At 61.4% G+C, this 57,080-nt stretch carries 50 protein-coding genes, 1 tRNA gene and 2 pseudogenes (2 of these 53 only partly in view); 32 read left to right on the top strand and 21 right to left on the bottom strand.

What is annotated here, in order from left to right:
• On the top strand, window positions 1-801 hold the 3' portion of the coding sequence (locus ACQ4WZ_RS05870; RefSeq protein WP_101481780.1) for a LysR family transcriptional regulator. The gene continues 126 nt to the left of window position 1, outside the view; 801 of the gene's 927 nt are visible here — the last part of the coding sequence; its start codon lies beyond the left edge, outside the window; its stop codon occupies window positions 799-801.
• 199 nt (window positions 802-1,000) lie between these two features.
• On the opposite strand, the gene ACQ4WZ_RS05865 is transcribed toward ACQ4WZ_RS05870, so the two are convergent.
• Window positions 1,001-3,268: a carboxy terminal-processing peptidase gene (locus ACQ4WZ_RS05865; protein ID WP_436572791.1), complete on the bottom strand. Its 2,268-nt coding sequence runs from the start codon at window positions 3,266-3,268 to the stop codon at window positions 1,001-1,003.
• Window positions 3,269-3,787: 519 nt separating this feature from the next.
• On the opposite strand from ACQ4WZ_RS05865, the gene ACQ4WZ_RS05860 reads away from it, so the two are divergent.
• Together ACQ4WZ_RS05860 and ACQ4WZ_RS05855 are read left to right on the top strand one after the other, a co-directional pair.
• Entirely contained in the window at window positions 3,788-5,758 is a 1,971-nt protein-coding gene (locus ACQ4WZ_RS05860; protein ID WP_436572790.1) for a methyl-accepting chemotaxis protein, read from the top strand.
• Between the two features lie 51 nt (window positions 5,759-5,809).
• Window positions 5,810-6,082, top strand: a complete 273-nt coding sequence (locus ACQ4WZ_RS05855) for a putative signal transducing protein (protein WP_436572789.1) — start codon at window positions 5,810-5,812, stop codon at window positions 6,080-6,082.
• Window positions 6,083-6,084: 2 nt separating this feature from the next.
• On the opposite strand, the gene ACQ4WZ_RS05850 is transcribed toward ACQ4WZ_RS05855, so the two are convergent.
• Complete coding sequence (locus tag ACQ4WZ_RS05850; protein ID WP_034778598.1) at window positions 6,085-6,633, bottom strand: thymidine kinase; 549 nt, start codon at window positions 6,631-6,633, stop codon at window positions 6,085-6,087.
• A 291-nt stretch (window positions 6,634-6,924) separates the two neighbouring features.
• On the opposite strand from ACQ4WZ_RS05850, the gene ACQ4WZ_RS05845 reads away from it, so the two are divergent.
• Both ACQ4WZ_RS05845 and ACQ4WZ_RS05840 read left to right on the top strand, forming a co-directional pair.
• Window positions 6,925-8,322, top strand: a complete 1,398-nt coding sequence (locus tag ACQ4WZ_RS05845; RefSeq protein WP_436572788.1) for a pyridoxal-phosphate dependent enzyme — start codon at window positions 6,925-6,927, stop codon at window positions 8,320-8,322.
• Window positions 8,319-9,500, top strand: coding sequence for a trans-sulfuration enzyme family protein (locus ACQ4WZ_RS05840; protein ID WP_436572787.1), 1,182 nt, complete (start codon window positions 8,319-8,321; stop codon window positions 9,498-9,500). The genes ACQ4WZ_RS05845 and ACQ4WZ_RS05840 overlap by 4 nt, the downstream gene beginning before the upstream one ends.
• Window positions 9,501-9,718: 218 nt before the next feature.
• On the opposite strand, the gene ACQ4WZ_RS05835 is transcribed toward ACQ4WZ_RS05840, so the two are convergent.
• Window positions 9,719-10,555 carry a hypothetical protein gene (locus ACQ4WZ_RS05835; protein ID WP_436572786.1) on the bottom strand — a complete coding sequence of 279 codons (837 nt, stop codon included), beginning with the start codon at window positions 10,553-10,555 and terminating at the stop codon, window positions 9,719-9,721.
• A 112-nt stretch (window positions 10,556-10,667) separates the two neighbouring features.
• Here ACQ4WZ_RS05835 and ACQ4WZ_RS05830 point away from each other — a divergent pair, with 112 nt between their 5' ends.
• From ACQ4WZ_RS05830 to ACQ4WZ_RS05815, 4 genes are all read left to right on the top strand, one after another.
• Window positions 10,668-11,114, top strand: a complete 447-nt coding sequence (locus ACQ4WZ_RS05830) for a DUF2939 domain-containing protein (RefSeq protein WP_101481786.1) — start codon at window positions 10,668-10,670, stop codon at window positions 11,112-11,114.
• A 125-nt stretch (window positions 11,115-11,239) separates the two neighbouring features.
• Window positions 11,240-11,743, top strand: coding sequence for a DUF2939 domain-containing protein (locus ACQ4WZ_RS05825; protein ID WP_436572785.1), 504 nt, complete (start codon window positions 11,240-11,242; stop codon window positions 11,741-11,743).
• A 51-nt stretch (window positions 11,744-11,794) separates the two neighbouring features.
• Window positions 11,795-12,007 (top strand): hypothetical protein, encoded by a 213-nt coding sequence (locus ACQ4WZ_RS05820; protein WP_092709745.1) that lies wholly within the window; start codon window positions 11,795-11,797, stop codon window positions 12,005-12,007.
• An 8-nt stretch (window positions 12,008-12,015) separates the two neighbouring features.
• A complete protein-coding gene (locus ACQ4WZ_RS05815; protein ID WP_101481788.1) occupies window positions 12,016-12,399 on the top strand; it encodes a nuclear transport factor 2 family protein in 384 nt (127 codons plus the stop codon).
• Between the two features lie 12 nt (window positions 12,400-12,411).
• Here ACQ4WZ_RS05815 and ACQ4WZ_RS05810 read toward each other — a convergent pair whose 3' ends face one another.
• Window positions 12,412-13,809, bottom strand: coding sequence for an HD-GYP domain-containing protein (locus ACQ4WZ_RS05810; RefSeq protein WP_436572784.1), 1,398 nt, complete (start codon window positions 13,807-13,809; stop codon window positions 12,412-12,414).
• A 121-nt stretch (window positions 13,810-13,930) separates the two neighbouring features.
• Between ACQ4WZ_RS05810 and ACQ4WZ_RS05805 the strand changes: the two genes are divergently transcribed.
• From ACQ4WZ_RS05805 to ACQ4WZ_RS05780, 6 genes are all read left to right on the top strand, one after another.
• Window positions 13,931-14,188, top strand: coding sequence for a hypothetical protein (locus ACQ4WZ_RS05805; RefSeq protein WP_436572783.1), 258 nt, complete (start codon window positions 13,931-13,933; stop codon window positions 14,186-14,188).
• Between the two features lie 119 nt (window positions 14,189-14,307).
• Window positions 14,308-16,593 (top strand): TonB-dependent receptor, encoded by a 2,286-nt coding sequence (locus ACQ4WZ_RS05800; protein WP_436573858.1) that lies wholly within the window; start codon window positions 14,308-14,310, stop codon window positions 16,591-16,593.
• Window positions 16,594-16,740: 147 nt separating this feature from the next.
• Window positions 16,741-16,827 (top strand) — tRNA-Leu (locus tag ACQ4WZ_RS05795).
• 157 nt (window positions 16,828-16,984) lie between these two features.
• Window positions 16,985-17,992 carry a tyrosine-type recombinase/integrase gene (locus ACQ4WZ_RS05790; RefSeq protein ID WP_436572782.1) on the top strand — a complete coding sequence of 336 codons (1,008 nt, stop codon included), beginning with the start codon at window positions 16,985-16,987 and terminating at the stop codon, window positions 17,990-17,992.
• Window positions 17,993-18,024: 32 nt separating this feature from the next.
• Window positions 18,025-18,708 (top strand): formylglycine-generating enzyme family protein, encoded by a 684-nt coding sequence (locus ACQ4WZ_RS05785; RefSeq protein ID WP_436572781.1) that lies wholly within the window; start codon window positions 18,025-18,027, stop codon window positions 18,706-18,708.
• 748 nt (window positions 18,709-19,456) lie between these two features.
• The gene (locus ACQ4WZ_RS05780; RefSeq protein ID WP_436572780.1) at window positions 19,457-20,932 is read left to right on the top strand and encodes a serine hydrolase domain-containing protein; all 1,476 of its coding nucleotides are present in this window, start codon (window positions 19,457-19,459) and stop codon (window positions 20,930-20,932) included.
• 436 nt (window positions 20,933-21,368) lie between these two features.
• On the opposite strand, the gene ACQ4WZ_RS05775 is transcribed toward ACQ4WZ_RS05780, so the two are convergent.
• The 3 genes and pseudogenes from ACQ4WZ_RS05775 to ACQ4WZ_RS05765 form a co-directional block, all read right to left on the bottom strand.
• A complete protein-coding gene (locus tag ACQ4WZ_RS05775) occupies window positions 21,369-22,970 on the bottom strand; it encodes a sensor domain-containing diguanylate cyclase (RefSeq protein WP_436572779.1) in 1,602 nt (533 codons plus the stop codon).
• A gap of 516 nt (window positions 22,971-23,486) precedes the next feature.
• Window positions 23,487-23,702: a hypothetical protein gene (locus ACQ4WZ_RS05770; protein WP_436572778.1), complete on the bottom strand. Its 216-nt coding sequence runs from the start codon at window positions 23,700-23,702 to the stop codon at window positions 23,487-23,489.
• Window positions 23,699-24,322: pseudogene (locus ACQ4WZ_RS05765) on the bottom strand (phage portal protein); the annotation flags it as partial. The gene ACQ4WZ_RS05770 and the pseudogene ACQ4WZ_RS05765, both read right to left, overlap by 4 nt.
• Window positions 24,323-24,398: 76 nt before the next feature.
• Between ACQ4WZ_RS05765 and ACQ4WZ_RS05760 the strand changes: the two are divergent.
• Window positions 24,399-25,616 carry a M23 family metallopeptidase gene (locus tag ACQ4WZ_RS05760; RefSeq protein ID WP_436572777.1) on the top strand — a complete coding sequence of 406 codons (1,218 nt, stop codon included), beginning with the start codon at window positions 24,399-24,401 and terminating at the stop codon, window positions 25,614-25,616.
• Window positions 25,617-25,650: 34 nt separating this feature from the next.
• Here ACQ4WZ_RS05760 and ACQ4WZ_RS05755 read toward each other — a convergent pair.
• Window positions 25,651-26,513 (bottom strand): annotated as a pseudogene (locus tag ACQ4WZ_RS05755) (IS3 family transposase); the annotation flags it as partial.
• A 93-nt stretch (window positions 26,514-26,606) separates the two neighbouring features.
• Here ACQ4WZ_RS05755 and ACQ4WZ_RS05750 point away from each other — a divergent pair.
• Entirely contained in the window at window positions 26,607-26,984 is a 378-nt protein-coding gene (locus ACQ4WZ_RS05750; protein ID WP_436572776.1) for a serine hydrolase, read from the top strand.
• A gap of 41 nt (window positions 26,985-27,025) precedes the next feature.
• On the opposite strand, the gene ACQ4WZ_RS05745 is transcribed toward ACQ4WZ_RS05750, so the two are convergent.
• The gene (locus ACQ4WZ_RS05745) at window positions 27,026-27,298 is read right to left on the bottom strand and encodes a hypothetical protein (RefSeq protein WP_436572775.1); all 273 of its coding nucleotides are present in this window, start codon (window positions 27,296-27,298) and stop codon (window positions 27,026-27,028) included.
• A gap of 34 nt (window positions 27,299-27,332) precedes the next feature.
• Here ACQ4WZ_RS05745 and ACQ4WZ_RS05740 point away from each other — a divergent pair, with 34 nt between their 5' ends.
• From ACQ4WZ_RS05740 to ACQ4WZ_RS05730, 3 genes are all read left to right on the top strand, one after another.
• Complete coding sequence (locus ACQ4WZ_RS05740) at window positions 27,333-27,788, top strand: hypothetical protein (RefSeq protein ID WP_436572774.1); 456 nt, start codon at window positions 27,333-27,335, stop codon at window positions 27,786-27,788.
• Window positions 27,785-28,009, top strand: a complete 225-nt coding sequence (locus ACQ4WZ_RS05735; protein ID WP_436572773.1) for a hypothetical protein — start codon at window positions 27,785-27,787, stop codon at window positions 28,007-28,009. The genes ACQ4WZ_RS05740 and ACQ4WZ_RS05735 overlap by 4 nt, the downstream gene beginning before the upstream one ends.
• Before the next feature lie 487 nt (window positions 28,010-28,496).
• Window positions 28,497-33,539: a diguanylate cyclase domain-containing protein gene (locus ACQ4WZ_RS05730; protein WP_101481791.1), complete on the top strand. Its 5,043-nt coding sequence runs from the start codon at window positions 28,497-28,499 to the stop codon at window positions 33,537-33,539.
• A gap of 43 nt (window positions 33,540-33,582) precedes the next feature.
• Here the strand turns inward: ACQ4WZ_RS05730 and ACQ4WZ_RS05725 are convergent, their stop codons facing one another.
• The 3 genes from ACQ4WZ_RS05725 to ACQ4WZ_RS05715 form a co-directional block, all read right to left on the bottom strand.
• A complete protein-coding gene (locus ACQ4WZ_RS05725) occupies window positions 33,583-35,034 on the bottom strand; it encodes a nucleobase:cation symporter-2 family protein (protein ID WP_436573857.1) in 1,452 nt (483 codons plus the stop codon).
• Window positions 35,035-35,357: 323 nt separating this feature from the next.
• Complete coding sequence (locus tag ACQ4WZ_RS05720; RefSeq protein ID WP_101481792.1) at window positions 35,358-35,786, bottom strand: hypothetical protein; 429 nt, start codon at window positions 35,784-35,786, stop codon at window positions 35,358-35,360.
• Window positions 35,787-35,868: 82 nt separating this feature from the next.
• On the bottom strand, window positions 35,869-36,279 hold the full coding sequence (locus ACQ4WZ_RS05715; RefSeq protein ID WP_436572772.1) for a winged helix-turn-helix domain-containing protein: 411 nt from the start codon (window positions 36,277-36,279) through the stop codon (window positions 35,869-35,871).
• A gap of 149 nt (window positions 36,280-36,428) precedes the next feature.
• Between ACQ4WZ_RS05715 and ACQ4WZ_RS05710 the strand changes: the two genes are divergently transcribed.
• Window positions 36,429-37,151, top strand: a complete 723-nt coding sequence (locus ACQ4WZ_RS05710) for a S24 family peptidase (protein WP_133990535.1) — start codon at window positions 36,429-36,431, stop codon at window positions 37,149-37,151.
• A gap of 44 nt (window positions 37,152-37,195) precedes the next feature.
• Here ACQ4WZ_RS05710 and ACQ4WZ_RS05705 read toward each other — a convergent pair whose 3' ends face one another.
• From ACQ4WZ_RS05705 to prpB, 5 genes are all read right to left on the bottom strand, one after another.
• The gene (locus ACQ4WZ_RS05705; protein WP_436572771.1) at window positions 37,196-39,082 is read right to left on the bottom strand and encodes a propionate--CoA ligase; all 1,887 of its coding nucleotides are present in this window, start codon (window positions 39,080-39,082) and stop codon (window positions 37,196-37,198) included.
• 113 nt (window positions 39,083-39,195) lie between these two features.
• Window positions 39,196-40,386: a 2-methylaconitate cis-trans isomerase PrpF gene (gene prpF, locus ACQ4WZ_RS05700; protein ID WP_436572770.1), complete on the bottom strand. Its 1,191-nt coding sequence runs from the start codon at window positions 40,384-40,386 to the stop codon at window positions 39,196-39,198.
• Between the two features lie 108 nt (window positions 40,387-40,494).
• Entirely contained in the window at window positions 40,495-43,089 is a 2,595-nt protein-coding gene (gene acnD / locus ACQ4WZ_RS05695) for a Fe/S-dependent 2-methylisocitrate dehydratase AcnD (protein WP_101484600.1), read from the bottom strand.
• 11 nt (window positions 43,090-43,100) lie between these two features.
• On the bottom strand, window positions 43,101-44,255 hold the full coding sequence (gene prpC, locus ACQ4WZ_RS05690; RefSeq protein WP_133990529.1) for a bifunctional 2-methylcitrate synthase/citrate synthase: 1,155 nt from the start codon (window positions 44,253-44,255) through the stop codon (window positions 43,101-43,103).
• Between the two features lie 75 nt (window positions 44,256-44,330).
• Complete coding sequence (gene prpB, locus ACQ4WZ_RS05685; RefSeq protein WP_096236075.1) at window positions 44,331-45,218, bottom strand: methylisocitrate lyase; 888 nt, start codon at window positions 45,216-45,218, stop codon at window positions 44,331-44,333.
• 50 nt (window positions 45,219-45,268) lie between these two features.
• Here prpB and ACQ4WZ_RS05680 point away from each other — a divergent pair, with 50 nt between their 5' ends.
• The gene (locus ACQ4WZ_RS05680; RefSeq protein WP_436572769.1) at window positions 45,269-45,472 is read left to right on the top strand and encodes a hypothetical protein; all 204 of its coding nucleotides are present in this window, start codon (window positions 45,269-45,271) and stop codon (window positions 45,470-45,472) included.
• Window positions 45,473-45,580: 108 nt separating this feature from the next.
• On the opposite strand, the gene ACQ4WZ_RS05675 is transcribed toward ACQ4WZ_RS05680, so the two are convergent.
• Together ACQ4WZ_RS05675 and ACQ4WZ_RS05670 are read right to left on the bottom strand one after the other, a co-directional pair.
• On the bottom strand, window positions 45,581-45,829 hold the full coding sequence (locus tag ACQ4WZ_RS05675; RefSeq protein WP_076571626.1) for a hypothetical protein: 249 nt from the start codon (window positions 45,827-45,829) through the stop codon (window positions 45,581-45,583).
• A gap of 127 nt (window positions 45,830-45,956) precedes the next feature.
• Window positions 45,957-46,193, bottom strand: coding sequence for a hypothetical protein (locus ACQ4WZ_RS05670; RefSeq protein WP_101481798.1), 237 nt, complete (start codon window positions 46,191-46,193; stop codon window positions 45,957-45,959).
• Between the two features lie 175 nt (window positions 46,194-46,368).
• Between ACQ4WZ_RS05670 and ACQ4WZ_RS05665 the strand changes: the two genes are divergently transcribed.
• Both ACQ4WZ_RS05665 and ACQ4WZ_RS05660 read left to right on the top strand, forming a co-directional pair.
• On the top strand, window positions 46,369-47,226 hold the full coding sequence (locus ACQ4WZ_RS05665) for an MBL fold metallo-hydrolase (protein ID WP_101481799.1): 858 nt from the start codon (window positions 46,369-46,371) through the stop codon (window positions 47,224-47,226).
• 140 nt (window positions 47,227-47,366) lie between these two features.
• Window positions 47,367-47,975, top strand: a complete 609-nt coding sequence (locus ACQ4WZ_RS05660) for a hypothetical protein (protein ID WP_436572768.1) — start codon at window positions 47,367-47,369, stop codon at window positions 47,973-47,975.
• 15 nt (window positions 47,976-47,990) lie between these two features.
• On the opposite strand, the gene ACQ4WZ_RS05655 is transcribed toward ACQ4WZ_RS05660, so the two are convergent.
• Window positions 47,991-49,445, bottom strand: a complete 1,455-nt coding sequence (locus ACQ4WZ_RS05655) for a M20/M25/M40 family metallo-hydrolase (RefSeq protein WP_436572767.1) — start codon at window positions 49,443-49,445, stop codon at window positions 47,991-47,993.
• 173 nt (window positions 49,446-49,618) lie between these two features.
• On the opposite strand from ACQ4WZ_RS05655, the gene ACQ4WZ_RS05650 reads away from it, so the two are divergent.
• From ACQ4WZ_RS05650 to ACQ4WZ_RS05640, 3 genes are all read left to right on the top strand, one after another.
• Window positions 49,619-50,149 (top strand): GNAT family N-acetyltransferase, encoded by a 531-nt coding sequence (locus ACQ4WZ_RS05650; RefSeq protein ID WP_436572766.1) that lies wholly within the window; start codon window positions 49,619-49,621, stop codon window positions 50,147-50,149.
• A 120-nt stretch (window positions 50,150-50,269) separates the two neighbouring features.
• Window positions 50,270-50,719, top strand: coding sequence for a glycine zipper 2TM domain-containing protein (locus tag ACQ4WZ_RS05645; protein ID WP_101481803.1), 450 nt, complete (start codon window positions 50,270-50,272; stop codon window positions 50,717-50,719).
• 143 nt (window positions 50,720-50,862) lie between these two features.
• Entirely contained in the window at window positions 50,863-51,813 is a 951-nt protein-coding gene (locus ACQ4WZ_RS05640) for a PP2C family protein-serine/threonine phosphatase (protein WP_436572765.1), read from the top strand.
• Here ACQ4WZ_RS05640 and ACQ4WZ_RS05635 read toward each other — a convergent pair.
• Entirely contained in the window at window positions 51,794-52,213 is a 420-nt protein-coding gene (locus ACQ4WZ_RS05635; protein ID WP_101481805.1) for a DUF2177 family protein, read from the bottom strand. The two genes, ACQ4WZ_RS05640 and ACQ4WZ_RS05635, sit on opposite strands and share 20 nt — an antisense overlap.
• Before the next feature lie 340 nt (window positions 52,214-52,553).
• On the opposite strand from ACQ4WZ_RS05635, the gene ACQ4WZ_RS05630 reads away from it, so the two are divergent.
• From ACQ4WZ_RS05630 to ACQ4WZ_RS05610, 5 genes are all read left to right on the top strand, one after another.
• On the top strand, window positions 52,554-54,128 hold the full coding sequence (locus tag ACQ4WZ_RS05630; protein WP_243858021.1) for an FHA domain-containing protein: 1,575 nt from the start codon (window positions 52,554-52,556) through the stop codon (window positions 54,126-54,128).
• Between the two features lie 392 nt (window positions 54,129-54,520).
• Window positions 54,521-55,123, top strand: a complete 603-nt coding sequence (locus tag ACQ4WZ_RS05625; protein WP_101481806.1) for a metal-dependent hydrolase — start codon at window positions 54,521-54,523, stop codon at window positions 55,121-55,123.
• 105 nt (window positions 55,124-55,228) lie between these two features.
• Window positions 55,229-55,738: a sigma-70 family RNA polymerase sigma factor gene (locus ACQ4WZ_RS05620; protein WP_436572764.1), complete on the top strand. Its 510-nt coding sequence runs from the start codon at window positions 55,229-55,231 to the stop codon at window positions 55,736-55,738.
• Window positions 55,738-56,706, top strand: coding sequence for a FecR domain-containing protein (locus tag ACQ4WZ_RS05615; protein ID WP_436572763.1), 969 nt, complete (start codon window positions 55,738-55,740; stop codon window positions 56,704-56,706). Before ACQ4WZ_RS05620 ends, ACQ4WZ_RS05615 begins: the two co-directional genes overlap by 1 nt.
• Before the next feature lie 113 nt (window positions 56,707-56,819).
• Window positions 56,820-57,080 carry the start of a TonB-dependent siderophore receptor gene (locus ACQ4WZ_RS05610; protein ID WP_436572762.1) on the top strand. Its footprint extends 2,217 nt past the window's final position, so 261 of the gene's 2,478 nt are visible here — the first part of the coding sequence; the start codon lies at window positions 56,820-56,822; its stop codon lies off the right edge, out of view.

Here is a 57,080-nt window from a genome sequence, read left to right as displayed (position 1 = left end):
TACCTGGGCACACAATTGCTGCAGCGGACCACGCGCCGTTTGTCCCTGACGCCGGAAGGCGCCGAGTACTTTCACCACTGCATCGACATCCTGAAGGCCGTCGACATGGCGGAACTGGCATTCCGCGGCCCAGACGCGAAAAAACCGCGCGGCTTGCTGCGCATCAACCTCCCCAGTACGGTGGGTCGCCGTCTCGTCATACCGCATATCGCGCAATTCCACGCTGCCTATCCGGACGTGCAATTGCAGCTGAGCCTGACGGACCGCCTGGTCGACCTGACGCAGGAAGGCATCGATTGCGCCTTGCGCGTGGGCACCTTGCAAGATTCCGCCTTCATCGGCAAACAGGTCGGCCTGATGCGCTTCGTCACGTGCGCCGCACCCGCCTACCTGGCACGGCACGGCACGCCGCAGACCCTGGCCGACCTGGCCGCGCATCAGGGCATCATGCATTACTCGGGCCGCACGGGTCGCGCCTTCGACTGGGATTTTTTTCAGGGAAATGAAGTGCAGCGCGTGCAGATGGCCGGCCCCATCGCCGTCAACGATGCCGACGCCAGCGTTGCCTGCGCCTTGCAGGGGCTGGGACTGGCGCAGGCCGCCGTATATCAGGTGCGCGAACACCTCGACAGCGGCGCGCTGGTCGCCGTGCTGGCCGACCACCCGCCGACGCCCATGCCCATGTCGCTACTGACGCCGCAAGGGCGGCTGGCCACGCCCAAGCTGCAGGCGTTTGCCAGCTGGATCACGGCCCTGCTGGGTGCCCAGCCCGACGTGCAACTGCCCACGCACAAAATCTGAGGCAAAAAAAAGCCCGCTACGAGAGCGGGCTGAATCTATTTTCTTGGAGGAGAATAGAGGAGACAAATGAATTATGCTGCATCGCGGCATATTGATCCAATTGATTGTTGGAATGATAGAAATACGCCAAACGGATAACTGATCGGGGCAAAAAAAAACCGGCGCCGCAAGGAGCCGGTTCTTCACGCCACAACAAGCCTTACTTCGCTGCCGTCACCGGCGTCGCCTTGGTATCTGCGCCATACGGCAAGACCTTGGATGCCATGCGAGTATCGGCCTTGATCAGCGCCACTTCGTCGGCCAGGATGCGCGCCGCTTCGTTCAGCAGCACGTCCTTGGCGCTCTTGGCGGCCGTTTCGGCGTCCAGCTCGGCGCTCAGGGCCCGCTCGTCGCCCTGCAAGCCATCGTCGGTGCGCAAGGCGCCCTTCACGGCGGCGATCTGCTTGGCAGTCTTGCTGGCCGCTTTCGCACCCTTCAGCACGTCTTTCGGATCGGGAATCACCACCAGGTCGTCGGCAGGATTCGAAATCTGTGCGATCAGGCGTTTTTCACGGGCCTTGGCGCGCGCTTCCTGGGCATCGCGCTCCTTGCGGCGCACGGTTTCGTTGAGCGAAATCTGGTTTTCCTTGCGCTGCTTGACGACGAGGGCTATGTCATCGAGCAAGTACTGGAAATCCTTGTCCTTGGCCACGCGCGCTTCATGTTTCTTGTCCAGCAGCGGCACGATCTCCTTCAGGTCGCCCGTCGGCATGTAGGGCGCCGGCTTGATGGCCACCCAGGGCAGAGCATTGTCATAGCTCGATTCGCCGAAGTTCTCCGTGTCCGACATGGCTGGCAGCTTGATGTCGGGGGTGACGCCGCGCAACTGCGTGGTACCGCCATTGATGCGGAAGAACTGGGCGATGGTCATTTTCAGCTCGCCAAAGCGGGCTTTCTCGCTGCCACCGAAACGGTCGAGGTTGAACAGGGTCTGCACCGTACCCTTGCCGAAGCTGCCTTCGCCGATGATGACGCCACGGCCGTAATCTTGCACGGCGGCGGCGAAAATCTCGGAAGCGGAAGCCGAGCCGCGGTTGATCAGCACGCCCATCGGGCCATCCCAGGCCAGACCGGCATTGGTATCGCTTTCCACGTCGACCTTGCCTTCGGCATTGCGCTGCATCACGACCGGGCCCTTGTCGATGAACAGGCCCGTCAGTTCGACGGCTTCGTTCAGCGAACCGCCGCCGTTGTTGCGCAAGTCGATCAGCACGTTGTCGACCTTATCCTTCTTCAACTCGACCAGCAAACGGCTGACGTCGCGCGTGGCGCTTTTAAAGTCTTTGTCGCCACGGCGGCGCGCTTCGAAATCCTGGTAGAACGTCGGCAGGGAAATCACGCCGATGCGGCGCTTGACGCCGTTTTCCCGCACTTCGATGACCGATTTCTTCGCCGCCTGCTCTTCCATGCTGATTTTCTTGCGCACCAGCGGCAAGACCACGTGCTTGGCGTCCGGGCCGGCGTCGGCCGGCAGGATGTCGAGGCGCACCACGGAATCCTTGGCGCCGCGGATCAGCTGCACCACGTCATCGATGCGCATGCCCAGCACTTCCGTAATGGGGCCGCTTTCGCCCTGCCCCACGCCGACGATGCGGTCGCCCACTTTCAGCTTGCCCGACAATCCCGCCGGGCTGCCCGGCACGACTTCGCGCACCACCGTGTATTCATCGCGCGTCTGCAGCACGGCGCCGATGCCTTCGAGCGACAGCCGCATGGCGATGTCGAAGTTATCCGAGGCGCGCGGGCCCAGGTAATTGGTGTGCGGTTCGATCGACATGGCATACGCGTTCATGAAGATCTGGAACACGTCTTCGCTGTTGAGCTTGCGCGAACGGGTCGTGTAGCTTTCATAGCGCTTGTCCAGCGTCTCGCGGATGGCCTTGTCTTCCTTGCCCGCCAGTTTCAGGCGCAGCCAGTCGTTCTTGACGCGCTTGCGCCACAGGTCGCGCACTTCCTCGTCGTTCTTCGGCCAGGCGGCCTTTTCGCGGTCCAGCTGGTAGCTCTCGTCGGCGGCGAAGTCAAACTTGGTTTTGAGCAATTCACGCGCATACGCCATGCGCTCGTCGAAACGCTGCTGGTAAAGGTTGTAGATGGCAAATGGCGCCGTCAGGTCTTCATTGATGATGGCGTCATCGAGCTTGGTGCGCAAGGGCGCGAAGCGGTCAACATCGGCCTGCACGAAAAACAGTTTTTCCGCGTCCAGGGACTTGAAATAGCGGTCGAAGATTTTCTCCGACATGGCGTCGTCGAGCGGCATGGCCTTGTAATGGACGCGCGTCAATACGCGCGAAGCCCACAAGGCGGCCTGCGTTTGCTGGGCCAGTGGCTTCATGGTTAGCGGAGGAGCGGCGCTCTTGTCCGTCTGGGCTGCGCCAGCGTGGGCTGACAGGGCAAGCACCAGGGTGACCAGCATCATTTGCTTCTTCATCGGCTTCTCCGAAAATTAGTTAAATCAATTCCAGGCGGCGCAGCTATACATGCGCCAGCCAGCAAGACAGTAAGGGGAATACACGACTGGTCTGCATATTATTCTACAGGATACGGCCTGGCAGTCTCCCATGGAATATCAGTTTCTTCCCGGAAGCTTAAACGCGGATTAAAGGCGGCGTCTCATTCATTACAAAGTGAAACATTCGTGAGGAAATACTTCGCCCGGCAGTGCCGAATATCCAAATCCATAATACGAAACTCAAAAAGTCAATGGGAGACTTCATGAATCCTTGATGCAGATGATGTTTTTATGCGAAATAATGGTTCCTGCGGGAAACACTTAGTAACAAAAAGCAAGCGACATGCTATCATCTCGGCCTGAAATTTTGCATGCCTGTGCACGCTTTCCTAGCGGGCACGCCGCCGTTTCAAGCGTATTCCCCACCAGATCCCCTCCCCGCGTGTCATGTCATGACCAGGAATGGCCGAGCTGATTACCCTTTGCCAGACTCAAACTATGCCTACCAATTCGTTCTCCCTTCGTCACTTTAGTGTCGGGGGCAAGATTACCGCCTTCACGTTTGCGCTGGTCAGCCTGATCCTGGCCAGCCTGACTGCCCTGATGAGCAACCATACCTCGCGCGTGCTGGAACAGCGCGCCGAAGCGGCCGTCATCAGTGAGCTCAATAGCGTCATGACGACCACGGAAGTATTCCATACCGCCATGGTCAACGAAGCGGCCAGTTTCGCCCGCCTGTTCGCGGCCGAATTCCCCGGCCCGTTCACGGTCGACACAGGCGCCATGGTGGCCGTGGCCGGCAAGGCCACGCCGGCCCTGGCCAACGGCGGCAAGGTGCTCAACCTCGACACGGCCATGGTCGACCGCTACACGGCGCAAACGGGCGTGATCGCCACCATCTTTGCCGCCAATGGCGATGAATTCGTGCGCATCAGCACCTCGCTGAAAAAACAGGATGGCGAACGGGCCATCGGCACCCAGCTCGACCACAACCACCCCAGCTATGCGCCGCTGCGCGCGGGCCAGCGCTTCGTCGGCATGGCCACCTTGTTTGGCAAGCAATACATCACCCAGTACGACCCCGTGCGCGATACAGGCGGCAAGGTGGTGGGCGTGCTGTTCATCGGCCTCGATATCAGCAAGAATCTGGCCATGCTGAAAGACAGGATTCGCCAGGTCAAGATTGGCCAGACGGGCTACATCTATATCGTCGACACGGCCCCCGGCGCTAACTACGGCCACCTGGTGCTGCACCCGAACAGCGAAGGCAAGAGCGCGCTCGATTTCAAGGCCAGCGATGGCCGCCTGTTCATCCAGGAAATGCTGGCGCAGCAAAATGGCGCCATGCGCTACACCTGGACGGCGCCAGGCGAAACGGGCGCCAGCGCGCGCGAAAAGCAGCTGTATTATCGTCAATTCAAGGATTGGCAATGGATCATCGCAGGTGGCACGTTCACGGACGAGATCACGCTGGAGGCGCGACAGCTGCGCAACCAGCTGGCCATTTCCGGCTTCGTCGCGCTGCTCGTCTTCGTCCTGCTGCTGTACTGGCTGGTGCGCGCCCTCGTGTCGCGCCCGCTGGCCGCCGCCGAAACGGCCGCCGCGCAAATTGCCGCCGGCGACCTGACCGTCCACCTCGAGACGACCAGCCACGACGAAATCGGCCGCCTGCTGCTCGCCATGAACCGCATCAGCGACAAGCTGTCGCAAGTGGTCAGCAACGTGCGCGGCAGCGCCGGGCAAATCGCCACGGCGTCCGGTGAAATCGCCAGCGGCAACCTGGATTTGTCGAGCCGCACGGAACAGCAAGCCAGCTCGCTGGAAGAAACGGCCGCCTCGATGGAAGAACTCAGTTCCACCGTGCGGCAGAACGTTGATCACGCACAGCAAGCGAGCAAGCTGGCACGCGACTCGTCGACGCTGGCAGCCGAAGGCGGCGCGGCCGTGGCGCAAGTGGCCAGCACTATGGATGCCATCCGCAGCTCATCGGGCAAGATCGCCGACATCATCGGCGTGATCGACGGCATCGCCTTCCAGACGAATATCCTGGCCTTGAACGCGGCAGTGGAAGCGGCCCGTGCGGGCGAGCAGGGACGCGGCTTTGCCGTCGTCGCCACCGAGGTTCGCACCCTGGCGCAGCGCTCGACGGCCGCAGCGAAAGACATCAAGGATTTGATCCAGGCGTCCGCCGGCACAGTGGACCTGGGCCATGCGCAAGTGAGCCAGGCCAGCGCCACCATGGACACCGTGGTGGCCAGCGTGCAGCAAGTGAGCACCATCATGGCCGAAATCGCGCAGGCGAGCGAAGAACAGCGCAGCGGCATCGAGCAAGTCAACCAGGCCATCGCCCAGATGGATCAGGTGACCCAGCAGAACGCTGCCCTGGTGGAAGAAGCGGCAGCGGCCGCCGACGCCCTGCAGGAGCAGGCGCAGGATCTGAACCAGGTGGTGGGCGTGTTCAAGCTGTAAGCTCAAGCCTGGTGCTAAGATGGGGACGAACCCACCTTGCCAGGAGACGCGATGCACGACGACTACGTTTTAATAGCCCGGCTGATGATACCGACGGATGCGCACGTCATTCGCGCCTGCCTGGCAGCGGCCGGCATCGACGTGCTGCTGACGGACGACCAGCACATGCAGGCCGACATGCTGCTGGCGGCCGCCATTGGCGGCGCCCGCGTCATGGTGCGTGAACACGACGTGGCGCGCGCCAATGAAATACTGGCCGCCTTCGAGCGGGGCGATCTGGCCTTGTCAGATGATGCGGACGTGGGCGCGCCAGTCGCCGAATAAGCCTACGAGTAGAAACAGCGCCCGCATGCCTGGCGGTAACTCTCGTTGCCGCCAATACTGATCTGCTCGCCTTCCTTGATGCGGCGGCCCTGCTCATCCACGCGGATGTTCATCGTGGCCTTCTTGCCGCAGGTACAAATATTTTTCAATTCCTCGATATCGTCGGCCAGCGCCAGCAGATAGGCCGAGCCGGGAAATGGTTCGCCCTTGAAATCCGTGCGCAAGCCGTAGCAGATGACGGGCACGCCCTTCACTTGCGCCAGCTGGTGCAATTGTTGCACTTGTGCCGTGCTGAGAAATTGCGCTTCATCCACCAGCAGGCAAGCCACCTGGGGAATATCGTTGAGGAAATTCGTATCGGCATGGAAGATATCGACCTGGCGCTGCGGGCCCAGGCGCGAAGTGACACGGCCCACGCCGTAGCGGCTGTCGATGGCTGCCGTGTACAGGCGCACCTGCTGGCCCTGCTCTTCATAGTTATGCGCGACTTGCAACAAGGCTGTCGACTTGCCCGCGTTCATCGCGGAATACCGGAAATAAAGTTTTGCCACTGCCGCCTGCCCTGTTTGGTTGATTTTCAATACTATTTAGTATCTTTTCGAGGCGTGATTATAAATCGCAATGGTGAGCTTGCGGCAGCTTAATACGCGCGTCGCTGGCGCGGCAAGCGGGCGAAAAACGGCGCATACTCGAATCGCCCGCGCTGCAAGCGATATGCACAGGGCGCATATGCAAGCATGGAAACATTCGTTCGCCGCACTCGTCCACCCGCCTACACTGCGCGGCACGGAAGGCTGCTCGGGACACAATCCGGAGCGGCTGTTTCTCTGACAGGAGCCACCATGAATGATCGAATGCCATCCCCATCTCCATCCCAGCCGCCAGCGCTATACAAGCTGATCGGCAATACCCCGCTGGTCGAAGTGACCAGGCTCGATACGGGCCTGTGCCAGCTGTTCCTGAAACTGGAATCGCAAAATCCCGGCGGTTCCATCAAGGATCGCATCGGCCTGTCCATCATCGAAGCGGCCGAAGCCGACGGCCGCTTGCAGCCGGGCGGCACCATCATCGAGGCCACCGCCGGTAACACGGGCATCGGCCTGGCGCTGGTGGGCCGCATCAAGGGCTACCGCGTGATTCTCGTCGTGCCAGACAAGATGTCGACGGAAAAAGTGCTGCACTTGAAAGCCCTGGGCGCGGAAGTGCACACCACGCGCTCGGACGTGGGCAAGGGCCATCCCGAGTACTACCAGGATTACGCGGCGCGCCTGGCGCGCGAACTACCGGGCGCCTTCTTCGCCGACCAGTTCAACAATCCCGCCAATCCGCTGGCCCACGAAACGACGACGGCCCCCGAAATCTGGGAGCAAAGCGGGCACGACGTGGACGCCATCGTCGTCGGCGTGGGTTCGTCCGGCACCCTGACGGGCCTGACGCGCTACTTCCGCAAGGCGCAGCCCAAGCTGGAATTCGTACTGGCCGACCCGCAAGGCTCCATCCTCACCGAATACATCGATACGGGCAAAGTGTCGGACACGAGCGGCTCGTGGGCCGTGGAAGGCATAGGCGAAGATTTTATTCCGTCCATCGCCGACATGGACAGCGTCACGAAAGCCTACACCATCACAGACCAGGAAAGCTTCGACAGCGCGCGCGCCCTCTTGCGCGCCGAAGGCATTTTAGGCGGCTCGTCGACGGGCACCCTGCTGGCCGCAGCGCTCAAGTACTGCCGCGAACAGACGAGCCCCAAGCGCGTCGTCACTTTTGTCTGCGACACGGGCACGCGCTACCTGTCAAAAGTCTACAACGATGGCTGGATGCGCGACCAGGGCTTATTGCAGCGGGCCGTGTCGGGCGACTTGCGCGACCTGATCGGGCGCCGCTACGACGAGGGCGACGTCGTCAGCGTGGCGCCGGGCGACACCCTGCTCACAGCCTTCAACCGCATGCGCGCCAGCGACCTGGCGCAGCTGCCCGTCATCGATAGCGGCCAGCTGGTCGGCATCCTCGACGAATCGGACTTGCTGCTGCACGTCTCCGGCGACGCCGCCCATTTCGCGTCGCTGGTGGGCGCCACCATGACGACGCAGATCGAAACGCTGGCCCCTTCAAGCGGCTTGCCCGCCCTGCGCGCCACCCTGGACCGGGGCTTGACGGCCGTCGTCGCCGACGCTGACGCCTTCTATGGCCTGATCACCCGCTTCGACCTTCTCAACCACTTACGCAGGACACTATCTTGAGCCAGAAAATTCCCCGCAAGAGCCACCTCGCCACCCGCGTCATCCACGCCGGCCAGTCGCCCGACCCGTCGACGGGCGCCATCATGCCGCCCATTTACGCCACCTCCACCTTCGTGCAGGAGAGCCCCGGCGTGCACAAGGGATTGGACTACGGCCGCTCGCACAATCCCACGCGCTGGGCGCTCGAGCGCTGCGTGGCCGACCTGGAAGGCGGCAGCGCGGCCTTCGCGTTTGCCTCGGGCCTGGCCGCCATCTCGTCCGTGCTGGAATTGCTGGACGCGGGCAGCCACATCGTCGCCGGCGACGATATGTACGGCGGCACCTACCGCTTGTTCGAGCGCGTGCGCCGCCGCTCGGCCGGCCACCAATTTACCTATGTCGACCTGACGAATCCGGAAAACCTGCTGGCTGCGCTGCGTCCGGAAACAAAGATGGTGTGGGTCGAAACGCCCACCAACCCAATGCTGAAACTGGCCGACCTGCGCGCAATTGCCGACATCTGCCGCGCACGGGGCATCATCGCCGTGGCCGACAATACCTTCGCCAGCCCGCTGGTGCAGCGCCCGCTGGAACACGGCTTCGACATCGTCGTGCACTCGACCACCAAGTACTTGAACGGCCACTCGGACATCATCGGCGGCATCGCCATCGTCGGCGCAGAGGAACGCCAGGCGGAATGGCGCGAGCAGCTGGGTTTTCTGCAAAATTCGGTGGGCGCGATTGCCGGGCCGTTCGACAGCTTCCTCGCCTTGCGCGGCGTAAAAACCCTGGCCATCCGCATGCAGCGCCATTGCGAAAGCGCCCTGGCGCTGGCGCAGTGGCTGGAGCAGCAGAAAGAGGTAAAACACGTGTTTTATCCGGGCCTGGCCTCGCACCCGCAGCACGCGCTGGCGCAGCGCCAGATGGATGGTTTCGGCGGCATCATCTCCATCGACCTCGATACGGATTTAGCCGGTGCGCGGCGTTTCCTGGAGCATTGCGAGGTGTTCGCCCTGGCCGAGAGCCTGGGCGGCGTGGAAAGCCTGATCGAGCATCCGGCCCTGATGACGCACGCCAGCATCCCGGCCGAGCAGCGGGCCAGACTGGGCATAGGCGATGGCTTGATCCGGCTGTCGGTGGGGATTGAAGACCTGGAAGACCTGCGGCATGACTTGCGCACGGCGCTCGACGCGATTTGATCGGCCGGCTCCTGTTTTTCCAGGGTGGTAGCGGCGCTCCAGGTGCTGTTCCACCTGTTCCGGATAAACAGCACCTCCTTGAACTCTCCCCGCGCATGCATGGCCGCCTGGTCCTGGAAATGGGGTGAGCGCGGATCGCTGCTCTGGCCCTACGCGGCCAGCGCGCGCCACTTGCCCGAAGCGTAAGGCACGGGCGAACTGGCATGGTCAACTCCGCATCAGGACGCGTCGATCAAGGCCGCAATACGCTGCTCGAGTTCCACGTTTTGCGCCTGCAGCTGCACCACCTGCTGTTTCAGGCTGGCGATCTCGCCGCGCAGGCGCTCCGCTTCTGACGGTGTCTGGGCAGCGTTTTCCGCCCACGGCTCATTGCCCGTCTCCGGCGTATCTTGCGAGACGTGGACTTTCGGCTCGCGCGGCGTGCGCGTGGCGGCGCGCTGTTCGCGGATTTCCTTGGCCGCCTGGCGTAACAACTTCTTGCCGCCGGCGACGGCCGCCACCTGCTCTTCCGGCGGCAGGGATGCCACGGTGGCCGCCGCATTGATGGAGATCGTACCCGAACGGACCGCTTCCACCAGTTCCGGCGACGCCGCCTTCTGAATCTTTTCGATCTGGCTGATCTGGTTGCTGCTCAGGCGGGCGGCCTTGGCCACCTCTTCGCGCGTGCTCATGGGCGGCTTCGGCGCATTTTCGCCGTCCGGCGCATCCTGGGCGCTGACGGGAGCCGGGATGCGCGCGGCGACGATTTCCTTCTTGCGCAGGGCCAGCACGCCGCGCTGGAAGTCCGAGACGCTGCGCCGCGCCAGGTGGTTGTCGATCATCCACAGCATGACGTCGTCGAGCGAGGTAAAGCTGGCGTTCTGGATGGTCTTGAATTCGATGCCATGCTGGCGGCAGATGGCGTAGCGGTTATGCCCGTCGATCAGCACGTCGTTCCACAGCACCAGCGCGTCGCGGCAGCCTTCGGCCAGCAGGCTGCGCTCGAGCGCCGCGTATTCGCTGGCGGTGAGCGGGTCGATATACGACTGCAGCACCTGATTGATAGTGATATTCATGGTTGTCCTCAATATTGCGGCGCGATGGTCCGCGCCGGCACGAATGCTACACCATCCGCCTCCCCTGGCCGGGTAAAATCATGGCGGCACAGCTCAATCAAAAACACGGACCATGAAAAGAAAGTACGCCACCGCAATTATTTTTACCGTTGCCGCCATCGGCTTCACCTGGGTCAGCCCCTACATCGCCATGTACCGCATCAGCATCGCGGCGAAATCCGTGCGCCTGGAAAACCTGGCGCAGCAGGCGGACCTGCCCGCCGTGCGCGCCAGCGTGGCGCGCCAGTTGCGGGCGGCCGGCGACACGGCCAGCGAAGACGACTTCAAGGAAATGCTCGACACCATCGTCTCGCCGCCCGGCATCACGGTGCTGATCCTGCACGGCAAACAGGGGGCGGACGGCAAGCGCCACGACTTCGGCATGGCTTACCGCTCGTGGAACGAAGTGGTGTTGCGGCGCAGCGGCGCCGGCCCCGCCGCCAGCCAGTTTTTGCTGCGCCGCCACGGCATCTGGGACTGGAAACTGACGGATATTACCTTGCCGCCAGAATTACTCTGATGAAACTTGATCTAAAACAACACTTACTTAAACCGTCATATTGATTTTGGGAAATATTATGTAGAATGCCAACACTTCAGGCGCACCGGGTCGCCAGGCATCCGAGAGATTGCACGATGAAAAGAATGATGCTTCTCGCTGTAGTGGCACTGGTCGCGTTGGCCGGCGTCTTCTATGGCAGCCCGTATTTCACCATGAACAAGATTCGTGCGGCGACCATGGACGAAGATAGCCAGGCCTTGGCTGCGCAGATCGACCTGGAGCTGCTGCGCAGCAGCCTGGGGCAGCAACTGCACACCCTGTTCTCGGCGCCGGAAGTGGCCGACGATATCAGCCCCGACGTCATTGACCCCTTGCTTGATACCATGCTGATGCCTGAAGGCATCGTCGCCTTGATGAAGCTCAATGACCGCTACGAGAAGCCAATCGCCAAGGTCAGCGACATCAGCGGCCGCAAGCGCAATGCCAAGCCCGACTACAAGCTGCGCTACACCTCGTGGGACAGCGTCGTGGTGCAGCGTGCCCACAGCAAAAGCCATATCGGCGAGCTGACCCTGACGCGCGATGGCGTGTGGGGCTGGAAGCTGACGTCGGTGGCACTGCCCAGGAATCTGCTGGCCGACGCGTAAAACGGCCGCGCACTGCTATCATCTGTCCATCCACATTCATTTGGAGGCAGCATGACTGACCTGGTACACCACGCACTGGCCCACGCGGCCAAACCGGCCACCACGCCCTGGGTCGTCACCCTGGTCAGCGGTGAAAAGCTGACAGGCCCCATCACCGCTCTGGCCGACGGCTGCTACGCGATCGGCCTGGGGCAAATCAAGTATTTTTCCAGCGACAAGGTCGCCAGCCTGAATGTCTCGGGCGCGGGCGCGTTTCCTATCTGAGCCATCTGATGCGTTTTCCTACGGACGGTGCGGATCTGGCAGCGCATTTGCAGGCGCTGGAAGCGGCGCTGCAAAGCCGGGCTGTGCGCGCCGATAGCGTCAGCCTGGCGGCACTGCTAGCTGACGAGTTCGTCGAATTCGGCAGTTCCGGCAATGTCTGGACACGGGCGGCGACCCTGGCCGACCTGCCTGCGGAACAATTTATCTCGCGCAGCATCAGCGAGTTTCAGGCGCAGCTGCTGGCCGAGGACATCGCGTTTGTTACCTACCGCTCGCAGCGGCACGCAGCGGGCACCCAGCCCGCCAGCGCCAGCCTGCGCAGTTCGCTATGGAAGCGACGTGATGGCCGCTGGCAAATGGCGTTTCACCAGGGCACGCCCATTCCCGCCTGAGACAGCTCCCGCTCACGCCGCCAGGCGCGTGCCGTCAGGTTGCGCGAGGTCGGGCAAGCACGCCAGCGCCGCTTTCAGGGCGGCAAAACACTGCGCGTCGATGGCTGTGCCCACCGTCTCGGCCATGATCTCGAGCGCTTTGGGTATCGGAATTGGTCCCCGATAAGGCCGGTCGGCCGTGATGGCGTCGAAAATATCGGCCGTGGTGATAATGCGCGTTTCCAGGCTGATGTCGTCGGCCGTCAAGCCCCGCGGATAACCCTTGCCATCGAGCCGTTCATGGTGCGCAGCTGCCACGACAGCCAGTTCGGCAAACGCATCAATGCGTGACAGAATCGTTTCCGTATAGTGTGCGTGCTGCTGCACTGCCAGCCACTCATCGGCGTCGAGTTTGCCAGCCTTGTCCAGCACGCTGTTGCTGACGCCAAGCTTGCCGACGTCATGCAGCAAGGCACCCCGCTTGAGCCAGCGGCGCCGCTCCGGCGTCACACCCAAGGCTTCGGCGATCATGTCCGCGTACAGCGCAACGCGCTCGCTGTGGCCGCTCGTGTACGGGCTTTTCGAATCGACCACCTGGCCGAACGCGGCAGCGATGTCGTCGAGATAATCCTCATCCACCGGCACGGAACGGTTCGCCGGTTCCAGCGCCGCCACGGCGGCCGTCAGGTCCTGCGAGCGCAACATGGACCAGAAGGCGCCCGACTGCGCCACCCGCTCGAATGCCTGCACCAGTTGCGGATCAAACCAGGTCGCCGAGCGCTGGCGCACTTCCGCCTGGGCCGCGCGCGCGCCATCGGCCGTATGAAAGACGTCGACCACCTGCGCCAGCAGGGCAATGCGCGAAAACAGGGGAATCGCCTGGCCTGCCAGTTTGTCCGGCTTGCCCTGGCCGTTATAGTGTTCGTCGAGGCTGTAGATGCCCTGTGCCACGGTTTCCGGAAAGCGCAGCAGGCGCGCGATGTCGGCGCCGCGCTGGCAGCGCGTGGCGATCAGCTCCTGCGCGATGTGCGGGCCGTCGCGCAAGATCGTCATCACGGCGCGGAAGCGCTCGGCCAGGCCGGCCTTCAGGCCCGTGTGCTTGAGGACGAATTTGAGCACTTGCGGCAGGCTGTCGCCCACAGTCTTGAAGCCTTGCTTGAAAGACAGATCATCCGTCAGGTAGAGCTCGCAGATGCGCGCGGCATTGCTGCTGCAGCCCAGGTCCTTGAGCAGCAGGGTGTAATACAGATTCCACAAGTCTTCATCCGCCATGCCCAGTTCGCGTCCCACATGCATGCCGATCCAGCAACAACGGATGCAATGGCCTTCCGGCTGCCCCTCCGTGATGTCCAGGGCCTGGCTGAGGGCGGCGATCAGTTCGGAGAGCCGGATGCCGTCAACGGCCGGTGCACTTGCCGATAAAATTATCATGGTAGAAATATAAGTTTCCAATTTGCAATAGATTACATTCTACGCGAAATCCTGCATGTAGATGCCTTGTGGCAACCTCATTGCCCCTGCATGCGCCGCGCGGGTGGAACTGGCAGGCAACATGCCATCCCATGATGTGGCAACACAACAACATCGCATGGCAGAAAGAAAGAGGGGATACTGTCGTATTTTTCGCACTGCGCACTGGCCGCTCACACGCCATGGCGTCGGCATGTTTGCGCTGTCGCAGGGAAAACCTTCGGTGGCCAAGCGGCCGTCTGCGCTGGCAAAAGCCTTGCGGCACCTCACTATGCACCCGCCCGATATTGACGACAAATACGATTTTATTCAGGTATTGAGTCGAAACGAATATAAATAGTCTCGCCTGGAAAATGGCATGAATACCAAAACTTTCCGTGCTAGCATGATTTTTCGTCTAGCGGACTTGCGCCTGCCTGGACCTTACGAACAAACTTGACCGACAGGAGCCGTTTCATGATGACACCGCATGCCAGCACCATACGCCACACCCTGATTGCCCTGGCAATCACTGCCGCCTTTCCCCTGCAGGCGCTGGCGCAAGACAGCGTCCCGGCGCCAGCCGCCGACGCACCTGCCGCTCCGGTGGCACAGGCCGGCCCTGGCCAGCTGGAAACGGTCATCGTGACGGCGCAGCGACGCGCGGAAAACATCAAGGACGTGCCCATGTCCATCGCCACCCTGAAGGGCGACAAGCTCGACACCCTGACGGCCGGCGGCGCCGACATCCGCTTCCTCAACAGCCGTTCGCCCAGCGTCTCGGTCGAATCTGATTACGGCCGCACCTTTCCCCGCTTCTATATTCGCGGCCTGGGCAACACCGATTTCGACCTGAACGCCTCGCAGCCCGTGGGCCTGGTGATGGATGACGTGGTGCAGGAAAACGCCATGCTGAAGGGTTTCCCCGTGTTTGACGTGGATCAGGTCGAGGTGCTGCGCGGCCCGCAAGGCACCCTGTTCGGCCGCAACTCGCCGGCCGGCGTAATCAAGTTCGATTCGGCCAAGCCCGTCTTCAAGACGGAAGGCTACCTGAGCGGCGGATTCGGCAAAGATGGCATGAAGAACCTGGAAGGCGCTTTCAACGTGCCCGTCAGCGACACCGTGGCCCTGCGATTTTCCGGCCAGACGCAGCGCCGCGACGACCGCGTGCACAACCCGCGCCCCACCGGCACGCGCGACTTTGAAGGTTATGAAGACAGCGCCGCCCGCCTGCAAGTGCTGGTCAAGCCCACGCGCGACTTCACTGCCCTGTTCAACGTGCACGCGCGCGACCTCGATGGCACGGCGACGCTGTTCCGCGCCAACATCCTGAAACAGGGCACCAATGACCTGGTCGACAATTTTGATTATGGCTCCTACCCTACCGATGGCATCAACCGCCAGCACCTGAAAACCAAGGGTGGCAGCATGCGCCTGAAATGGGACTTGCCCGGCGTCACCCTGCATTCGATCACCGGCTACGAAAAGCTCGACTTTTACAGCCGCGCCGACGTCGACGGCGGCTATGGCGCCGTGTACGCCCAGCCGATGGGCCCCGGCTTCATTCCTTTCGTCGTGGAAACGGCCGACGTGATTCCCAAGCACAAGCAGATTTCGCAGGAATTCCGCGCCGAATCGAGCGCCAAGGGCCCGCTGCAATGGATAGGCGGCCTGTTCTACTTCAAGGAAGATATCCAGATCGACAGCATCAGCTTTGACAGCCTGGCGCCCGGCAATCCGCAAAACAGCGCCTACGCCACGCAAAACCAGAGCTCGAAGTCGTACGCGGCCTTCGGCTCGCTCAACTACACGGTCTCGGACGCCCTGAAACTGCGCGCCGGCCTGCGCTACACGAGCGACAAGAAGGAATTCTCGGCCAAGCGCGTGGAAGCGACCACGGCCGGGCCGTTCAACCTGAATGACTCCTCGCACAACGTCAGCTGGGACCTCAGCGGCACCTATGTTCTGACGCCGGAAACCAACGCCTACGCGCGCATCGCCACCGGCTACCGCGCGCCATCGATGCAGGGCCGCCTGAACGGCCTGGCCGACCGCCCTTCGTTTGCGGGCGCCGAGAAAGCGCTGTCCGTCGAGGCGGGCATCAAGCAGGACCTGTTCGACAAGCGCGCGCGCCTCAGCCTGGCCGTGTTCCAGTACCGGGTCAAGGACAAGCAACTGACAGCCGGCAGCGGCGCCGTCAACATGAACCAGCTGATCAACGCCGACAAGGCCACCGGCCGGGGCGTGGAACTCGATTTCCAGGCTAACCTCAGCGATTCCCTCAGCATGACCCTGGGCGGCAGCTACAACCACACGGAAATCCAGGACAAGAAGCTGTTCGTGCAAAGCTGCGGCAACGCACTGAACAACCCGGCCAGCGGCTGCACCGTCACCGACCCCGTCGGACCATTCAAGGGCACAGCCTATATCGACGGCAACCCGCTGCCACGCGCACCGGAATGGCAAACCAACTTCACCCTGAAATACAGTATTCCCCTGGCCAATGGCGAGTTCTACGCCTACACGGACTGGGCCTATCGCACCAGCTACAATTTCTTCCTGTATGAAGCGAAGGAATACAAGGCCAAGGAACTGCTCGAAGGCGGCTTGCGCATCGGCTACAAGTGGGACAAATACGAACTCTCCGCGTATGGCCGCAACATCACCAACCAGATCCAGTCACTGGGCGCCATCGACTTCGACAACCTGACGGGCATCGTCAACGAACCACGCACGTATGGCGTGCAGTTCAAGGCGACGTTTTGATGGCGGGTAGATAAAACCTGGCTGTCCGGTGCGAACCGGACAGCATTTTTCTCCCACCACGGCAGAAACCTGGCTGTGGACGCGAGACCATCGCTCCGGCACAAGATGGCATTACGGGCATCACCTGTGCTAGAATCTCGCCGCGCTGCCCGGATGGTGAAACTGGTAGACACTGGAGACTTAAAATCTCCCGCCTGTAAGGGCGTGCCGGTTCGATTCCGGCTCCGGGCACCAGCGCACAGAATTTGGAAACATCGAAAAAGCTATTAAATCCAATAAAATCAACGGGTTAGTGGCTTTTTTTACGTCCAGAGATTCCTGTTAGTCCATATTAAACCCGACAAAAAGCAGTAGCGATTACGCCATGATTACGCCTCAACGAGAGGGATGCATGGCTTCATTCAGGAAACGGGTTGGCGGCTGGCGGGCAGAAATCGCCATCCTCGGCACACGGGAATCTAAAACATTCAGCACCAAGGCCGAGGCTGCGGCCTGGGCGTCGGAACGCGAAACTGAAATCCGGCGCGGCGCCGACAGTGGCATCGTCATCGGGAAAAGCTGCGGCGACGCATTCGACAGGTATCTGGAAGAAGTCTCCATCCACAAGCGCGGCGAGCGCTGGGAAAGGCTGCGCCTCAACGCCATCGGCGAAGTGGTCATTGGCGGCGTGAAAATCAAAGATATCAAGCTGGCCAACGTGACACCTGAACTGCTTGGCGCCTGGCGCGATCAACGCATGACAGGGGAAAGCAAGGTCACTGGCGCCACCGTGAATCGTGAGCTGAACTTGCTTTCCCACGTGTTTACGACTGCGCGCAGGGAATGGAAATGGCTTGCCGCCAGTCCGACCAGCGACGTGCGCCGCCCCAAGCCAGCCGCCTCACGCGAACGCATTCCCACCGAAGATGAAATCGAGCGCCTGTGCAATGCGCTTGGCTTCACCGGCGAGTCTGTGACGACGAAGAGCCAGGCCGTGGCGGTCGCCTACCTCTTCGCCATCGAGACAGCTATGCGGGCCGGCGAAATCTGCGGGCTGATGCCAGCCTGGATTGATGGAGCCGTCGCCCGCCTCCCCGCCTCGATCAATAAAAACGGCGTGCGCCGAGACGTGCCGCTCTCGACGCGCGCGCTGGAACTCCTGTCGCTATTGCCAGACTCCGGCGAGGGCCCATTGTTCGGCATTTCCACGGCCTCGCTCGATGCCCTCTTCCGCAAAGCGCGCGAACGATCCTGCATCGAGGGGCTGACCTTCCACGACAGCCGGCATGCGGCCATCACGCGTTTGGCCAAAAAATTGAACGTGCTGGACCTGGCGCGCATGGTAGGCCACAGGGATTTGCGCATGCTCCAGATCTATTACAACGAGAGTGCCGAGGATATGGCGGCCAAGCTCGGGTAGAATATTCGCTTATCGATTTTCACTAGACCCATATGTATCGACTACACGACATCTTAGCTGAGCTCGACGCTTCATTCGTCACCATTGATGCAGGAAATATTCTGCTAAAGAACGAGGCCAAGAACAGCTTCTGGAAAGAGGAACTACGTGCGTTTGCCATTTGCCGTTTTCCGGTGACAGAACAGCTGTACCGTGAGATTACTGGTGGTGAACTCTGCCCCGGTTCCGCAACCTGCCCGGTGGTCGATGTCTCCTGGCTCGACGCGATCGCTTTTTGCAATCACCTGTCGCACCTAGCCGGCTTGACGCCCTGTTATGACATCAATGGCGAAAGCGTGACTTGGGACCCGACCGCTCAGGGCTACCGACTGCCTACAGAGGCTGAATGGGAGTATGCCTGCAGAGCAGGCGGCCAAGAAGTGCGTTACGGTGACCTCGACGCTATCGGCTGGCATGCGGGAAATTCCAATGACAGCCGGCATCCGGTCGGAGAAAAAGTAGAGAATGCACTGGGCCTCTATGACATGATCGGTAACGTCTGGGAATGGTGCTGGGATCGCTTTGACCCGGACGTCTACGGAGAATATCGTGTATTTCGCGGCGGCGGCTGGCTCGATGTTCCCAACGCCTGCCGCGCCTCATGTCGGCGCAAAAGCCATCCGACCTACCGTATCGACGACCTGGGCTTTCGGATTGTAAGGAGTTGCATTCAGTGAGGTGGAATGAGGCCAAACGCGAAGAGGACAGCGTCGCGACCGGCATGGACGATGCGGAAACATTTTTTATGCAAAAGTAATCAGTACAGCCAGCGCTTAGACCCAGCCCTTCGAATCTCACGCGCAGGGCGCGCAGGCGCCTTGCTCGCTTCCGCCAAGCAATAAAAAACCGCCCGAATGCGATTTCTTTATTTCCTGTTGGAAGCGGTGTAATGCGAATGACTACGCTTTATGCGGCTTCTACAAGCTAAATAACATTCGTACCTACTATGCTACCTACGAATGAACATCGGAACAAAAATTCTTTGCGCACACGCCCCCAGGCGCGACGACATCAAGGTAAGCGTAAAGTCAGCGTTGTCTAGAGCCTGGCGTTGATTTGGCAGATGATGGCATCACACCGCTAGGAAGCGGCATGTTTTTTAAGCTGAGGGGAGCTGCGCGGCGCAGTTCCAGGGCAGGAAGTCGTCAACTGGTTGACCGGATGATCGGCGATATTGGTTGCGGCGCCCCCCTACCATTAGATCAAGGGCGAGCAACATGGCAGTCTGCTGCTCTGACCCCGGCTGCTCCTCACCGCTTTTGTCGGCACTGACCCCGCTGTTTTTGTTGGCAATGCTAGTGCCGCGTAGAGATTTTGGTGAAAACAAACAGCCTAGACCAAGCTTTCCACCGTTCGTCGCAAATCCAGGGAGCCTCGGGCAACGCTCGATAAGATTAGCCCATCCAATTAATGAAAGGGAAACTTATGCGCATTCGTCTATGGCTATTGCCAGTCCATGCTTCAGGCCGCGCGCTACGCCTGGGAGCCTTAGTGGGGGTGGCGGCATGTAGCGGACCCGCCCACGCGGGCGAGTCCGCTATAGCCGAGCGTATCGCCGGCGGGCTGCGGCAGCGGGTGGACATCGCAGGCGAGCCGGCGCAGACCTTCGATATCCAGCAGCGCCTGCGCCGCTATAAGGTCTCCAGCGTCAGCGTGGCGGTCATCCGCGACGGCAAGATCGCTTGGGCCGGCGTCTACCGGCAACCGTCCGCACCTGCGGCCGACACCGACACGCTGTATCAGGCCGCGTCCATCAGCAAGGGCGTGACCGGCGTGCTGGCACAGCGGCTGGCGGGCAGCAGCAACCTCCAGCTCGATAGTCCGGTGGACGCCTGCCTGCGGCCGTGGATCCTGCCCGTCGGACAGCAAAGCCCCGAGCATCCGGTGACCTTGCGCAATTTGCTCAACCACACCGCAGGGGCGACCGTGTCCGGCTTCCCCGGCTATCCGCCGTCGCAGGCGACCCCTACGGACCTTCAGGTAATCAAGGGCGAGCCGCCGTCGTTCACGCCGGCGGTCACCATCCAGACCATCCCGGGCGCCGCCTATGCGTACTCCGGCGGCGGCTACACCATCGCCCAAATCGCCATGCAGCAATGTCTGCGCACGCCTTTTGCGGAGTTGATGCGCCAGCAAGTACTGCAGCCGCTGCGGATGCAGCGCAGCACATTCGCGCAGCCATTGTCGGCGGCAGAACACAACCGCGCGCGCGGCCACTACGCCGACGGCAGCGAAGTCGAAGGCGGGGCCTTCATCTATCCCGAACTGGCGGCCGCCGGCCTGTGGACCACGGCTAGCGACCTGGCGCGCTTCGCCATCGGTGTCCAGCGGTCGTGGAAAATCGGCACGGCCTTTCTGAGCACCACCGAGGCGCGCGATCTGCTGACGCCGGCGCTGAACAATTATGCGCAGGGCTTCTTCGTGGTCGGCGATGGCGAGCACAAACGCTTCATGCATTCCGGCGGCAACACCGGCTTCAAGAGCACCTATGCGATGTATCTCGACAGCGGCAACGGCGTTGTAGTCATGACCGACGGCGACAACGGTACCTATCTTGGCGGCGAGATCGTCAAGGCGGTGGCATCCGCCTACGACTGGCCCGACTTCAAACCTCGCCTGGCCCAAGCGGCGCCCCTGGACTTAGCAACGGTCACGCGCCACGTCGGCATCTACCAGCTCGACAACTTCGAGGGCCGTTTCACCAACCGCTACGAACTGCGCTTCGACGGCAAGGACTGGACGATGGTGATGCCTGACATCGGCGCCACCCGGCTGGTGCCGATCGGCAAAACCAGCCTGGTATCCCCCGAGACCGGCGACATCATCGAACTGACGCAGGATAGCGCCCAAGACCTGCTGTTAATCGGGGGGCGCAAGGCCCACCGCAGCCCGGACAGCTGAATCGGCAAGAGCGTACGAGGCGGTGCTGGCCAGCTACGATCACGACGAGCATCCAGACCTGCGCGCCGTGGTCGCCATGGCGATGGCCGCTCTGGGCGCGAGGATCAGGTCTGCCATTTGTACACGAACTGATGCGTTAGACGTCGTGGAAGCTGGGTCAGTTGATAGCTAATTGGAGAATTCGAGGCGGGCTGGGCCGGTAGGCCAAGCCCTTTGAATCTCACTAACAGTGTAACCCGTCGATAGTTTTCAAGTCTTCAAAATACTTCATATTTTTCATAAACTTACGCGCTATTTCGTTCCGCACGCAATGTTTTTCCACAACCTTGCAACCTACTGTTTTCACCATCCCACACTGACGATGCGGAAACGTTTTTTGTGCGGAAGTGATCCGCGAGCGCTCCCGTACTTCTGTCAAATTTGGAAAGCAAAGTTGTCAAAGAAAGGCCGATAGACTATCTTTCGTCTCACGCCCCCGGCTAGAAGATGCAAAACAAACCTGATTTCTCCCTAATTCTTTCGCTTTGTACAATGCTTTGTCTGCGGCTTCGACCAACTCAACAGGCTTGTTTTCCAAATGAATCGGAGAAAAAGCTTCGACACCAATACTGACCGTCACAACACCGAGCGGGTTTCCTGTATGTTCAATTCCCATAGATTGAATGGCGCTACGAATACTCTCAGCAATCGCCAGGGTGCCGGGAAGGTCCGTTCCCGGCAGCAGCACTGCCATCTCCTCACCACCATAACGAGCAGCAAGATCGCCAGGCCGGCGCATGCTATAGGACACCACCTTGCCGATTTTTCTAAGACATTCATCACCAGCAACATGGCCATAGATATCGTTGTATTGTTTAAAAAAATCGACATCTATCATGACCAAGCCAATAGAAGTTTCACCGCGCTGCGCACGACTAAACTCACTAAATAATGACTCGTCGAAGTGCCGCCGATTACCTAGCCCTGTTAAGCCGTCCTGACTGGCGAGACGGGCCAAGGTTTCATTGATTTGCTCCAATTCCTTGCTGGCCTCCAAGAGCTTTCCTTCAGCCCTTGATCGAAAATCTATTTGTTTCACCATACGATAGCCAAGAAATCCGATAACTAGTGCCAAAAGTCCTCCCACCACACTTTGCAAATACGACTCAGCCCGCCAACTAGCCAAAACCTCATCTTGGGACAATGCGGCGGAGACGACCAAGGGATATTCTTCTAATCTCCTATAGCTGTTGATACGTGTAACTCCATCCAATTTTGATTTTATTAACGCAGTGCCTACAGGGGCCTTTGATAAGTGGTCTTTGAATAGCGGAAATTTCGATATGTCTTGTCCGAGCATTTTTTCTTCAAATGGTCTTCTTAGCAAAAGTGTTCCATTTCCATTTGCAATGAAAATTGCACCTCGCTCCCCTATGGAAAACCGATCATAAAACGATCTAAAGTAGTTCATATTAATTGTAGCAAGAACAACCCCTCCAAAACGTCCATCGGAAAGGTTAAAGCGACGCGACACCGTAATAATCCAGTCCCCTGTCGACTTGCTCCGTATAGGGGGGCCTATGTGAGGGCTGCGGTCGCTGTTATTTTGATGGTACTTAAAATACTCTCGATCAGAATTATTCAAATTCTTTAACAGCACTTTCTGAGAATTGACCAGCCAGCTACCATCTTTTGCATAGACGAAAATCCCTTGCAACTGGGGTAATTCACTTACACGTAAAACCAGCAAGTTATGAATTCGCGACAGTTCATTAGCTGAGAGTCCATCATTTTCCAAACGTTCCACCAATCCAACCAAGGCGGTATCAGTCTCTTTGATCGTGTCGTAGGCATGTTGTGCCACAGACTGCGCCAGATTAGCGCTTGCCAGGGATGCCTCGCCTATTTGCACCTCCCTTGCACGCCATGTCATCCATAGCTGTGTTGCAAGAAGGGATAGACAAACTACTACAACAAACGTGATCGCCAACCGCAGTAGGGAAAAATGCTTGAAGCTTGTCCCCATCAGAGGTGGCGGCAGACTATTTGAGTCAGCCATCGAAAAACTCCCATTTTTACGTGAGTAAGAGTCTGCGCCAAATAGCACCCAAAATACTCACGAATCATCACAAATAAGATGCGAAAAAGTTAAAAACAACATTACCACGTCACAAGCATACGCGGATGTCGAACTGGGCGGGTTCCTATACAACTTGATTTGCAGGAGCGATCCAGAAAAAAATATGATTGGTGTTCGGCACACAAGCTCAATTTGGCAAAAAAGTGCGTCAAAATGCGTCAAATTGCATGCCCCCTCTTCACCCCGCCGCGCCAGTCCTCATGCGCCTTCGGCCATGGCGCAAATTTGAGTCAAAAGAGCCCTATATAGCGGGCAGGTGTGGAGGGGGACAACTGCGCGCGCCGGGCCGAAACCGGCCTTTTTCTTGCCCCAAGTGCAACACCAATCGGCGGGACGTGAAAAAACCGCCTCATAGGCGGCTTGTGCGGTGCCTGGGGCGCTCCGGCGTGGTTAGCCTGTCGCGGCCCCACCCTGCCGGCTATCGCGGCGTGGCGCTCATCCTGGGCGGCCGGCGCGGGCCTTCGCCGCCTGCTCCTTGTCGTAGTCGTCGCGGCAGTCCGCATTGCAGAGCAGCCGCGCGGGCGCCAGCGCCTCGTCGCAGTAATGACAGCAGCCGTTCGCCACCAGGCCCGGCCGGCTGCGCACGGCGGCCAGGCCGCGCGCCACCTCTGCGAAGATGATCTTGTCAGTGTTATCTACGTGGTCGCTCATACCGCGCCCTCCCCGCCTGTAGCCAGGTCATACGGGGCGAACTTCACCACTTCCACGCCGGCCCACTCGTTGATCGCCATAAACTGCGCCTGCAGCGGCACCAGTTCGTTGCGGGCGAAGACGCGCGCGGCAGGCTCGACGGCGCCGAAGCCGCCGGCATTGTTCGGCAGGATGCCCATGAGCTGCGGCGGCACGCGGTGCGCGGCCAGTTGGTCGTCACGCGTCACGCTCTTGATGTTGAAAAACTCGTCCTTGGCGGCCACGTCGGACACGGGCAGAATCTGGATGCCGTCCTTCTTGCCGTTCGGCGCGTACATGAACAGGTTGCGGAAGTTGCCCGGCCCCTTGCTGTCTCGCATGACTTGGCGCAGGTTGTCCACGTCCTGCGTGTTGGCGGCCGCGTCCGTCATGTAGAAGACGAAGCCTGCATGCGAGCCATTCTTGTAATACTTGCGGCGGAACAGGGTCGCCGCCTCGTTGAGCCAGGCCGATTGTAGCGCGCTCAAGTACTGCGGCACGCCGTAAAGCTCCTGGTTCACGTCCGGTTCCATCAGGTGGAACACGCGGCCTTTGTCGAACTGGTGCACGGCCTGGTAACCGTTCACGAAATAATAGGTATCCAGATGCTTTCAAAAGTATTTGTTGACAGTTTACGAGGTGCTGATAGGATTTGCTTTTTATGTAAGTTAAAATAAGATGCCTAACAAATCAATTTGTAATGCGGTCGTTCCTATTACTTTCCTTTTCAGTTTTCTGCTTACAGCCTCTGCATTAGCCTCGACTGCTGCAAGTCTATCTCCGCCGAAAGGCTGCGAAACCGTTAGCGGCACTACTCCTCGAAAGTTAGCCAGTAGAGCGATGACGGAGGTATTTCCACCGCCTCAGCTGGACATACGCACCCCGTTAGAGCCGACGCTAATGCCGTCCGCAGACCGGAATTATTTAATCTATGAGTTGCACTTTCATAGCTTCATAGAAAGCCCAGTCACACTGCACAGTATTGAAGTGATTGATTCAGAATCGAAGCCAGAACAGGCAGTTGCAGTTATCACGGGTGCGCAGCTTGCCGAACAGGTGAAACTGGCTGGACCAGATGACAAAGATGGTCTGCCTCGCATTGGCGGAGGACAGAGTGCGGTGGCTTACCTATGCCTGGCTTTCGACCACAACGCGGCGGTTCCGCGAAAACTGCGGCATCGCGTGCTACTCGATGGAGCGACAGCTGATAGCCCCGTAATTGATACTCATCACACTCATATGAAGGTGCTAGCCCCGCCGCTGACGGGGGCGAATTGGCGCGCTGGCAATGGTCCCAGTATCGAGTCTCATCATCGCACTGGATTGTTTGTTGCAGGCGGCGCGGCACAAATCGCTAGGCGTTACGCAATCGACTGGAAAATATATGAAGATGGGAAAATGTATTCTGGTGACGCCCGAGATGTAAGCTCGTATTTTGCTTATGGGAAGAATGTGCTGGCAGTAGCAGACGGTGTCATTGTACAAGCGCGTGACGGCATGCCAAATAATATCCCACGCACCAAGGACGGATTTGCTCCAGCGGTGCCTATCACGATGGATACAGTGATGGGCAATTTTATCGTCCTTGCATTGGGTGATGGGCAATTTGCCCAGTATGTGCATTTACAGCCAGATAGTCTCCGTGTGAAAGTAGGCGAGCGGGTCAAGCGCGGCCAAATACTTGCGCGCGTTGGTAATTCAGGGGACGCCCGGTGGCCACATTTACATTTCCAGATTTCGGATAATTCCGATATTTTAGCGAGTGAGGGACTACCTTATCTGATTGACCAATTTAAGCTGAAGCTTCCCGATGGTATTTGGGAATTACGAAATAATGAGTTTCCGTTGAACGACGGAGTCATTGACTTTGGGCCAGAGAAATTTGGTTCTCGATGATAGCTTTTGGATGCCCCAAGCGACTACGCCAATCATAGCGCCACAAGCGCTGACGGAATTTTCGACTGGCGTACTGGCTACCTTGATCCGAATGAAACAGCAGCCCCTGCGGTCGACCTCGCTGCTCGTAAGCCATTTCCAGCGCTTGCACAACAAGATCGGCATCGGGTCGTAGCGAGAATGCCCAGCCCACCGCTCGGCGAGCGAATAAGTCCAACACCACGGCCAGGTAATACCATCGGCCTTGCGCCCAGACATAGGTGATGTCCCCGCACCAGACCTGATTTAGCGCCTCGACTGTGAATTCACGATTGAGGTGGTTCGGAATATCGACCCGCTCCACCGTAGCCTGCTTATAGGCATGGCTACCAGGCTGTTTGCAGACAAGCCCTAGCTCTTCCATCAAACGACTAACTTTGAAGCGGCCAATTGCCGTGCCTTCCTCGCGCATCATGACGATGATGCTACGGCTTCCCGCCGAACTGCGACTCTCGACGAACAGCTCGTGCACGCGGCTACGCAATGCCATACGCTCAACATCAATGTGCTGGGCGCGCTCCCGATGCACATACAGGCTTGACCGCGCTACGTCGAACACCGCGCAGATCAACTCGATTGATTCGTCACCACAAATCTGATCGATTACCTCGTACGTTCTATCCCTTCCGACATCAAGAGCGCGGTAGCCTTTTTTAAAATGGACTTCTCCCGCTCGAGACGCTCAATGCGTGCTTCGAGTTCCTGTATTCGCTGCTGATCAGGCGTCATTGCCTTACTCTGTGGCGTGATGCCTTGCCGCTCCAACTGAAGCTGCTGCACCCAGCGGCGCAGCACTGATTCGCTGATGCCGACCGACCGGCTTGCCTCTGTATGGCTATATGTCCCTTGTGCAGGCAGGCAAGCTGTCGCTTGATGAGGACGTCAACCTGCGACTGGTTGCATGGAAGCTGCCGATGAATGATTTTACTGCCCAACGCAAGGTGACGCTGCGTGGCTTGCTCATCCTTGTGGACGACGCCGTCGGATCTGGCCCGCTTCGTCATCGAGATCCAGAAGAGTGCCTCCGGTAAATCTAACAAGGTACTGTCACAAAAAATGATAAATGAAATGCTGACGCCAGGAATTGAAGATTTCGGACTTGGCCTATTCCTCGGTGAAAAAGCGGATGTACGTAGAAGTTTTTATCACGGTGGGGGTAACGAAGGCATTCGCAACATGATGTTTGCTTATACCTCCGCTGGCCAAGGCACAATCGTGATGACCAATAGTGACAATGGTCAAGCGTTGATTGACGAAGTTTTACGAGCAATTGCACGCGAATATGGTTGGACCAATTACCTAGTAGAAAATACGCCGACGCTTAAGTAAGCAGCACGATTTTTTACATTGCCGGTTGATGGCGTCGCTCTTCAAAGCTGTTCTCTATTTTCACGGATAATTTCCCTCACTTCCTCAATATGCATCCAGGCATGCAGCGCTGCCCGTTTGGCGGCGTGCTTGCTCTTGTAGGTATGCTCCAGCGTCTTGAGCGTGCCCGTGGCGCCGGCCTGCTCCTGTCCCGCTTTTTTCTTCTTCGCCGCCACATCCTTCCACTTGGCCACCACGCCCGTGATGCCCTCGTCCGTGTCTTTTTCGTCCTCGCGTTCTGCCTCGACAGCTTCCGTTTTCGTCTCAAATTCCACGCGCGTGGTAAAGCCATTGCCAGCCAGGCTGTGCGTGACCTTGATACTGCTGCGTGGCTTGAACTCTTACGAGGCCGAACTCGTCCAATTATCCGTTGTCCATCACGCTTATCCACCAGAGGACTTAGTTTACAAAGAGTTTTGCCAGCTGCGCGACTATCGAAGGCCAGGCACAGAAGTCTCACAGTACACCGAGGCCGAAGCGTTCGCCTTAGCGATAGCTGAATATGCGGATCAGAAATACATGGCCCTGGCCGCGCGGCATGAGTCGGTACTCGATGGCGCAATTCTGATGGCTGAGGAATTTGCCGAAGCGCGCCCCCCGGACGAGGGCGGCAACGCATTTCGGAACTATGCCGAAATCCTGCGTGCTTTAAAAAAAGAGCATGCGCTGTTCGCCAGAGTCACAAAAGAACAACACCCTTTCACAGCATTACCGAAAACCCCCACTACTATCGCTGCCAGTGCGGCGGCCAGGAGCACTCAATGAACATGAACGAAACGGAATTTGTCGCCAAACTGGCCGTGGCCATCGATAAACTGCAGCGCCCCGCCATTCCGCTGGCGATTGACCTGTGGGACATCGCCACCATCGCGCAGTACTTGAAGCGGGAACCCGGAACAGTGCGAGAACGCATGGCGTGCCTGCCAAGCTTCCCGAAAGCCATCGCCGAGTGTGGTTTTGTCCATCGTCATACGTATCCTTTCTAGGGATAAATTTTATCGTATGACATCTTTTACACAAAAATCTGACCGGCTAGGGCTCGGACAAAATCAACCAGCGCTTCCCAGCTATGGTGCGCAGGCTCGATGCATCCATGGAATACCTAACTATTTGCCAATAAACCGGGCGCGATCACGCCGAGCCAGAACCGGCGTGAAGGCAGGACTCGGTACCATGTACTTCCGCCAATGAGTTCGGGCATTCTTCTTCCTTGACGTATAAAATACTTGCAATATTGCATAGAAATTGTGGCCAGCATTACCTCGCTCTCGTCGATTCTGCGTAACAGGCCTACGGACCGCGTCCAATCATCGCTCGCAGAGTGCCCGGCAGTGCCGACATTTTTGCAACAACGTCCATCGTTCCTCTCGCTACTCCACGACTTCCTACTGATATAATACTTGCAATGAAGTAAGACTCCGAAATGTGCGCCTCCAGGCTCCCGCAACCGTCTGTGTACTGCTAGCCCAGCCCATGAGCTCCCTTTTCGACCACGAGATCATCAAACAGCTGCACAGCGGTGACCGCTCACGCGTTTACCGCGCCAGGGCTACCGATGGCACCACGCTGATCGTCAAGAAGCCCAATCAGCAGTTCCCTTCCTTCCAGCAGCTGGCACAATTCAAGCGCGAGTATGCGATCGCGCGCCGCTGCCGCCATCCTGGCGTGGTGCGTCCGCTTGCACTGCAGCTGCACGGAGGATGTTGGACGATGATCCAGGAAGATGCCGGTGGCCAGGCGCTCGACCAGGTTTTACGCACCCAGGTAGCGGCGCGCAGGACGACGGCGCAGCCGGCGCTGGCGCTGGACGATTTTTTCGACATCGCACTGCAACTGTGCGCGGCGCTGGAAGAGGTCCATCGTCATGGCGTGATCCACAAGGACATCAATCCATCCAATCTGGTGTGGAATGCCGATCGACGTCTGCTGCAACTGATCGATTTCGGCATCGCCTGTGAACTGCCATACGAAAGCCATGGCATCGACAATCTCCAGTCACTGGAAGGTACGCTGCGCTACATGGCGCCGGAACAGACCGGGCGCATGAATCGGCGGGTCGACTGGCGCGCCGATTTCTACGCGCTTGGGGCCACATTGTACGAATTGCTGGTCGGCCAGGCGCCATTCGAGGCGGGCGACGAGATGGAACTCGTGCATTGCCACATTGCCCGCAGTCCGGACTGGTCGCACCCGGCGCTTGCCGGCTTGCCTGGCCAGCTGCTGCCGATCATCCAGCGCCTGCTGGAGAAAAATGCCGATCAACGCTACCAGAGCTTGCAAGGCCTGCGCAGCGACCTCGAAGCATGCCGCGCAGACAAACCGGCGCGGGCGCTCAAACTGTCCGATCACAACGGCCGCTTCCTTGTGCCACAAACGCTGCACGGGCGCGAGGATGCCATCGCAGCGCTGCTGGCGGCGTTTGAGCGCAGTGCGGCCGGCACCTGCGAGATGCTGCTGGTGGCCGGCCATTCAGGCATAGGCAAGTCGGCGGTCGTCAACGAGGTGCAGAAGCCCATCATCGCCCGGCGCGGCTGTTTTTTGTCCGGTAAATTTGACCAACTCCAGCGCGACGTACCCTATGCCTCGCTGATCCAGGCCTTCCAGGGGCTGGTGCACCAGCTGCTCGGCCAGCCCGAGGAAACATTGAGGCAATGGTCCGGCAAACTGCGCGATGCCTTGGGCAGCGGCATGGGCGTGCTGGTCGAACTGATTCCCCAACTGGCCTTGATCGTCGGCCCCACCGATGCGACGCCCGCGTCGGCGCCGGCACAGGCCCGGCTGCGCCTGGACCGGCTCTTCCCCCGCTTCGTTGAAGTATTCGCCTGCGCCGGGCATCCGCTGGTGCTGTTCCTCGACGACCTGCAATGGGCCGACGCGGCCACGCTGCGGATGATCGAACTGCTCATGGTGTCCTGCGACAAGAGCTGCATGCTGTTCATCGGCGCGTACCGCGACAACGAAGTGAGTGCCGCGCATCCGCTCACCGCCCTGCACGACAAGCTGCGCGCGCGCGGTGTGCGCCTGTCCACGCTGTTACTGAACCCACTGACCGAGCCGCAGCTTGCGCAAATAGTGTCGGCCACCGTGCGCGTGGCGGCCCCTGACTGCGCACCATTGACCCGCATTTGCTACCGCAAGACCGGCGGCAATCCATTTTTCCTCAATCAGTTCCTCGCTTCGCTCAATGAGACGGGCCATCTGCGCTACCGGGCCGACGACGATTGTTGGGACTGGGACATGCGCGCCATCGAACAGGCCAAGTACACCGACAACGTAGTCGAGGTGCTGCTGGAGAAAATCCGCCGCCTTCCCACGGCAACCCAGCACCTGCTGCAACTGGCCGCCTCCAGCGGTAACCGCTTCACGCTCGACACGCTTGCACTGGCAGTGGAGCGCGCGCCGCGTCACACGCAGCAAGCCTTGTGGCCGGCGCTCCATGCAGGACTGATCCAGCCGCTCGACGAACGCTATAAATACGTCAATGGCGACACCCGCGCCGGCCAAAGCGGCGTCAAGTACCGGTTCCTGCACGACCGGGTGCAACAGGCAGCCTACCTGGTCGCCGATGCCAATGCCCGCACGGCCAACCATCTTCGCATCGGCCGCCTGCTCCTGCGTCATGCGACGCCGGAGCGTCAGGATGGCGCACTGTTTGAAATCGTTGAACAGCTCAACGCCGGTCGCGCGCTGATCGACGATGCGGGCGAGCGCGTGCATCTGGCGACGCTCAATCTGCAGGCCGGCGTCAAGGCACGGCGTTCTGCCGCGTTCCAGGCCACGCTGGAGCACATGCGAATTGGTCTGGGCCTGCTGCCGGCGGATGCATGGAGCGTCCACGCCGACCTCTGGCTCGACCTGCAGCTCGGCGCGGCCGAAGCGGCTTACCTGTGCGGGCAGTTCGATACCGCCGAGGCGATCTATCCACTCGTGCGCGCCCGCACTTCGAGCCCGCTGCTGCAGGTACGCTGCATTGCCATCCAGGCGCACCAGTATCAATTGCAGGGCCGCCTGCTCGACGCCATCGCCGTGCAGCGCGAAGGCCTGGCGCAGTTGAACATCGCCATACCGCACGATGTCGCGCACATGAAGGCGCACTTCGACGAAATCCTCGCCGACATCGGGCGCCTGCATGGCACGCAGACGCCCGACACGTTGCTGGAGGCCGGCGAAATGTGCGAGCCGGACGCGGTGGCCGCGATGCAGATGATGCAGGGCCTGTGGATGGCCAGCTATTATGCCGGCCAGCAGGACCTCAGCGCCCTGATGGTGGTATCGATGACGCGGCTGTCCATGCAGCGGGGGAACAGCGATTTCAGCGCCGTCGCCTATGTTGGCTACGCGATGATGCTAGCGCTGTACGGCGGCGACGTGGCGCGCGGCTACGAATTCGGCGCGATGGCGCTGGCGCTAGCCAGGCGGCGTGCCAATCTGCAGACGCGCACACTCACGGGCCTGATGTTCGGTGCGCTCATCAGCCACTGGACGCGGCCCCTGCGCAGCTCCGACGCCCTGTACGAAGAAGCCTTTGCCTGGGCACTGGAAATCGCCGATTTCGTGCAGGTCGGCGTGGTGGTGGCCGTGCGCGCCACCGAGCGCATGATCCTCGGCGACTACCTGCCGCACCTGATGCACGACATAGAGCACGACCTGGCGCTGATGCGCGCCAACGGCCAGCAGGCGATGGCCGACTGCTGCGTCGCCGCAGCGATCCAGCCGATCAAATGCCTGATGGGCAGCCTTGCCCATCAAACCAGCTACGATGATGCGACGTTCAGCGAGGCGCGCTTCCTCGAACAATATGGCGGCTCGCAGCTGTACCGCGCCTACTATTTGCAAGGCAAGATCCGCAACGCCTACCTGTTCGACGGCGCCGACGCCGAACTGTTGGCGGGCCAGTTAGGCATCGTCACCCAGATCATGCGCGGCCAGGCCAAGGTTGTCGAATCGAGCTTCTACGCCGCGCTGATATGGATCCGCGCCTTGCGGCGCGACCCGGAGCGCCCTGATGCAAACGATGTGCTGGCCGTGATCGACGCACTGCAGGCGCGCCTTGCCGGCTGGGCCACCGAGGGCTCGGACAATAGCAACGCCAAGCATCTGCTGGTGATGGCTGAAATGGCACGCTACCGGCACGATTTGCAGCTGGCCACGCGCCATTACCGGCAGGCGATCGACGCCGCCGGCCTGGCTGGCTACGTCAACGTGCAAGCGCTGGGCAATGAACTGTGCGGCGAATACTGGTGCGAGCAGGGCCACGCGCGCGTGGCCGCCGTATTCATCCAGGACGCCATGGCGCACTACGGCCAGTGGGGCGCGCAGGGCAAGGTGGAGCAACTGCGGGCACGCCACGCTGCGCTGCTGCCGAGGATGGATGGCCGCGCCACGCTGTCGCATGTGGGCCCCAACACGCACGGCAGTTCCGCGCTCGACCTGGTGTCGCTGTTGAAAGCGGCGCAGATCCTGTCGAACGAGGTCGGCTTGCGCAATGTCCTGACACGCCTGATTTCCATCGTGTGCGAAAACGCTGGCGGGCAAGTGGCGCGTCTGCTGCTGCTGTCAGAAGGCAGCTACCAGCTGGAGGCCAATATCGATGGCGATGGCGTCACCGTCCTGCAAGCGCGGCGGCTCGACCTGAACGCCGCCAGCGACCCGCAGTTCCCGCTGTCGCTGCTGCGCTATGTGATTCGCACTGGCGCTGAGGTGATCGAAGACAGTATCACAGGCGTCTCGCGCTTTGCCGCCGACCCGTACGTGCAGCTGCAGCGGCCGCGTGCCGTCATGTGCCTGCCGATACGGCACGGCGGCCAGATCGACGGCATCCTGTACTTCGAGAACCGGCTTGCAGAAGCCTCGTTCACGCAGGAGCGCGTCGCGTTCCTGCGCATGCTCGGTGTACAGGCGATGATCTCGATCTCCAGCGCCAGGCTGCATGACAGCCTGGAGCGGCGCGTTGCCGAACGCACGGAACAGCTGGAAGACGCCAACCGCAAATTGGCAACCCTGTCCATCACCGACGGCTTGACCGGCCTGGCGAACCGGCGCCATTTCGACGACGTGCTGCGCAACGAATGCGCACGTGCCACGCGCGTCGGCCAGCCGCTTGCCGTCATCATGCTCGATGTCGACTACTTCAAGCGCTTCAATGACCGGTACGGCCATCAGGCCGGTGACGCATGCCTGATCCGTGTCGCGCACGCGCTGGCGAGCGGCATGCGGCGCGCGGGCGACCTGACTGCGCGCTACGGCGGCGAAGAGTTTTCGATCGTGCTGCCGAACACCGGCGCGGACGAAGCGCGCCAGATCGGCGAAGCGCTGCGGCGCGCCATCGAAGAGCTGGGCATCTCCCATGAAAGCGCGGATGCGCAGCAGGTTACGATCAGCGTCGGCATCGCGATCCATTCGGCGCCGGGCGCCGCCGATCCGGATGCCCTGCTGCGCCTGGCCGATGCCGCGCTGTACCACGCCAAGGATGCGGGGCGCAATTGCGCGGTGCTCAAGGTGCTGCCGCCTTGCTGATCAGCATGCGCCGCGCGCCGTGTCCACGGCGTGGGGCGGGTCCTCAATCGCTGCCGTGACTGTTCTCGCGCGCCTGGTCCCTCGCCACTTCCTTTGAGGCCAGGCCATTGAAGAACAGATTGAGCAGCACGGCTACGATGGCAGCCAGCAGGATGCCACTGTGCAGTAACGGCGACAGGGCCTTGGGCATGTGCTGCGCGTATTGCTCGGCCACCAGCGGCAGCATGCCGAAGCCGATCGACAGGGCCACGATGAACAGGTTGTTACGGTTGCTTTTGTAGTCGACGCCGGCCAGGATGCGGATGCCCGTGGCGGCGACCATGCCGAACATCACTAGCCCTGCCCCGCCCAGCACGAACGCCGGCACGGCTTCGGCCGTTTGCGCGATCTTCGGGATCACGCCCATGACCACCAGGATGATGCCGGCCGCGACACAAACCCAGCGGCTGCGCACGCCCGTCACGCCCACCAGGCCCACGTTTTGCGAGAACGAGGTATACGGGAAGGTATTGAAGATGCCGCCGATGAGGGTGCCCAGGCCATCGACGCGCAAGCCGCGGCTGATATCGTCCTGCGTGATGCGCTTGTCCGTCATTTCGCCCAGCGCCAGGAACATGCCCAGCGATTCGATCATGACGACGATCATCACCAGACTCATGGTCACGATGGCGACCACGTCGAAGGTAGGCATGCCGAACTGGAACGGCGTGACGATGGCGAAGGCCTTGGCGCTGGCCACCTTGGCGAAATCGGCCTTGCCCAATACAAACGACAGGGCCGTGCCGGCAATGATGCCGATCAATACCGCGATATTCGACAGGAAACCCCGGCCATACTTGGCCACCAGCAAGATGACGGCCAGCACGAAGAAAGCGATACCCATATTATCCAGCGCACCGTAGCCGGGGTTGGCAATCAGGGGCACGGGACCGGCAGGCGCAGGCAAGCCGGCTGCCGTGGCAGCAGCGCCCATCTTGAGGAAGGCGGGATCGGCAATTTGCGCCATGGCGGGCGGCCCGCCCATGGCCCAGTTCACGCCCACGCGCATCAGCGACACGCCAATCACGGCGATGATGCTGCCAGTGACCACGGGCGGAAACAGGGCCAGCAGGCGGCTGATGAAGGGAGCGATCAGTATGGAGACGACGCCGGCGCCAATCACGGCGCCAAAGATGCCGGTGATCCCCAGGGTCGGGTTGTTCGCCATGGCCAGCATGGGACTGACGGCGGCAAAGGTCACGCCCATCATGACGGGCAGGCGGATGCCGAAGTACTTGCCTATCCCCAGGGACTGGATCAGGGTCACCAGGCCGCAGCAGAACAGGTCGGCACTGATCAGTGCCGCCACCTGCTCGGGTGGCAGCTTGAGCGCGCGTCCGACAATCAGCGGTACGGCGATGGCGCCCGCATACATGACGAGCACATGCTGCAAGCCCAGGGTAAACAGCTTGCCGGCAGGCAGGATTTCATCGACGGGCGATGGCGCTACAGGCATGGTGCCGGGCACGCTGCGATGGATGGATTTCAGACGGGGAGTGGCCATTTACGCTCCATTTCCTGGGTGACCGCAGCCCGGATGGGCGCAGGTGAAAGGGAAAAGCAAGAGAGAAACGGGACAACAGGAACACGATGGTGACCGATGATGCATGCGAAGCTCCTTGGATGGGACGACTCCAGCAAGCCATGCACGCTTCGTGCCAGGTAGTGTGTATACAGTTTATGGCGACAAACCAGCATGACTGAGCATGGTGCTCCGCCCTTCGCACCGATTTCAGGCGCGCCGCCATGACCATGCACTAAAAGAGGACGCCAGCGCCGTCAACGTCGCGCCCGCACCTCCTTGACGGCAGCGGCAGCGTCCGCCGCCAGTTCACCGATATCCTTGTCGCGGCGCCGGTCGAACCAGCGCACGCTGGCACTCACCAGCCACCACGCCGGCAAACCGACGAGCGCCATCAGCGGTGCGGCGATGAACAGGAAGCCCGTGGCCGGATCACAGCCATACAGCGCCGCCACCGTTTGCGCGCTGTCAAACAAGCCGGGCCACCACGCCAGCACCGCCGACACCAGGACGGGACCGGCAAAGGTGGCAATGATGATGCTGGAGCAAATACGGATGAGCGCCTCCTTGCAGTTGCGTGGCCACATGACCATGAAGCTGAGCAAGGTGGCAAAGAAGGCGGCCAGCAAGGGGACGCCCAGCAGCTTGATCCAGGCAGCCCCTGCGGCGGTGATATCGATATGCATGATGTGCTTTCAGTTGCGGCAAGGAAAAGCTGCGCTTGGCAGCTTGCTTGCTGTGATTCATTTGAGAAGGCCGCTTGCCGCCCTAAGCTTGTGCCGGACCAAACAACGCCGCCACCAGGGGATCGCGACTCGCCGCACCGCCTGGCCAGCAGGCCGTACGGCGCACTTGCGGCGGCAGTTCGGCCCAGCCGTCAACGTCCTCGTCCTGTTCTCCCAGTGCGTACAGGGCGGGCCGCTGGCGCCCCGGCTCCGTGCAGTGGCGCCGGGCCAGGTGAATCTGTCCCATGCCGCACATGTAGCGCAAATAGCGGCTCATGGTGCCTGCATCGAGTCCCAGCAAGGCGGACAATTGCGCCGCGCTGGCCTGGCCCTGCTCTTGAATGTACTGCACGATGCGGGCGATATGCAGCTGCGACTTCTTGCTGCGTGCCTGTAACTGGCGCCCCTGCCGCGGCACCGCCCTGCGTTCCACCAACTGACTGCTGTTCAACATTTGCCTGACCTCCCGTGGTGTCGCCAAGCCGCAAACGCTGTAGTGCGTTTGCGACAGGCAACGAGTGGACTTTATCAATCGCTAATGTTAAAGTCAAGCATTTGGTAATTTATCAAACGGTAAATTTCGGGTTTAATGTGGAGATGAATATGTATCAATACAGACGCGACCGCCTTCTGGCCCTGATCCGCGAGCACTACGACAACACGCGCAAGAAGATTTCCGACATCAGCGGCTGGAGCGAGGCGCGCATCTCGCAAATCCTCTCGCCCACGTACCGCGAGGGACGCGCCTTCAGCGAAAAAATCGCGCGCAAGCTGGAAGCGGACTTGCAGCTGGACAGCATGTACTTCGACCAGGGTGCGGCGCCCGACCAGGCGGAACTGGCTGCGCGTGCCTTGGGCGCGCTGGGTGAGGCACAGCCGGTGGTGGTGGTCGATGGCGAAGATGCGCGCTTCTACCCGATCCGCAAGGTCAAATTGCGCCTGTCAGCCGGTATCACGGGCTTTGCGATCGAGCCGGAAACGCACGACGGCAGCACCATCAGCGTGCCGCGCAGCTGGGTCGAGCGCAATGGCTACCACCCTGAAAAACTGGTGGCGATCAAGGTCAAGGGCGAGAGCATGGAGCCGGCCCTGTACGAGGACGATGTGGTGATCATCAATACGGCCGACAACCGGCCGGCCGACGGCATCGTGTTTGCCATCAACTACGAAGGCGAACCCGTGGTCAAGCGCATGGCGCGCGATATCGGAGAATGGTGGCTGACGTCGGACAACCCGGACCAGCGCAAATACCACCGCAAGCTGTGCCGCGGCAATGAATGCCTGATCGTGGGCAGGGTCGTGCGCAAGGAAAGCGACCGGATTTGAGAACGAAGTTTATCAATTGATAAACTCCCTTCTCGTCACGGAACTTACGCCAATGCTGCCTGGATCTGCTGCAGCGACGCCGGATCGTCCATCGACGTCAGATCGCCCGGGCTACGACCTTCGCAGATGGCCTGGATCGAGCGGCGCAGCAACTTGCCCGACCGCGTCTTCGGCAACTGCAGCACGAACAGCACGCGCGCTGGCCGCGCCACGGCGCCCAGCTGGCGGTCGACCACAGCCATCACTTCGCGTTCCAGCGCCGCTTTCGCGTCAAGGCTGTCGAAACCCTGCGGGTCCTTCAGGATCACGAAAGCCATCGCCACCTGGCCTTTGAGCTTGTCTTCCACGCCCACCACCGCCACTTCCGATACATTCGGATGGCTGGTGATGCTCTCCTCGATTTCGCGCGTGCCCAGGCGGTGGCCGGCCACGTTGATCACGTCATCGGTGCGGCCCAGAATGAAGTAATAGCCATCCGCGTCGCGCACGCCCCAGTCGAAGGTGGAATACACTTGCCGGCCGCTGAAGGTGGACCAGTAGGTCTCGACGAAACGCTCGTCGTCGCCGTAGACCGTCTGCATGCAGCCGGGCGGCAGCGGACCTTCCAGCACCAGCACGCCCTTCTCGTTGGTGCCGCACTCCTCGCCCGTCGCTTCGTTGAGCAACTTGACCTGGTAGCCATACATGGCCAGGCCAGGGCTGCCCAGGCGCGTCGGCGTGTCGGACACGCCTTTCGCCACCGACAAAATCGGCCAACCCGTCTCCGTCTGCCAGTAGTTGTCGATGATGTCCACTTTCAGCTCGTCAGCGATCCATTGCGAGGTGGTTTCATCGAGCGGCTCGCCCGCCAGGTACAGCGCCTTCAGGGAGGACAGGTCGTGCTTGCGCATCAGTTCCACAGGATGCTTGCGCAGCACGCGGATGGCCGTGGGCGCCGAAAACATGCGCGTGACCTTGTATTTTTCAACGATGCTCCACCAGATGCCTGCATCGGGACAAACCGGCAAGCCCTCATACAGGATGGTGGCCATGCCGGCGATCAGCGGGCCATACACGATGTAGGAATGGCCCACCACCCAGCCGATATCCGAGGTGGCAAAAAAGGTTTCGCCGGGCTTGCCGCAGAAGTTGTACTGCATCGACGACGCCAGCGCCACTGCATAGCCGCCCACATCGCGCTGCACGCCCTTGGGTTTGCCCGTCGTGCCCGAGGTGTACAGCACGTACGACGGCTCGTTCGACTCGAGCCAGGTGACGGGCACCTGCGCATCGAGGTGCTGCTCGCGCAGTGTCGCGTAATCGACGTCGCGGCCCGGCGTCAGCGCCATCGGCACGAGATGGCGGTCGACCAGCAGCACTTGCTGCGGCTTGTGCGCGGCGATGCGGATGGCTTCATCGAGCAGCGGCTTGTAGGCAATCGCCTTGCCGTTACGTGAACCGGCATCGGCGGAAAACACCAGCTTGGGCTGCGCATCGTCGATGCGGCTGGCCAGGCTGTTGGCGGCAAAGCCGCCGAACACCACGGAATGCACGGCGCCGATGCGGGCGCAAGCGAGCATGGCGAACGCCGCCTCGGCGATCATCGGCATGTAGATCAGGACGCGGTCGCCCTTGATGACGCCCAGTGACAGCAAAATGGCGGCGCAGCGTTCCACTTCGCGCTGCAGTTCGCGGAAGCTGTAAGTGCGCTCGGTATTGGTTTCGGTGGAAATGGCGATCAGCGCAGCGGCATCGCCCTGGCTATCCACCCAGCGGTCGACGGCGTTGTGGCACAAATTGGTGGTGCCGCCGACGAACCATTTGGCGAACGGTGGACGGGAATAATCGAGCACTTGTGAAAACGGGGTATGCCAATCGATCTTGTCCGCTTCCTCGCGCCAAAAAGCCTCAGGCGTGTCGATCGAGCGTTGATAAAATGCTGCGAAATTCATATCTCCTCCGGTATGCGTGCAATCTGTGTCGAGCTTGGGCGAACTGGCCTGGCCGCCACTTGATGTGTGCCGCCTGGGTGTCATCTGCCTGCCATCTGCCTGCGTATTTCCTCCTAAAACGCGTCGCCGGGAATGCGCACAGCCCCTTCCATCAGCACGCGCGCGCTGCGGCTCATGATGGCCTTGGTGACGCTCCATACGCCATCGGCGAGCGCCGCTTCCGCCCCCACCATCAGGGTGCCGGACGGGTGACCGAAACGCACGGAGTTGCGGAGACCACCGCCAGCCGCCAGATTGACCAGAGTGCCGGGAATGGCCGCTGCCGTGCCGATGGCGACAGCCGCCGTGCCCATCATGGCGTGGTGCAGCTTGCCCATGGACATGGCGCGCACCAGCAAGTCGATCTCGCCTGCTTCCACCTTTTTTCCGCTCGACGAGACATAGCTGGCCGGCTTGGCGACAAAGGCCACTTTCGGCGTATGCTGGCGCTTCGCCGCCTCGTCGAGGTGGGCAATGAGCCCCATGCGCAGGGCGCCATGCGCGCGGATGGTCTCGAAGCGGGCCAGCGCGGCGGGATCGCCATTGATGGCGTCCTGCAGTTCCGTGCCCGTGTAGCCGATGGCGTCCGCGTCGACAAAAATCGTCGGTATACCGGCATTGATCAGGGTGACTTTCAACATTCCGATACCCGGCACGTCGAGGTCATCGACCAGGTTTCCGGTAGGGAACATGGCACCGCCGCCGCCCTCTTCCTCGGCTGCCGGATCGAGGAATTCCAGTTTCACTTCGGCCGCAGGGAAGGTTACGCCATCAAGCTCGAAGTCGCCTGTTTCCTGCACTTCGCCATTCGTCATGGGCACGTGAGCGATGATGGTCTTGCCGATATTGGCTTGCCAGATGCGCACCGTGGCCACGCCGTTGCGCGGCACGCGCGCAGCGTCCACCAGCCCACTGGCAATGGCGAACGAACCGACGGCCGCCGACAGGTTGCCGCAATTGCCGCTCCAGTCGACGAAGGGCTTGTCGATGGAGACCTGGCCGAACAGGTAATCGACGTCGTGCTCCGGCCTATCGCTGGCCGCCAGGATCACCGTCTTGCTGGTGCTGGAGGTGGCGCCTCCCATGCCGTCGATCTGCTTGCCGTACGGGTCGGGGCTACCGATCACGCGCAGCAGCAAGGCATCGCGCGCCGCGCCAGGCACTTGCGCGCTGGCGGGCAAATCCTGCAGGCGGAAAAACACGCCCTTGCTGGTGCCGCCGCGCATGTAGGTTGCGGGGATGTTGATTTGGGGGGTGTGGCTCATTGTATATTTCCGCAGAAGTTCTTTGCACGCGCTGCGAGGACGACAGCCTCCCCGCAGCACAAAGCTGGGGTCAGACCCGGCGGGTCTGACCCCTGGTTTACGTACCCGTCAGGCTGCCTTGGACGACTCGAGGAAATCTTGCGCGAAGCGCTGCAAGACGCCGCCGGCCTCGTAAATCGACACCTCTTCCGCCGTATCGAGGCGGCAGGTGACGGGTACATCGAGCGTCTCACCGTTCTTGCGATGGATGAGCAAGGTCAAGGTGGAGCGCGGCGTACGCTCGCCCACGACGTCGTAGGTTTCGCTGCCGTCCAGGCCCAGGGTCTTGCGATTCACGCCTGGCATAAATTCCAGCGGCAAGACGCCCATGCCCACCAGGTTGGTGCGGTGGATGCGCTCGAAACCTTCGGCCACGATGGCTTCCACGCCGGCCAGGCGCACGCCCTTGGCGGCCCAGTCGCGCGAGGAACCCTGGCCATAGTCGGCGCCGGCGATGATGATCAATGGCTGCTTGCGCTCCATGTACACCTCGATGGCTTCCCACATCCGCGAGATGGTGCCTTCCGGCTCGATGCGCGTGAGCGAACCGGCCTTCACCTTGCCATCTTCGATCACCATCTCGTTTTTCAGCGTCGGGTTGGCAAACGTGGCGCGCTGCGCCGTCAAATGGTCGCCCCGGTGCGTGGCGTAGGAATTGAAGTCTTCCTCCGGCAAGCCCATCTTCGCCAGATATTCGCCGGCCGCGCTATCGAGCATGATGGCGTTCGATGGCGACAAATGATCGGTGGTGATGTTATCGCCCAGGACGGCCAGCGGACGCATGCCTTTCAATGGGCGTGCGCCAGCCAGCGCGCCTTCCCAGTACGGCGGACGGCGGATGTACGTCGTCTGCGGGCGCCAGTCGTACAGGGGGCTGACCTTGATGCCATCGTCCGCCTGCGCGGCAAACATGGGGATATACACCTTGCGGAACTGCTCCGGCTTGACGCTGGAAGCGACGATGGCGTCGATCTCCTCGTCCGATGGCCAGATATCCTTCAACTGGATAGGCTTGCCGTCCGGGGCAATGCCCAGCACGTCCTTCTCGATATCGAAGCGGATGGTGCCGGCGATCGCGTAGGCCACCACCAGCGGCGGCGAGGCGAGGAAAGCCTGTTTCGCGTACGGGTGAATGCGGCCGTCGAAGTTGCGGTTACCCGACAAAACGGCCGTAGCGTACAGGTCGCGCGACACCACTTCATCCTGGATGACAGGATCAAGCGCGCCCGACATGCCGTTGCACGAAGTGCAGGCAAATGCCACCACGCCGAAGCCCAGTTGTTCCAGCTCGGTCATCAGCCCCGCTTCCTGCAGATACAGTTCCACGGTTTTCGAACCGGGTGCCAGCGACGATTTCACCCAGGGTTTACGCGTCAAACCGAGACGGTTCGCATTGCGCGCGATCAGGCCGGCGGCGATCATGTTGCGCGGATTGTTCGTGTTGGTGCAGCTGGTGATGGCGGCGATGATGACGGCGCCGTCCGGCATCTTGCCCGGCTCGTTTTCCACCACGCCGGAGATACCCCGCGCAGCCAGTTCCGACGTCGGCACGCGGTTATGCGGATTCGACGGCCCCGCGATATTGCGCACGACGGACGACAGGTCAAACGTCAGCACGCGCTCGTATTGCGCGTCGACCAGGCTGTCGGCCCACAAGCCCGTTTCTTTGGCATACAGTTCGACCAGTTTCACCAGCTCATCGTCGCGGCCTGTCAATTTCAAATACTTGATGGTTTGCGCGTCGATGTAGAACATGGCGGCCGTGGCACCGAATTCCGGCGCCATATTGGAAATCGTGGCACGGTCGCCCAGGGTCAGGTGCGATGCTCCCTCGCCGTAGAATTCCAGGTAGGACGAGACGACCTTCTGCTTGCGCAGAAATTCCGTCAGCGCCAGCACCGTATCCGTGGCCGTGATGCCCGGCTGCGGTTTGCCCGTCAGCTTGACGCCGATGATGTCGGGCAAACGCATCCACGAGGCGCGGCCCAGCATCACGCTTTCCGCTTCCAGGCCGCCCACGCCGATGGCGATCACGCCCAGCGCGTCGACCATCGGCGTATGCGAATCCGTGCCGACCAGGGTGTCGGGATAGGCCACGCCATTTTGCACCTGGATCACGGGCGACATGCGCTCGAGGTTAATCTGGTGCAGGATGCCATTCCCCGGCGGGATCACGTCGACGTTTTTAAAGGCTTTCTTGGTCCAGTCGATGAAGTCGAAACGGTCTTCATTGCGACGGTCTTCGATGGCGCGGTTCTTGGCGAAGGCATCGGGGTCAAAGCCGCCGCATTCGACGGCCAGCGAATGGTCGACCACCAGCTGCGTGGGCACCACTGGGTTGACCAGGGCCGGGTCGCCGCCCTGGGCTGCGATGGCGTCACGCAAGCCGGCCAGGTCGACCAGGGCAGTCTGGCCCAGGATGTCATGGCAGACGACGCGGGCGGGGAACCATGGAAAATCGAGGTCGCGGCGGCGCTCGATGAACTGGCTCAGCGACGCGTTCAGGGTGGCAGGGTCGCAGCGGCGCACGAGGTTTTCGGCCAGCACGCGCGAGGTATAGGGCAAGGTTGCGTAAGCGCCTGGCTGGATCGCATCGACGGCGGCACGCGTGTCGAAGTAGTCTAGCTGGGTGCCCGGCAAAGGCTTGCGATGCAGGGTGTTCATATTAGGGGTCATTATTTGCGGTCCTTGATCGGCACGAATTCCAGGTCTTCCGGGCCCACATAGTTGGCGCTCGGGCGGATGATCTTGTTGTCGATGCGCTGCTCGATGATGTGGGCGGCCCAGCCCGAGGTGCGCGAAATGACGAACAGCGGCGTAAACATCGCCGTCGGCACGCCCATCATGTGGTAGGACACGGCGGAGAACCAGTCCAGGTTCGGGAACATGTTCTTGATTTCCCACATGACCGATTCCAGGCGCTCGGCGATATCGAACATTTTCGTGGAACCGGCTTCCTGCGACAGCGAACGGGCCACTTCCTTGATGACTTTATTGCGCGGGTCGGAAATCGTGTAGACGGGGTGACCGAAGCCGATCACCACTTCCTTGTTGGCCACGCGCTCGCGGATGTCCGCTTCCGCTTCGTCGGCATTGTCGTAGCGTTTCTGGATATCCAGTGCCACTTCGTTCGCGCCGCCGTGTTTCGGGCCGCGCAGCGCGCCGATGGCGCCCGTGATGGCCGAATGGATGTCCGAACCCGTACCGGCGATGACGCGGCTGGTGAAGGTCGAAGCATTGAATTCGTGTTCCGCGTACAGGATCAAGGACGTGTGCATGGCTTTTTCCCACGACGCGGACGGTTTTTCACCGTGCAGCAGATGCAGGAAGTGGCCGCCGATCGAGTCGTCGTCCGTTTCCACCTCGATGCGCTTGCCGTTATGGCTGTAGTGGTACCAGTACAGCAGCATGGAGCCGAACGACGCCATCAAACGGTCGGCGATATCGCGTGCGCCCGGCGCGTTATGGTCGTCTTTTTCCGGCAAGGTGCAGCCCAGCACGGAGACGCCCGTACGCATCACATCCATCGGGTGGGCGGCGGCCGGCAGCGCTTCCAGCGCCAGCTTCACGGCCGACGGCAGGCCGCGCAAGGACTTCAACTTGGCCTTGTAGCCTTTCAATTCTGCGGCGGTCGGCAACTTGCCGTGTACCAGCAGGTAGGCGATTTCTTCGAATTCGCAGCTGTCGGCCACGTCCAGGATGTCATAGCCGCGATAGTGCAAATCGTTGCCGGTCTTGCCGACCGAGCACAGCGCCGTGTTGCCAGCGGTAACGCCGGACAGGGCGACGGATTTTTTAGGCTTGAAAGTAGCGACTTGCGATGCGGTCATTGTGTTCTCCAGAAGATGATTGTCAGTCCAGTGCAGCGGGCCAGGGCCTCCCATGACCCGCTCTTTTGTAGGTGCTTACTTCTTTTGCGCGGCGAACAGCGCGTCGAGCTTTTGCTCAAAATCATGGTAGTTGATCGATTCATACAACTCCATGCGCGTCTGCATGGTATCGACGACATTCTTTTGCGTACCGTCGCGGCGCAGTGCGCGGTAGACGTTGTCGGCCGCCTTGTTCATCGCGCGGAAGGCCGACAGCGGGTACAGGGCCAGGCCCACGTGGGCGCTGCGCAATTCGTCCAGGGTGAACAGCGGCGTGGAACCAAATTCCGTGATGTTGGCCAAAATCGGCACATTGACTGCCTTGGCAAACGTGGCATACATGTCCAGGTCCGTGATGGCTTCCGGGAAGATCATGTCGGCGCCCGCCTCGACGCAGGCGACGGCACGCTCCAGCGCCGCTTCCAGGCCATCGACGGCCAGCGCATCGGTGCGCGCCATGATGACGAAGTTCGGGTCCGTGCGCGCATCGACGGCCGCCTTGATGCGGTCGACCATTTCTTCCTTGCTCACGATTTCCTTGCCCGGACGGTGGCCGCAGCGCTTGGCGCCAACCTGGTCTTCGATGTGCAGGCCGGCGGCGCCGAACTTGATCATCGATTTCACGGTGCGCGCCACGTTGAAGGCAGACGAACCGAAGCCCGTGTCGGCATCGACCAGCAGCGGCAGGTCGCACACGTCAGTGATGCGGCGGATATCGGTCAGCACGTCATCCAGACTGGAAATACCCAGATCGGGCAAGCCCAGCGAGCCGGCTGCGACACCGCCGCCGGACAAATAGATGGCCTTATAACCGGCGCGCTTGGCCAGCAAGGCGTGGTTGGCGTTGATGGCGCCGACGACTTGCAACGGGGATTCTTCCTGGACGGCCTTGCGGAATGCGGCACCTGCGGAGTATTGAGTCATGTGTTCACCTTATGGGATTCGGGTCGTCCCGAATGTTTCATGGACTTGCTATGAGCATCACTATTGCAATTGCCGTGCCAGGGTCGCGCGGCACCCCGGACAGTACGCAGAACCACAGTGAAATACGAGGGAAACGGCCATGTATGGGCGTGGCGCGCAGTGTCACGCAAGGGAACATCGATGTCACGATAAAGGTCAGAGATGTTTCACTTATGTTTCAATTATTTCATATGGAACATCATATTGAAACATGAAAAAGGCCGTGTATTTAGAGGGATGAGCGCAGAACTTGCGGCGCACCAAACGCAAAACAGCCGGCGGGCGCCGGCTGCTGGAACACAATGAGACTCAAAAACAAAAAACTAGGCCAGCCGCACCAGCGGGTTGGCGATGATGTTGTCGATCTGGCGCACTGCCTCTTCGCAGGCAGCGGCAATCGCGCCATCCTCGTCGTCGCGCACGAATTGCATGGTCGAGCCTTCGAACACTTCCAGGCCTTCCGCCGTGGCGCGTTCGATATCGCAACTGGCCGACCATTTGCCGTCGGTAGTAGGCACGGCCAGGGGAACGATTTCCCAGCCTTTATAGTGAATTTTAGAACTGTTATCCATGGTGTGCCTCCTTCGGGACTGACTCAATAGTGGAAATCGTAGCATGAAGCGGGACCGCTAGCGACGTGTTTCACGCACGAACGGCGCAATCGGGCTAAACGATTTACGCTGACTCATTGACGCTGACTCAAGGACGCAGCAGATTATCCACTTCCGTCCTGGCCACTTCCAGGCCGGCCGTGCAAGCCGTTTCTGGCGCCGCGTAGCCACCCAGGGTACGGCTGCGCGTGATCGCCTGCGCCGCGCTCTCGCCCTCGCGCTGCAGGCGATAGGTAAAATCCCATAAATCGTCGTTATCCTTTTGCGGGGTCACCGAAATCGTAAAACCGCGGTACTGTTCGCTGCGTGCAGTGGTATCGTCCATAAACTCCTCCTTGTAGAACGAGGTTACCACGCTGCAAGCGCCAGGGTGCGCACGACTGTGACGGGCGCATGCATGCGCTCTTATCTGTTTTTCGCATGTTCAATGTCAATTCTCAACATTTTTTAGCCTGCTCTGGCGATATAATGCACTTCCCTGTCCGTACCTTGCCGCCGCGATGACTCCACAAATCCAAGCTTTCTTCGACCCCGCCACCGCCACCGTCACCTACGTCGTGTACGAGGCAGATGGCCAGGACTGCGCCATCATCGATTCCGTGCTCGACTACGATCCGAAAGCGGGCCGTACCTCGACCGCGTCGGCCGACAAGGTGATCGCCTTCGTGCGCGAACACGGCTTGCAATGCCGCTGGCTGCTGGAAACCCATGCGCATGCCGATCATCTTTCCGCCGCGCCCTACCTGCAGCAGCAACTGGGCGGCGATGTGGCCATCGGCGCCGCCATCCAGACGGTGCAGCAAGCCTTTGCCGCCGTTTACCACCAGGATGACGCCCGGGCCGACGGCTCGCAGTTCGACCAGTTGTTCGCGCCCGACCAGGTGTTTCATATTGGCAAGCTGGAGGTGCGCGCCCTGCACGTGCCAGGCCATACGCCGGCCGACCTGGCTTACCAGATCGGCGACGCCGTCTTCGTAGGTGACACCCTGTTCATGCCGGACGTGGGTTCGGCCCGCTGCGACTTTCCAGGCGGCTCCGCGTCCCTGCTGTACCGCTCCGCGCAGCGGCTGCTGTCGCTACCGCCGCAAACGCGACTGTTCATGTGCCACGACTACCCGCCCAACGGCCGCGCGCCGCGCTGGGAAGTGACGGTGGCCGAACAGCGCGCCAGCAACATCCATTTGCGCGACGGCATCACGGAAGAGCAATTCGTTGCCATGCGCACGGGCCGTGACGCCACCCTGGACATGCCGACATTGATCCTGCCCGCCATCCAGGTCAATATCAATGCGGGCAAGCTGCCCGAGCCGGAAGAAAACGGCGTGCGCTACCTGAAGATACCGCTGAACGCGATCTGATTCCCTGGGCGTTCCCCGCTCGCCGCTCCTCCTTTCTTGACACCACGCAAACTCCAGCCCAGGCAATCCGCATACAGTGCAGATTGCCTGGGTTCGCTTGGGCACCGCTTTTTCCTGTTCAACATTGACGGAGCGCCCACTTGTCGCCCGCCCCTACGCTCGATACGAATTGCATCCTGCTCGCCGAGGCCGAAGGCGGGTATGCGCCCTACCGTTCCCAGGGCAAGGGCGATGCGCAAGCCGAGGCGGCGCTGCGCTACGAACAGAACGGCATGCTGCGCATGCAAGCCAGGCGCAACGGCTGGGTCGAAAAAGTCAAGCCTGTGACGCCGGTGAACAAGCCGGAGGCGGCTAGCAAGGAATTCAATGCCTGGCGCAAGCAGGAAATCCAGAACTACCTGGCCGCCAGCCAGCTGGCGCAGGCGCTGCCCCTGGAAGTGCCGGACTTCGACTTCCTGCCACAGACCTTCAATATGCCGGCGCTGCTGGGTGAAATGGGCGCCGGCACGGCGCTGACCAACGTGGTCCTGGGCATCGCCCACGCGAACCACGTCGGCAAGAGCGTGCTGGTGGCGGGCACCAGCGATCCTGACAGCGCTAGCTGCGTGCTGGTGTTGCCGCCGGCCACCGTGCGGCCCATCAATCACGAGAAACCGTGGTTCCGCGCGCGCGGCGAAAACAATGCCTGCTTGCCGTGGTGGGGCATCCGCCACGATGCGGCCGACGATCTGCAGGGTTACTCGCAGTGAGGAGGCGAGCCCCCCTTACTCCGATTGCTCCGGGGCCCGCCCGATCTCGCCATCGATATTGGCCAGGAACCAGGCCAGCGACGACATCAGCGCCACGTTGCGCTTCAGGTTCTCCGGGTCGACCTTGTCCAGCGTGTCGGCCGGCGTATGGTGGTAGTGGAAGTAGCTGTGGCTGTCGACCAGCGGCTCGAAGCTGGGCACGCCGCCCGTTTCCAGGCGGTGCAAGTCGCCCGTGCCCAGCGCGTCGCGGCGCGTGAACGCGTGCGCACCGATTGGCTGCAAGGCGGCGCGCAGGGGCGCGAACAGCTTTTCCGACTTCGGCCCGACGCTGGCCAGGATGCCGAACGGGCGGCCGGCGCCGCTGTCCATCTCGATGGCCGCATATTGTTTTCCAAGCGCCAGCTTGTGGGCTTCGAAATAGGCCTGGCCGCCACGGCCGCCATTTTCCTCGTTCATCCACGCGATCACGCGGATGGTGCGGCGCGGGCGGTAATCGAGCTTTTTCAGGGTTTCCACCACGCCCATAGCCGCCACCACGCCGGCGCCGTCGTCGTGCGCGCCCGTCGCCAGGTCCCAGGAATCGAGGTGGCCCGAGACCACCACCACTTCGTCAGCCTTGTCCGTGCCCGGCCAGTCGGCGATCACGTTATAGCTGTCCGCCTCGGGCAGGTTTTGCGGCGTCAGTGTCAGGTGCATTTTCAGGGGACCGCGCGCGGCCAGGCGGCCGATCAACAAGGCGTCTTCCACCGTGACAGCGGCGGCGGGAATGCGTTTATTGTCATCGAGGCCCGTGGCGCCCGCATGCGGGATGCGGAAGTTCGCGCCGCCGATCGAGCGCACCAGCGCGGCAGCCGCGCCCAGGTCGGCCGCCGCCTTCGGTCCATTGAAACGGAAGCGCGAACCCTGGCCGTAAGTCACGCCGGCCAGGCCCCGCTCGGCCATCTCCTGGTCGAACGGCGTATCGATCAGCACGATGGCGCCCTTCACTTGCGCCGCACGCGCCTTGAGCTCCTCCAAGCTTTTGACAATGATGAGGGGCGCCGTCAGGCCGGCGGCCGGAGTGGCACCGGAGCCGCCCAGTGCGGTGAGCACCACGCGTTGCGACACGCCCTGCGGACGGCCCGCATAGTCGACGATTTCCGCCGTTTCCACACCGCGCACCCAGTGTGGCACTTTCACGGGCTGCAAGGTGACAGTGGCGCCCAACTGGCGCATGGCCTCGGCCACCTGCTGCACGGCGGCGGCCGCGCCGGCGGAGCCAGACAGGCGCGGGCCGATCAAATCCGTCATGTCAGCCAGGCGGGCATACGCCCAGTCGCTTTGCAGCGCCGTGTCGCGCACCTGCGCCAGCGCCTGCGGCGCATCGCCTGGCGCGGCGGCAAAGGCGCTGGCGGCGCAGCCAAGGGCGATGGCAATGGCGATGGACAAGGACGAACGGCGCAGTGGCGCGCCAGTCAAAATGGTATGCATGTGATTTCAGTTCCAGTCAACAAGGTCGAAGCGGATACGCCGTGGCCAGGGGCAAGGCGCGGCTTTCTACGATAGCGTATTTATTCTGTCATTGCAGCAACTTTTACGGGATCGATTGCCTCTTTCCTCCAGAGTCGATACCATGCAAAGCGTGATCGTTACCGGATACCTCCATGCTCAAGGGAACACTCTGTACCGTCCGACATTTGCAGGCTGCGGACCTGAATGCCTATATTTCCCTCGTCAACGACCTGCCCTCGCGCGGCGAGTTTTTCTCCATGCAATTCAAGTCGCCCGAGGCCATGCGGCGCGATTTCCTGCAATCGGGCTTTGTCACCGAGGACAGCGAATTGTTCCTCATCGAAGACAAGGCCCAGCACATCATCGGCACGATCACGCATTTCAAGAGCCGCACGCCAGCCTCGCGCGAAATCGGCTACCGCCTGTTCGACCGGCAGCGCGATGGGCAGGGCTACATCAGCGAAGCGACGCGCCTGGTGATCGACTACCTGTTCAACGCCTATCCGTATCACCGCCTGGAACTGCTGATGGATCCACTGAACATCGGCTCCGAGCGCATCGCGCAAAAGAACGGCTTTACCCAGGAAGGCTTGATGCGCCAGGCCTTTTTTATCAACGGCGCGATGCACGATGTCAAAATGTACAGCCTGCTGCGGCCCGAATGGCAGTCGCGTGCACGCTGACTTGTTACCATCGGAGCAGGATTGTAATAAGTTGTATTAGACATGGAACAAGCGGGGAGCAGCAGATATAGTCCAGTCCATGCAGATCATTGTGATCTCGCCGGAATGGAAGGAAATGCCATGTTGAACAAGAAACTCCTGGGTGCGGTAATGGTAGCGGCAGTGGCTGTGTCTTCGGCCGCAGTCGCCGGTGACCGCGACTTCAATACCGTTGCTGGCGCCGTCGTCGGAGCGGCCATTGGCAACAGCACCGGCGGCCGCAATGGCGCGATCGTCGGTGGCGTGCTTGGCGCCGCCGTCGGCAACAGCATCAGCACGAATGACCGCTATTACGACCGTGGCGGCTATCGCGGCGGCTACCGCGAAACCTATTATGCGCCTGCGCCGCAACCGGTCTACTACGCCCCGGCGCCGCAACCCGTGTACTACGCGCCGCCACCGCGCTACTACGGCCCGCCGGCTGTCGTCTACGTGCAACCGGGCCGCGGCTACTACCGCGACCATGGCCGCCGCGGCTACTATGACCGGGACTACCATGACCGCGGCCACGGCTGGGGCCATCGCCGTTAAGCACCACCCTGCACCATGCGAAACCTGCGCCAGCCTGCTGCCGCAGGTTTTTTTGCGAGATAGGCAAGGTATCACCGCTGCACAATTTCGGCTAAGCTGTGTCCTATGATCAACTTAACTGGCCGCCTGGACCGCACCGACCGATGCATTTAATCAAAGACGCGCTTGACTTCGGCCCCTGGATCGATGCCGCCGCCGGCACCAGCGTGGGCGCCGGCCCCATGCCGCGACGCGAAAACCAGGATAACTTCCTGCTGATCGATGCCAGCGGCCACGCCGTCTGCCTGTCACGGCAGGCGCCATTCCACTGCCAGGTGCCGGGCTGGCCGCGCGGCCATGTGCGCGCAGCCGTGCTCGACGGCATGGGCGGCCACGGCCATGGGCGCGAGGCGGCGGAAGCGGCCGTGCAAGGCTTGCTGACCATGCCCGCCTGCCTCGACACGGCTAGCCTGGCAGCAAGCCTCGACGCCTTGCACACGCGCTTGCAGGACAGTTTCGCAAGAAGCGCACCCGCCCAGGCGCGCCCCCCCGGCACCACCCTGACCTTGCTGGAGGTGCCGCCCGGCGAAGCCCCGCTGCTGTATCACGTGGGCGATTCGCGCCTGTATGAGCTTGCCGACGGCGCGGCCAGCATCCTGACCGTCGACCACGTGCCAGCCACCGTGTACGCCATGCGCGGCGCGCTCGACGAGACGCGCTGGCGCGCTACCGTGCACGGCGAGCACCATCCGCAAATTTCGCAGGCATTTATTTTAGGCAACGCCATCAGCGACAGCTTGCAGCTCGACAAGCCCCTGCGCGGCCTCGATGCGGCCACCTTGCCGCCCTTCCTGGCGCATCTGGGCGACCGCCGCGTGCTGCGCGTGCGGCCCGGCGCCCACTATGTGCTCGCCAGCGATGGCTTCTGGGCCTGTGACGATCCGCTCGCTCTCACGGGCCGCTGGCCCGCCTTGTGTGCCGGCAAGAGTGCAGCACAGGCCGTCGGCGCCCTGTTTGACGACTTCCTCGCCCACCCGCCAAAAGGCTTGCATAGCGACAACATTACCTTGCTGGCGCTGCGCTTCGATGCGGCGTTCACCGGCCCAGGCGGCTAGCTGCCAGATAACCGGCCGTTGCCGACGCGGCCGACAACACGCTGCCCCAGGCCATGTCGATCATCGTCAAGCCCAGCGGCCAATCGCGCAGGGTCGCGTAATTACTCAAGTCATAAGTACCATAGGCAAGCAGGCCGAGCAGCGCGCCCAGTGCCGCCGCCGTGCGCCCGCGGCGCGCACGCAGTCCGGGCAGGATGGCAAAGACCAGCAGCCCCGCCACGTACAGCAGATAAAACAGCGTGGCCGGCGCCCAGCGGGGCGACTCCGCCAATAGCGGACCCAGCGCCGCGGCATACACGGGCCGCATCAACACCGCCAGCCACAGGGCATCGATGGCCAGGAACACAGACAAAGTGGCGCCATAGGCTATGGCAAGCTGAAGCGGGCGTTGGGCAGGCATGGTCGTCTTTCGATTCAAACGTGAGGGGATCGGCTGCGCCAGCATAATGCAAAACGTCCCAGGCTCGCATCGCGGGCGTAAAAATACCCCGCCGGCGCGCACGCGCATCGAGGGGAAGCGATTCCATGTAATATCAGAACAACATATCAAGAAAGATATAAAATATGTTTTTGAGCAATGGTTTCCTTGGCGCGTATTGCAGGGTGTGACCGGGAACATGAATTCGGGCAAAAAGAGCGCATTCCGGCGCTGCGAAAGTTGCCAAGCAGGCGCAAAAGCGCGTAAGCTCTCATGTAGAACAGAGGGCAAAATGCCCCCGCTCGATTCGAGTCAGAATGTCATGAAAAAATGCAGCAACCCGGAGCACCCGCACTGTACGTTCTGGGTCTTGCCTGGGGAAACAGTCTGTGCGGGCAACCACCCGCAAGCGACCAATGCCCCCAGCAGCTACGACCTGTTGACCGCACTGCGCAGCGCCCGTTCCGAGCCATCGGCAACGGCGCTTTCGCACGCCCCGGCCCATGATCCTGCCTTTCAGGCCGTGAGCAGCAATGTACCGCTCTCCACCGCACCTCCGCCATTCACGCCAGCCGCCGTTGCCGCGCCAGCGGCTGCGCCGGCCTACCAGCCCGTACAAACCCATCTGCACATCAGCGGCTTCGATCCCCGTGCGGCAGGCGGACGGCAAACCCTGAAAATGGAACTGCGCGGCATGAGCGCCGCCTGTGCGCCGCAACTGACCTTGCGCCTGCGCTCGGACCTGATACCCCGTGGCCATGTGCAGCATGATTTCGTGCGTACCACCCGCGGCGACTGGCGCCCCGTGTTTGTCGAGTTCTCCTCGCGCAACAAGGAACACGGGCAGTACCAGATCGAAGTGGAAGTGCACAGCCATGTCGACGGCGCCGTGGCGCAGAAATGGGTGTGCACCTTCGTCATCCTGGTGCCGCGCCGCGATGCCACCCTGACGGAAATCCACCAGATCTTCCTCAGCACGCACAAGAATGTACGCGTGATGGCCGACGACGCCTCGATCGCCCGCGTCACGGGTGGCGACGGCTGTAACCTCGACGTGACGGCGCGCAATGCCGGCATCGCCCACGTGGATTTATCTGCGCCGCAAGGCAAGATCGACATGGGTTTTACCACCATCGCCTGGGACGAGGAGTTGATCGAAGTCGACCTGCCCGCCGCCAGCCACTGCCATCCGCATCCGAGCCAGGCCGCCTGCCTCGTCAATGCGGCGCCGGAAGCGGGCGAACAGCGCCAGATCCGTCTGTTCGCGCTGGAAGAATGCATGCTGGGCCGCTTCGAGCTGGTGGACCCGGAAGCCGATGTGCTGCTCAGCCATTTCAACCCCGACGGCCAGGACAACAATGGCTTGACACGGCGCCTGTCAGGCCGCCATGCCATCATCCGCCGCGGCCAGCAAGGCTTTGAAATCGAGGACGTGTCACGCTACGGTGTGCTGCTCGACGGCGTATGGCCTGGCAAGCACAAGCCAGTTGCCCTTCGGCTGGGCATGCGCATCGAACTGTCTGCCAGCATCAAGGGAATCGTCGTGCTCAGCGTCACGGCCATCCTTGCGCACGGCGTAATCCTGCACCGCATCGACCACGGCGCCCGCGCCGAATGTTTTTACCTGCTGCTGCCGGAAGCCCAGCCCTCGCCAGCCACCCACCTGGCCACGCCGCAGGCCAGCTGCCTACCCGTGCTCTTCCACCGCAACGGCGGTTTCTGGCACCTGGACACGGCCAGTGGCAAGGAAACAGCACTGGCCCCCGCTACCGCTCTGGATAAACTCAGCGGCTTCGCGCGGCACAAACGCTTCGCCAGCGAACCGTATCCGGAATGCTGGATCATCCGCACCGAGGGTGCGGCGCTGTGCGATAGTAGTACCATGCAAACCGCCTGATGCAACGACGTCCTGCACCGCCCTGATCGCTAGCGCGGCACCAGTACGAGAAAAATCATCGACAAGCCGAGTATAAACACCGCTTCCAGCGTAAACACGATGGCGGGGATTTGCAATTCGCGCGGGATTTTCATGGCAAGACCTCTTCAAAACGTAGGACTACCTTCAGCATAGTGCGCCCTGCGCCAATTGCATTATCAGCCGCACAATACACTTGACTGGCCGGCATGCGTTGCCGAGCTCGCTGGCAAGGCCATTCCGACACACAATTTAACAAATTATCGCCAGATATTCTGCAAATACTCCCCCCTCACGCCCTTGCATACTGTATATTCATCCAGTTAATATCCCTTGCATTTCACAAAGCGTCCGCATGGCGTTTTACATTTCCTATGGCTTCCAACAAAGCGCACCATGCGACCGGCTGGGCTGCCGGCGTGATTGCCGCGGCCCTGGTCGCGCACGCTGACGCCGGTGGGCCCTATCAAGTGCTGAGCATGCTCGCCTTTATCATGGGCGCGCTGGGCGGCACGGCGCCCGACTGGCTGGAAGTGGCCTGGTGGGCGCGCACGCACCGACTGTGGATCACGCACCGCACCTGGACGCACTGGGGCCTGGCCTGGATCGCCCTGCTCATCTACACCTACCTGCAATTGCCGCACCACCTCTGGGCACCGCCCCTGTTCGGCTTTGCGGCGGGCGGTATCATGCATCTGCTGGCCGACTGGCCCAATCCGCTGGGCGTGCCGTGGATCTTTCGCCGCCACTCTCTGCGCTGGTGGAAAAGCGGCCGCCATGACATCATCGTCATCGCCGCCGCCTGGCTGGCCGCCACGGTCGTGGCCGACCATGTGTTTTTCGATGGCATCCACCTGCGGCGCACCCTGCTGGCGCTCGACAGCCTGCTGCACTGGTCCGCCACTGCCCTGCAGCAAGCCTGGGCGGATCTGCAACAGTGGCAGGAACGCTGGCGCCTTGGTGGCGGCGCCAATTGACGCGGGCGGCGTGGCAATGTGATAATGAGTATCATTCTCAAAAAGCCCAGCCAGCCGGCACACCGCGTTCCGTCAGCCCAGCTCTTCCCTTGCCTGGAGAACGCAGTGAGTACCGTCAGCCCCACCCATGCCAGCCACCTGAGCACCCTGTACAGCGAGCACCATGGCTGGCTGTATGGCTGGCTGCGCGGCAAGTTGGGCAATCGCGCCGAGGCGGCCGACCTGGCGCAGGACACCTTTTTGCGCCTGCTGGGCAAGCGCGATGCGGTGCCCCTGCGCGAGCCGCGCGGCTACCTGGCGACGATTGCGCGCGGCTTGCTGATCGACCGCTACCGGCGCCAGGCGCTGGAGCACGCCTACCTGGAAGCGCTGGCCCAGCAGGCCGAACCGGTATCGATGTGCGCCGAATCGCATGCCATCATCATTGAAACCCTGCTCGCCATCGACCGCCTGCTCGACAGTCTGGGCGCGCGCACGCGGGCCATCTTCCTGCTGGCGCAAATCGAGGAACTCAGCTATGTGGACATCAGCCGGCGCCTCGGCATATCCCTGCCGACCGTCAAGAAACACCTGGTGCGCGCCTACACGGAATGCCTGCTGCTGGCGGCCGGCTGATGTTTTCCCCTTCCGCCCCGCATTCAGCCCCAATCCCCCGCAAAGTGCTGGCCGCCGCCGCCCACTGGCATGTGGAACTCCAATGCGGCAGCGCCGACCCGGCAGCGCTGCAGGCATGGCGCGACGCCAGCGCCGAGCATGAACGGGCCTGGGAACTGCTGCAGCGCATGGATGGCCAGCTGGGCACGATACCCGCCAGCCTCGCCCTGCCCGCGCTGCAGGCGGCGCAGCAACGCCGGCGCGCGGCCGCCAAGATACTCGCGCTGCTGGTGGCGGCCGGCAGCGGCATCGCGCTGGGCCAGGCAGGCCTGCAGTCGGGCCCATGGCAAGCCCTGACGGCGTCCTTGCGCACGGCGCCGGGCCAGCGCCGCCACGTCACCTTGGCCGATGGCGGGCGCCTGGAGGTCAATACGGATAGCGCCCTGGATGTCGCCTACAACGCCACGCAGCGCCGCATCCGCCTGCACCATGGCGAAATCATGATCACGACGGCGCCCGATCCGCGCCCCTTCCTGGTCGACACCCGGCACGGCGTGATCCGCGCGCTGGGCACGCGCTTCGGCATACGCTGCGACGCCGATGGCAGCACCGTCAGCGTCTTCGAGCACGCCGTAGAAGTGCGCTGCGCTGCACGACCGGACGCCGTGTGGCGCCTGGAAGCGGGTCAGCAGCTACGCTTTGGCGAAACTGGCGCGGATAATGTGCAGGCCACGCAAGCGCACCAGGACAGCTGGCTGCGCGGCATGCTGGTGGCCGCCGACTGGCCCCTGCAACAACTGGTGCGGGAACTGGCGCGCTACCGGCGCGGGCGCCTCGCATGCGACGCCAAGGTGGCGCGGCGGCCCGTCACGGGCACCTACCGCCTCGACGATATCGACGCCGTGCTGGAAAGCCTGTGCGCCTCGCACGGGCTGCAAGTGACCTACTTCACACGCTACTGGGCCACGGTGGCGGCCAGGCCCGCATAATTATTTTCAGCCTTTTTGCGCAAGGGGTTGGTGTTTCGATGCGCTGCTTCGGCTTCATAGATAAGTAGCCGATTCATCCTCCATTGACCACACCCTGAGCAGAAAGACCGAGCATGCAGCTGACCACCCCCGTCCTCCATCCCGCCGCGCGCGCCATCCGCCTGGCCGTCCTCACCATGGCTTGCGCCGCCCCCGCCGCCTTCATCGCCGCACCCGCCCTGGCGCAAGGCCAGGCTGCCGCCGCAGCACCGCAACCCTACGCCGTGCCCGCCGGCCCGCTGGCCACTGCCCTCAACGATTTTGCCGTCGCCGCCGGCGTCAGCCTGTCGACCGATCCCGCGCAGACGCGCGGCCTGCGCTCGCCCGGCGTGCGC

Source organism: Janthinobacterium darwini, from assembly GCF_051380905.1.
GTDB lineage: Bacteria > Pseudomonadota > Gammaproteobacteria > Burkholderiales > Burkholderiaceae_D > Janthinobacterium.
Note: the sequence above shows the minus strand (reverse complement) of the source record. Positions and strands in the feature narration are given on the sequence as shown.

Bases quoted from the DNA above. Each gene is read 5' to 3' on its own strand.
- ACQ4WZ_RS05865 (WP_436572791.1), bottom strand. From the start codon at position 3,268: ATGAAGAAGCAAATGATGCTGGTCACCCTGGTGCTTGCCCTGTCAGCC.
- ACQ4WZ_RS05860 (WP_436572790.1), top strand. From the start codon at position 3,788: ATGCCTACCAATTCGTTCTCCCTTCGTCACTTTAGTGTCGGGGGCAAG.
- ACQ4WZ_RS05855 (WP_436572789.1), top strand. From the start codon at position 5,810: ATGCACGACGACTACGTTTTAATAGCCCGGCTGATGATACCGACGGAT.
- ACQ4WZ_RS05845 (WP_436572788.1), top strand. From the start codon at position 6,925: ATGAATGATCGAATGCCATCCCCATCTCCATCCCAGCCGCCAGCGCTA.
- ACQ4WZ_RS05835 (WP_436572786.1), bottom strand. From the start codon at position 10,555: ATGAATATCACTATCAATCAGGTGCTGCAGTCGTATATCGACCCGCTC.
- ACQ4WZ_RS05830 (WP_101481786.1), top strand. From the start codon at position 10,668: ATGAAAAGAAAGTACGCCACCGCAATTATTTTTACCGTTGCCGCCATC.
- ACQ4WZ_RS05825 (WP_436572785.1), top strand. From the start codon at position 11,240: ATGATGCTTCTCGCTGTAGTGGCACTGGTCGCGTTGGCCGGCGTCTTC.
- ACQ4WZ_RS05820 (WP_092709745.1), top strand. From the start codon at position 11,795: ATGACTGACCTGGTACACCACGCACTGGCCCACGCGGCCAAACCGGCC.
- ACQ4WZ_RS05815 (WP_101481788.1), top strand. From the start codon at position 12,016: ATGCGTTTTCCTACGGACGGTGCGGATCTGGCAGCGCATTTGCAGGCG.
- ACQ4WZ_RS05810 (WP_436572784.1), bottom strand. From the start codon at position 13,809: ATGATAATTTTATCGGCAAGTGCACCGGCCGTTGACGGCATCCGGCTC.
- ACQ4WZ_RS05805 (WP_436572783.1), top strand. From the start codon at position 13,931: ATGCCATCCCATGATGTGGCAACACAACAACATCGCATGGCAGAAAGA.
- ACQ4WZ_RS05800 (WP_436573858.1), top strand. From the start codon at position 14,308: ATGACACCGCATGCCAGCACCATACGCCACACCCTGATTGCCCTGGCA.
- ACQ4WZ_RS05790 (WP_436572782.1), top strand. From the start codon at position 16,985: ATGGCTTCATTCAGGAAACGGGTTGGCGGCTGGCGGGCAGAAATCGCC.
- ACQ4WZ_RS05785 (WP_436572781.1), top strand. From the start codon at position 18,025: ATGTATCGACTACACGACATCTTAGCTGAGCTCGACGCTTCATTCGTC.
- ACQ4WZ_RS05780 (WP_436572780.1), top strand. From the start codon at position 19,457: ATGCGCATTCGTCTATGGCTATTGCCAGTCCATGCTTCAGGCCGCGCG.
- ACQ4WZ_RS05775 (WP_436572779.1), bottom strand. From the start codon at position 22,970: ATGGCTGACTCAAATAGTCTGCCGCCACCTCTGATGGGGACAAGCTTC.
- ACQ4WZ_RS05770 (WP_436572778.1), bottom strand. From the start codon at position 23,702: ATGAGCGACCACGTAGATAACACTGACAAGATCATCTTCGCAGAGGTG.
- ACQ4WZ_RS05760 (WP_436572777.1), top strand. From the start codon at position 24,399: ATGCCTAACAAATCAATTTGTAATGCGGTCGTTCCTATTACTTTCCTT.
- ACQ4WZ_RS05735 (WP_436572773.1), top strand. From the start codon at position 27,785: ATGAACATGAACGAAACGGAATTTGTCGCCAAACTGGCCGTGGCCATC.
- ACQ4WZ_RS05730 (WP_101481791.1), top strand. From the start codon at position 28,497: ATGAGCTCCCTTTTCGACCACGAGATCATCAAACAGCTGCACAGCGGT.
- ACQ4WZ_RS05725 (WP_436573857.1), bottom strand. From the start codon at position 35,034: ATGCCTGTAGCGCCATCGCCCGTCGATGAAATCCTGCCTGCCGGCAAG.
- ACQ4WZ_RS05720 (WP_101481792.1), bottom strand. From the start codon at position 35,786: ATGCATATCGATATCACCGCCGCAGGGGCTGCCTGGATCAAGCTGCTG.
- ACQ4WZ_RS05715 (WP_436572772.1), bottom strand. From the start codon at position 36,279: ATGTTGAACAGCAGTCAGTTGGTGGAACGCAGGGCGGTGCCGCGGCAG.
- ACQ4WZ_RS05710 (WP_133990535.1), top strand. From the start codon at position 36,429: ATGTATCAATACAGACGCGACCGCCTTCTGGCCCTGATCCGCGAGCAC.
- ACQ4WZ_RS05705 (WP_436572771.1), bottom strand. From the start codon at position 39,082: ATGAATTTCGCAGCATTTTATCAACGCTCGATCGACACGCCTGAGGCT.
- prpF (WP_436572770.1), bottom strand. From the start codon at position 40,386: ATGAGCCACACCCCCCAAATCAACATCCCCGCAACCTACATGCGCGGC.
- acnD (WP_101484600.1), bottom strand. From the start codon at position 43,089: ATGAACACCCTGCATCGCAAGCCTTTGCCGGGCACCCAGCTAGACTAC.
- prpC (WP_133990529.1), bottom strand. From the start codon at position 44,255: ATGACCGCATCGCAAGTCGCTACTTTCAAGCCTAAAAAATCCGTCGCC.
- prpB (WP_096236075.1), bottom strand. From the start codon at position 45,218: ATGACTCAATACTCCGCAGGTGCCGCATTCCGCAAGGCCGTCCAGGAA.
- ACQ4WZ_RS05680 (WP_436572769.1), top strand. From the start codon at position 45,269: ATGAGCATCACTATTGCAATTGCCGTGCCAGGGTCGCGCGGCACCCCG.
- ACQ4WZ_RS05675 (WP_076571626.1), bottom strand. From the start codon at position 45,829: ATGGATAACAGTTCTAAAATTCACTATAAAGGCTGGGAAATCGTTCCC.
- ACQ4WZ_RS05670 (WP_101481798.1), bottom strand. From the start codon at position 46,193: ATGGACGATACCACTGCACGCAGCGAACAGTACCGCGGTTTTACGATT.
- ACQ4WZ_RS05665 (WP_101481799.1), top strand. From the start codon at position 46,369: ATGACTCCACAAATCCAAGCTTTCTTCGACCCCGCCACCGCCACCGTC.
- ACQ4WZ_RS05655 (WP_436572767.1), bottom strand. From the start codon at position 49,445: ATGCATACCATTTTGACTGGCGCGCCACTGCGCCGTTCGTCCTTGTCC.
- ACQ4WZ_RS05650 (WP_436572766.1), top strand. From the start codon at position 49,619: ATGCTCAAGGGAACACTCTGTACCGTCCGACATTTGCAGGCTGCGGAC.
- ACQ4WZ_RS05645 (WP_101481803.1), top strand. From the start codon at position 50,270: ATGTTGAACAAGAAACTCCTGGGTGCGGTAATGGTAGCGGCAGTGGCT.
- ACQ4WZ_RS05640 (WP_436572765.1), top strand. From the start codon at position 50,863: ATGCATTTAATCAAAGACGCGCTTGACTTCGGCCCCTGGATCGATGCC.
- ACQ4WZ_RS05635 (WP_101481805.1), bottom strand. From the start codon at position 52,213: ATGCCTGCCCAACGCCCGCTTCAGCTTGCCATAGCCTATGGCGCCACT.
- ACQ4WZ_RS05630 (WP_243858021.1), top strand. From the start codon at position 52,554: ATGAAAAAATGCAGCAACCCGGAGCACCCGCACTGTACGTTCTGGGTC.
- ACQ4WZ_RS05625 (WP_101481806.1), top strand. From the start codon at position 54,521: ATGGCTTCCAACAAAGCGCACCATGCGACCGGCTGGGCTGCCGGCGTG.
- ACQ4WZ_RS05615 (WP_436572763.1), top strand. From the start codon at position 55,738: ATGTTTTCCCCTTCCGCCCCGCATTCAGCCCCAATCCCCCGCAAAGTG.